Genomic DNA, 57,671 nt, shown 5'->3' with positions numbered 1-57,671 from the left:
GAGAAGGCCACCGAGTACCAGCGCGCTGCCGCGCGTCAGCTCGACAAGGCCGTCTCCAAGGGCGTCATCCACAAGAACCAGGCCGCCAACAAGAAGTCGGCGCTCGCTTCGAAGGTCGCGTCCCTCAAGGGCTGACACCCTGTCGATCTGATCGCCGGAAGGACCCAGGGCGGGCCCTCTCTCATCCGCTCCCGACCGGCACCCCCGAGCCTGTACGCGGCCTGCGTTCGCCACGCGGGTACGGGCTCAGCAGCCTGAACCGAAGGCCCCGGCACCCTGCCCTTCCCCAGGGCGGGTGCCGGGGCCTTCGGCGTGCGGCGGTGTCAGCTCCAGAAGTCGTTGCTCTGGTCGACGTCCTCGATGCACTCATCGATGTCGGTCATCTTGTCCCCGACGATCCGGAAGACGAGGGCTTCGGTCTCGTCGAGATGCTTGCCGCCTCGATCGGCCTGGAAGCGGTGCACGGCGACCGCGTGCCCGCGACCGTCGACGAGGATGTCACGCAGGTCGACCTGGATCGTGTTGTCGGTCTCCTCGTAGAGCCGGCGGTACATGTCGATACACGCGTCCTGCCCCTTGAAGTCGCCCGACAGCGGGTGGCTTCCGGGCACATGGTGCGTGCAGTCCCCTGTCATCAGCCCGCGCAGGGCGTCCATGTCACCCCGCGTGAAGGCTTCGTAGCCCTTGCGGACGAGAGTTGCGTGCGGGTGCTCAGCCATGACCGATCGCCACCTTCCCTGCTGTCCGGCGATATGCGGCTGATACGCCCGATTCTCCTCTCTCGCCCCTAGCCGCGCCCCCTGGAGCGGGCCGCCCGCGCGATCGTCACGACCGCCTTCTCCAGGGCGTACTCCGGATCGTCCCCGCCGCCCTTCACCCCGGCGTCGGCCGCGGCGACCGCCCGCAGCGCGACCGCGACCCCGTCGGGCGTCCAGCCGCGCATCTGCTGGCGGACCCGGTCGATCTTCCACGGCGGCATGCCCAGCTCGCGCGCCAGGTCGGCGGGGCGCCCGCCGCGCGCGGAGGACAGCTTGCCGATGGCCCGCACGCCCTGGGCGAGCGCGCTGGTGATCAGGACGGGCGCCACGCCCGTCGCCAGCGACCACCTCAGCGCCTCCAGCGCCTCCGCCGTCCGTCCCTCGACCGCGCGGTCGGCGACGGTGAAGCTGGACGCCTCGGCGCGGCCGGTGTAGTACCGCCCGACGACGGCCTCGTCGATGGTCCCCTCGACGTCGGCGACCAACTGGCTCACCGCGGACGCCAGCTCGCGCAGATCGCTCCCGATGGCGTCCACCAGCGCCTGGCAGGCCTCGGGCGTCGCGGAGCGGCCGGTCGTGCGGAACTCGCTCCTGACGAACGCCAGCCGGTCCGCCGGCTTGGTCATCTTCGGGCACGCCACCTCCCGCGCCCCCGCCTTGCGCGCGGCGTCGAGCAGCTTCTTGCCCTTGGCCCCGCCGGCGTGCACCAGCACCAGCGTGATCTCCTCGGCGGGCGAGGCGAGATACGCCGTCACGTCCTTGACCGTGTCGGCCGCCAGGTCCTGCGCCGCCCGTACGACCACGACCTTGCGCTCCGCGAACAGCGAGGGGCTGGTCAACTCGGCCAGCGTGCCCGGCTGCAACTGGTCCGGGGTCAGCTCCCGCACATCCGTGTCGGCGTCGGCGGCCCTGGCGGCGACCACCACCTCCCGCACGGCACGGTCGAGCAGCAGCTCCTCCTGACCCACGGCGAGGGTCACGGGGGCTAGGGGATCGTCGTTCGCACTCTTCCTGGCCATCGCGACAAGCATGGCACGCGCCACTGACAACCCCAGCCGGCGCCGGAACTCCCCAGCCCTGTCGGCGCCCCAACCCCTGTCGGCGCCCCGAGGCCTATCGGGTTACGGCTCCTCCCGCCACCCGTCCCACTCCCCCGCGAACTCGTCCAGCTCCGCCGGATCCAGCCGCTCCTGCTCGTCCCGCAGCACGACGAGCCACTGCGCGTCCTCGGCGTCGTCCTCGCCGGCCAGGGCGTCCCGCACCAGACGCGGCTCCTCGTCGATACCGAACCGCTCCCCGAGCGCCTCCGCGGCCTCCTGAGCCGCGTCGCGGTCGGGCAGCACCAGCACATGTCTCACATCGCTCACGGAGCCATTCTCGGGCACCCGCCGAGACACGAATCGCGGGGTCAGCCCTTCCGCACGAGCTGCACATCCAGGTCCACCTGGATACTCGGCCCCACCACCGCGATGCCCCGCGCCAGCATCGTCTGCCAGCTCACCGTGAAGTCGTCCCGGTGCAGCTCGGTCGTGGCCCGGCACGCCGCCCGCACCTCGCCCTCCATGCCGTTGCCGAGCCCCAGGTACTCCATGTCGAGCACCACCGTCCGCGTCACGCCGTGCAGCGACAGCGCCCCCGTCACGGTCCACCGGATGCCGCCCTTGTGCACGAACCGGTCGCTGTAGAACTCCAGCGTCGGAAAGGTCGCCACGTCCAGGAAGTCCGCCGACCGCAGATGGTCGTCCCGCATCCGCACACCCGTGTCGATGGAGGCCGCGTCGATCACCACGTGCATCGCCGACCGCTCGACGGGGTCGGTGACCCGCACCACCCCGGCGAACGAGTTGAACCGACCGTGGATCCGGGCCAGCCCGATGTGCCGCGCGGTGAACCCGATCGAGGTGTGCGCCGGCTCGATCTCCCAGTCGCCCGGTTCCGGCGGTTCCGGCGGCTGGGCGATCTGGAGGGCCACGTCACCGAGCGAGACGAGCGCGTTCTCCCCGACCGTCACGGTCGTCCGATACGGCGTGTACCCCTCGGCCGACACCGCGAGCCGGTACTCCCCCGCCGGCACCGTGGTCACGAACGACCCGAAGGGATCCATCCCGCCGCTGACCACCGGCCGCCCCATGGTGTCGCTGACCGTGAACTCCGCGTGCCGCACGGGCTCGTTGACCGGATCGAGCACCCGGCAGCTCAGCACTCCGGCACTCGGCGGAGTCTCCAGGGCCGCCAGCGGGCTCGTCCGTTGCTCCCGGTTCGTTCGGCTTCCCAGCCAGCGACCGATCATCCACGACACCCCTGTACGCCTCGACATCAACCGTTGCCGAAGGAGCATTCGACCACCGTCGAGTTTTTCGGGGCAACATGGGATCACATCGTGGGAAACCGGCACATGCGCTGGTTCTACGCACGAGTAGCACACCGGGTGCGGCCGGTGGAATCAACCGTCCCGGTCGGGTCTTCGCACCGTCGGCACCCGGTCCAGCTCGACCCCGAACCGCTCCCGGTACACCCTCAGCACCTCCTCGTCCGTGCCCAACTCCCGCTCCTCACGTGTCCCGTCCGCCGCCGTCGACTTGAACGTGCGGCCGCTGAGCGTGATCCGCCCTCCGTCCTCCGTCACCCGCGAGCACACCAACGACTGCGTGAAGTGCGACAGCGGCGAGGTGCTGTGCCACCACGCCCCGGCCACGAAGTCGCCGAGCGCCCGCGCCCGCCGGTCCAGCCGGTACCGCGCGCTGCCGTCCATGACGACGTCCAGGTCCGCCGCCTGAGCCACGTCGGGCCCGCCGCGCACCCCGGCCGCGTCCGGCCCGGCCTCGACGACCCGGAACACACCCGCCGGGTCCCGCTGCTCCCCCCTCGCCTCGAACGCCAGCGGATAGTGGCTGTGCGCCCCGAAGCCGACGTCCGCCAGCCACGCGCCCCCGTCCACCGTCCCCACCTTCAGCGCCATGTGGTCGTAGGGAATCCCGAGCCGCCCCTCGCCGCCGTAGACCCGCGCCGCGAGCAGCGTCACATCGAAGCCCAGCGCCCCGAGCAACGCCGCGAACGCGCCGTTCAGTTCGTAGCAGAACCCGCCCCGCCGGGCGCCCACCACCTTGTCCAGCAGCCGCTTCTCCTCCAGCACGATCTCCTCGCCGAGGTGGATCGACAGGTTCTCGAACGGCACGGTCCGCAGATGGCGAAGCTGCAGCTCGCGCAGCACGTCCACGGTGGGCCACGCCGGGTGCTCCGCTCCCAGTCGCCGGAGATAGGCATCAACCTCTTCGGAATCCATGACCTCAGTCTCCCGCCACCCGCAGCTCCGCGCCCGTGCCCGCGACCGCCAGCGCCCCGTCCACGTCCGTCCGCAGCACCACCGCGCCCTGCGCCCGCAGCGCCGCGAGGGTGCTGGGAGCCGGGTGACCATACGGGTTGTCCTCACCGCAGGAGATCAACGCCAGCCTCGGCGCCGCCCGGCGTATGAGTTCCGGGTCCTGATATGCCGAGCCGTGGTGGGCGACCTTCAGCACGTCCACGCCGCCCAGGAGTGCCGCCGCCGGCGATCTCGACAGCGCCCGCTGGGCCGGGGGTTCGAGATCCCCGAGCAGCAGGAGCCGCAGCCCGGCCGACCGGACCAGCAGGGTGACGCTGGAGTCGTTCGGGCCCTCCGGTGCCGGCGCCGGGTGCGGCGGCGGCCACAGCACCCGCCAGCTCAGCGCCCCGGTACGCCGCTCCTCCCCGGCGGCGGCCCGCGTCACGGGGATGCGCCGGGCGGCCGCCTCTCTCCGTACGAACTCCACCTGGTCCACGGGGGCTTCGTGCCCCGTCGTCTCGATGGCGCCCACCGCACGCCCGCGCAGGACGCCGGGCAGGCCCGCCACATGGTCGGCGTGGAAGTGGGTGAGCACGACCAGCGGGATCCTGGTGATGCCGAGTCTGCTCAGACAGCGGTCGACCAGCGTCGGATCGGGGCCGGCGTCCACGACCACCCCCGTCCCCGCGCCCGCCGCGAGCACCGTCGCGTCGCCCTGCCCCACGTCGCACATCGCGAACCGCCACCCCGGCGGCGGCCACCCCGTGACCACCCTGGTCAGCGGCGGCGGCTGCACCACCGCCAGCAGAAGCAGCGCCCCGCAGGCACCGCACCACCAGGGGTGCCGCAGCAGCCGCCGGCCGGCCGACAGCACGACCACCGTGGCGAGGGCGAGCAGCGCCGCCCCCGCCCAGCTGCCGGGCCAGTCCACGCCCGCGCCGGGCAGTGCGGCTCCCGTCCGGGCAACGTCCGCGATCCACCCGGCCGGCCAACTCGCGCACCACGCCAGGGCCTTGGCCACCGGCATCGCCATCGGTGCCGCGGCCAGCGCCGCGAAACCCAGCACCGTGGCCGGCGCGATCGCGAACTCCGCGAGCAGATTGCACGGCACCGCCACCAGGCTCACCCGGGCCGACAGCACCGCCACCACCGGCGCGCACACCGCCTGCGCGGCAGCCGCGGCCGCCAGCGCCTCGGCCGGCCGCGGCGGCACCCGGCGGCTGCGCAACGCCGCGCTCCAGCGGGGCGCGAGAGTGAGCAGGGCGCCCGTGGCCAGCACGGAGAGCACAAAGCCGTAGCTGCGGGCCAGCCAGGGGTCGTACAGCACCAGCAGCAGTACGGCCGTCGCCAGCGCCGGGATCAGCGATCTGCGGCGTCCGGTCGCCAGGGCGAGCAGTGCGACCGCGCCGCAGGCCGCGGCCCGCAGCACGCTCGGGTCCGGCCGGCACACGACGACGAACGCGAGGGTGAGCGCTCCGCCGAGCAGCGCGGTCGTGCGCAGGGAGATCCCGAGGCGCGGCGCGAGCCCACGGCGCTCGACCAGTTGTGCCGTCCCGGGCGGGCCGATGAGCAGGGCCAGGATGATCGTGAGGTTGCTGCCGGAGACGGCGAGGGTGTGCGCGAGGTCGGTCTCCTTGAACGCCTCGTCCAGCTCCGGTGTGATCCGCGAGGTGTCGCCCACGACCAGCCCCGGCAACAGCGCCCGCGCGTCCGCCGGCAGTCCGTCGGTCGCCTCCCGCAGCCCCGCCCGCAGTCGCCCCGCCAGCCGCTGCGCCGCCGACGGCTCCCCGACGACCTCCGGCTCAGCCGCGTCCCGCACCCGCAGCACGGCCGCGATCCGGTCTGCGCCGGCCAGGGCGGGCGCGAGCCCGGCGGTCACCCGCAGCCGCGTGGAGGGGAGCAGGCTCAGCCAGGGCGAGGGCCGGTCGGCGGAGGAGGGCTGCGAGGGCCGTAGCTGCTGAGAGGGCCGCGGCTGCTCGTCGGCGCCGTCCGAGGACCCCCGGCCCGCGTCGACGATCATCAGCACCGGCGCCCGTGTCACCACCGCGGTGCCGTCCGCCTCCTCGACGCGTCGCACGTCCGCGTTGATCAGCACGGAGGTCGGCGCCATGTGATTCCCCTTGACGCGGGGCCGGGTGAGCCGGGGGTCGGAGGTGACCTCGACCTCGGCGGTCACCGTCGCGTACTCCCGCGCCAGCCCCGGCACCGGCCCACGTCGCAGATCGGCGCCGTGCAGCCCGGCGGAGACGGCGGCCGCGGCGACGCAGAGCAGTACGGCGGCGACCGAGGTGCGGGGCCAGGCGGGGCGCATGTCCTTCAGGCCCCGCATGGCTGTTCCGCCTCGCCGCACCAGCAGCAGTACGCCCGCCGTGAGCAGGCAGACCACCGCCGTACCGCACACCCATTCCGGCGGGGTGTCCAGCATCAGCGCCGCCGTCGCCCAGGCCGCGAGCGCGGGTGGGACGAGCCGTAGGTCGGTCGGTCCCTCCTGCCGGGGGTGTGCGGCGCCGAGGCGGCGTCCGGACGCCGCGTGGACGGCGGCCCGGGCGGGTGCGGGGCCGGGTGAGCCCAGGTCGTGGTTCATGGCCGCACGAGATTTCGCAGATCGGCGAACCGGCGGTCGCCGATGCCGTTGACCTCGCGCAGTTCGTCCACCGAGCGGAAGCCGCCGTGCCGGGTGCGGTAGTCGATGATGTGCTGGGCCAGCACCGGGCCGACGCCCGGGAGGGTGTCGAGCTGTTCCACGGTGGCCGTGTTGAGGGCGATCGGTGTGGCGGGTGCCGCACCGGGAACGGCCGCGCCGCCCGAGCCGGCACCCGGGGCGGCACCGGGCACGGCGGCCGGAGCGCCGACGATCACCTGCTCTCCGTCCATGAGGAACCGGGCCCGGTTCAGCCCGTCGGTGTTCGTGCCGGGCCGCACCCCACCGGCCGCGCGCAGGGCGTCGGCGACGCGCGACCCCGCCGGCAGGCGATGGATCCCCGGTTCACGCACCTTGCCGCTGACGTCCACCACGATCTCGGCGGCGGGCGTACCGACGGCTCCTGGCGCCTCGCCCGCCCAGGCACCGGTCGCCGCGGCTCCTGCCCCGGCCGCGGCGTCCTGCTCCCCTCTCGCGGCCTCTCCACCGCCGTACTGGGCCGCCGCCCGCACCACCTCAGGGGCCCGCACCGACTGCGCCCGCCCGGCCCAGAAGTGCTGCACCGCGAAACCGGCGGCGACGACGAGCACCACGGTGAGCGCGACCACGCCCCGCCGCTCCAGCCCACACCGCGCCTGCAACCACACCGGCATGCGCTCCCGCAACGCCAGCCCGGCCCGCGAACGCCACCGCCCCGCACGTTCATCGGCGCCCGTGTCCCCAGCACCGCCGTCGGAATCCGCGTCGGCGTGCAACTCAGCGCCCCCAGCACCGTCCCCGGCGTCGGCGCGCAACTCCGCGTCCCGGCGCCGGTCCACAGCCGCCGCTTCCGGGGCACGCTCCGCCCCATCCGGTGGCCCCGCCCCCGACTCCCGCCACTCCTCAGCGCGTTCGGCGAAGATCACCTCCGCCCGGCGCCGCAACTCCTGCGCCGACGCATGGCGCTGCCTCGCCCTCCCCTGGACGTGCGCGCCTCGTCGTCGGCGGGCGCGGCCGTCGGAGTACGGACCGCGTCCCGGGCCGCTGGTCACCGCCGGGCGGCGGGTGGGGGTGCCTGTATCTGTGCGTGATCGAAGTGCCATGCGACGAGGATCGGGTACCTCGCCACATCCGCGATGATCTTGCTCAATTCCCGGGGATTACCGCCCGGTTGTGGATAACTCCGCCACCCACAGGAGTGACTCACCCGCACCCGAAGGGGGTGTCACCGAGGCGAGACCACGACCCCCAGCAGCCCGGGCCCGGTATGCGCCCCGATGACCGCCCCGACCTCGCTGACATGCAGATCCGCCAGCCCTGGCACCCGTGCCCGCAGACGGTCGGCCAGCGCCGCCGCCCGGTCGGGAGCGGAGAGGTGGTGGACCGCGATGTCGACTTGAGCGCTGCCTGCCCGGTCGGCGGCGATCTCCTCGAGGCGGGCGATGGCCTTGGAGGCCGTCCGTACCTTCTCCAGCGGGCCGATCCGGCCGTCGTCGAGCTGGAGCAGCGGCTTCACCGCGAGCGCGGAGCCCAGCAGGGCCTGCGCGGCGCCGATGCGGCCGCCACGGCGCAGATAGTCGAGGGTGTCGACGTAGAAGTAGGCGGCCGTGCCTGCGGCCCGTTTCTCGGCGGCGGTGACGGCCTCGTCCACCGTGCCGCCCGACTCCGCCGCCTCGGCCGCCGCCAGCGCGCAGAACCCGAGCGCCATGGCCACCATGCCGGTGTCCACCACCCGCACCGGCACCGGAGCCTCGCGCGCCGCAAGGACCGCCGCGTCGTAGGTGCCGGAGAGTTCGGCGGAAAGGTGCAGGGAGACGATGCCGGTGGCGCCGGACTCGGCGACCTTGCGGTAGTGCTCGGCGAAGACCTGAGGGCTGGGGCGCGAGGTGGTGACGGGGCGTCGCTTCTGCAACGCCTGGGCGAGAGAACGGGTCGAGATCTCGGTGCCCTCGTCCAGCGCCTGGCCGCCGACGACCACGGTCAGAGGCACCGCTGTGATGTCATGACGCTCCATCGTCCGGGGCGGCAGGTAGGCCGTTGAATCGGTGACGATCGCGACATGGCGGGACATGAGCTGGAGGTTACCTGCCGTAGCGCCCGGGCGGCAGTCCGACCCCGCTGAGCCGGTCAAGCCTTGACCGAAGCGGCTGGTGGTCGTGCGGGCTCAAGTCGTGCTCTCGGGGCGGGGTTTCTTCTCCCAGGGGAACGTCGGTCGAGGCCCGGGCGGGTTGATGGCGGGCCGCGTGGGCTCCTCGGCCCGCGGGGTGTCCGGCCAGGTCTGCTCGGTCGTCGCACCGGAGCCGGCCGTGGGCGCCTCGGGCCACGGGGGCGGCGCCGAAGATCCCGTGGTGGCCGATTCGGCCGCCGAGGATCCGCTCGACGACGGTTCCGTCGTCTGCCAGTGCCGCAGCGCCCCGGTCTCCACGTCGATCTGGGCGCTGAGGGTGTCCAGGTCGTCGTCGGCGAAGCGGCGGGCCCGGTCGCGGGCCGCCCAGCGCAGCGAGTCCGCCGCCTGCACGATGCGCTCGGTGCGTTCGCGCAGGCCGGGCAGTCGCTCGGCGAGCGTGGAGCGGTCGGGCTCGGACTCCAGGCGCCGCAGCTCGCCGTCCAGCTCGTGCCCATGGGCGCTCAGGCGCTGGAAGAGGCCGAGGGACTCCTTGAGGGACTCGTCCTCGGCCGCGCCGGCGTGCAGCGCGTCCTGGGTGGCCCGCATGGAGGTGCGCAGCTTCAGCCGTAGTTCGGCGAGCTCGCCGACCGCGCCCGGCTGGGCGAAGGACTTGGCCCGCAGGGTGTGGTCCTCGACCGTGCGGCGGGCCTGGGTGATGGTGTGGTCCACGCGGCGCTTGGCGGCGCCGACGACCTTCACCGTGGCGTAGGCGCCGAGGGCTATGAAGAGCACGAAGAGCAGGGCGAAGACTGCGATCACTGCATTCACGATGCTCCTCCTACGTCCGGGCGCGACGCACGCCCGCATCGCTCTTCAACGGTAAACGCTACGGGCAGGCCCGGAGTTCCAGCAGAACCCCGAACCTGCCCGTAGGGGATCACCCCGAGCGGTCCGCCGGAGGCTTACGCCGGAACGATGTTCACCAGCTTCGGCGCCCGCACGATCACCTTGCGGATCCCGGCCCCGTCCAGCGCCGCCACGACCTTCTCGTCGGACAGCGCGGCCTTCTCCAGGTCCTCCTCGGAGATGGCCGGCGAGACCTCCAGGCGTGCCTTGACCTTGCCCTTGATCTGCACGACGCAGGTCACGGTCTCGTCGACCACGTACGCGGGGTCGGCGACCGGGAAGTCCCGGTGCACCACCGAGTCCGTGTGCCCCAGCTTGCGCCACAGCTCCTCGGCGATGTGCGGGGCCAGCGGCGCGGTCATCAGCACCAGCGCCTCGGCTACCGAGCGCGGCACGGCGCCGCCCGCCTTGGTCAGGTGGTTGTTCAGCTCGGTGACCTTGGCGATCGCGGTGTTGAACCGCATGCCCTCCAGGTCCCCGCGCACCCCGTCGATCGCCTTGTGCAGGGCGCGCAGCGTGTCCTCGTCGGGCTCGGCGTCCACGACCGTCACGGCACCGGTCGTCTCGTCGACGACGTTGCGCCACAGCCGCTGCAGCAGCCGGAACTGGCCGACCACCGCGCGCGTGTCCCACGGCCGGGAGACGTCCAGCGGGCCCATCGCCATCTCGTACAGCCGCAGCGTGTCGGCGCCGTACTCGGCGGCGATCTCGTCCGGAGTGACCGCGTTCTTCAGGGACTTGCCCATCTTGCCCAGCAGCCGGGAGACCTTCTCGCCCTGGTAGTAGTAGGTGCCGTCGCGCTCCTCCACCTCGGCGGCCGGCACCGCGATGCCGCGGCTGTCGCGGTAGACGTAGGCCTGGATCATGCCCTGGTTGAACAGTTTGTGGAACGGCTCCGCGGAGGAGACGTGCCCCAGGTCGAACAGCACCTTGGACCAGAAGCGCGCGTACAGCAGGTGCAGCACGGCGTGCTCGGCGCCGCCGACGTACAGGTCGACGCCGCCGTGCGGCCGGCCCTCGCGCGGGCCCATCCAGTACCGCTCGATCTCGGGGTCGACCAGCTGCTCGCTGTTGTGCGGGTCCAGGTAGCGCAGCTCGTACCAGCAGGAACCGGCCCAGTTGGGCATGGTGTTGGTCTCACGCCGGTACTGCTTGGGGCCGTCGCCCAGGTCCAGCGTGACGTTGACCCACTCCTCGTTGCGCGACAGCGGCGTCTCGGGCTGGGTGTTCGCGTCGTCCGGGTCGAAGGTGCGCGGCGAGTAGTCCTCGACCTCGGGCAGCTCCAGCGGCAGCATCGACTCGGGCAGCGCGTGGGCGATGCCGTCCTCGTCGTAGACGATCGGGAAGGGCTCGCCCCAGTAGCGCTGGCGGCTGAACAGCCAGTCGCGCAGCCGGAAGTTGACGGTGCCCTCGCCGATGCCCTCGCGCTCCAGCCACTCGGTGATGCGCGCCTTGGCCTCGCCGACGCCCAGGCCGTCCAGCGAGACACCCGCACCGGCGGAGTTGACGATCTTCGCGTCGTACGACACGAAGGCGTCCTCCCATGTCGAGGTGTCGGTGCCCCTGCCGTCGGTCGGCTCCACGACGCAGCGGATCGGCAGTTCGAAGGCGCGCGCGAAGGCGAAGTCGCGCGTGTCGTGGGCCGGGACGGCCATGATGGCGCCGGTGCCGTAGCCCATCAGGACGTAGTCGGCGATGAAGACCGGGATCTGCTCGCCGTTGACCGGGTTGGTGGCGTACGCGCCGGTGAAGACGCCGGTCTTGTCCTTGGCCTCGGCCTGGCGCTCGACGTCGGACTTGGAGGCGGCCTGCGCGCGGTAGGCGGCGACGGCCTCGGCCGGGGTGGCGTAGCCGCCGGTCCACACCTCGTGGGTGCCCTCCGGCCAGGCGGCCGGGGTGAACTTCTCGACCAGCGGATGCTCGGGCGCCAGCACCATGTAGGTCGCGCCGAACAGGGTGTCCTGGCGCGTGGTGAAGATCGTGATCTGCTCGCCGTCGATCGGGAAGTCGACGCGGGCGCCCTCGGAGCGGCCGATCCAGTTGCGCTGCTGCAGCTTGATGGCCTCGGGCCAGTCCAGCTCGTTCAGGTCCTCCAGCAGCCGGTCGGCGTAGGCGGTGATCCGCATGTTCCACTGGCGCAGCTTGGCCTTGAAGACCGGGAAGTTGCCGCGCTCGGAGCGGCCGTCGGCGGTGACCTCCTCGTTGGCCAGCACGGTGCCCAGGCCGGGGCACCAGTTGACCGGCGCGTCGGAAGCGTAGGCCAGCCGGTACTCGCCCAGGACGTCGGCGCGCTCGGCGGCGCTCAGCTCGCTCCAAGCGCGCGTGTGCCCCGGTACGGCACGCTCACCGGACTCGAAGGCGGCGACCAGCTCGGCGATCGGCCGGGCCTTCTTCGCCTCGTCGTCGTACCAGGAGTTGAAGATCTGCAGGAAGATCCACTGGGTCCACTTATAGTAGTCCGGGTCGATGGTGGCGAACGACCGGCGCTTGTCGTGGCCCAGGCCCAGCCGGCGCAGTTGGGCCGTCATGTTCTCGATGTTGGCCTCGGTGGAGACACGCGGGTGCGTGCCGGTCTGCACGGCGTACTGCTCGGCGGGCAGGCCGAAGGCGTCGAAGCCCAGGGTGTGCAGGACGTTGTGGCCGGTCATGCGCTGGAAGCGCGCGAAGACGTCGGTGGCGATGTAGCCCAGGGGGTGGCCGACGTGCAGGCCCGCACCGGAGGGGTACGGGAACATGTCCATGATGAACTTCTTGGGCCGGGCGACGACCTCGGGGTCGCCCGCCAGGTCACCCTTCGGGTTCGGCGCGGCGTACGTGCCCTCGGCGTCCCAGAAGTCCTGCCAGCGTGCCTCGATCTCGGCCGCCAGGGCGGCCGTGTAGCGGTGCGGCGCGACCACCTCGGCGGTGGCAGCGGGGTTCGTCTCGCTCATGATCCTCAAAGCTCCATCGATCGTCTCTGCCAGCGGCTGCGATTCTCAAGAAACGAAAAATCCCCTCGCACAGGAGGGGACGCCGCGCCGATTCCGACCATCCGATTCGCCCGGCGGTCGGGACTGATCAGCGCGGCTCGCTAAGCAGAAGGCGTACGGCACGCATGGCGTCAGGGTACCGCAGCGCCGGAGCGGGTCGCGACGGGCTTCCGGCGGGGGTCGCACATAAGCGTCGCGTATGAACAACGGCGCCCTCGGCTCCGTACCTAAAAGTTGTGAAGACCTCGAAAAGCTGAACAATGTTCAACTGTTACCTGGCGTAACAGTCGCTAAGGGACATCACCCGCCCCTCCCCGTCCGTGGATAACAACGCAATAACTCAAACGCCGTACCCATCGGTATGGAGCCACTTAGAGTGCGGCAGCGGGACCGCTTTCCCGAACCGTTCGGAGTTGCCCCCATGAACCCTCGTCCTCACAGCAGCCCGCCGCCCAGGCCCGGCCCGCCGGCCGCCGGGACGGTGGCCGCTGCCACTCTGCCGTCCATACCCGCCTGCACTTCGACGGGAGGCATGTCGTGACGACGGAACCGTTCGATCCGGACGACGGCGTGATGGACGACGCGTTCCTGGAGTTCCTCAACTTCGGCGCGGGCGTCCTGTCCCTCGTCCTGCTCACCTGCTCGGTGATCTGGGGGCTCGTCGCCCAGGACCGGATGATCCTCAACACCCGCCAGCGGATGACCGCGCAGGCCGTTCACCGGGTGACCGCGGTCGCCTCCATCGCCTTCCTCCTCGTGCACATCGTGGCCAAGCTGGCGCTGGAGCACACCAGCTGGATCGCCGCGTTCATCCCCTTCGGGCTGCTCATCTCGGGCGGCGACCAGTTCACGGGCACCGCGTTCCTGATCGGCCTGGGCACCCTGGCGGGGATGCTCATGATCTTCGTGGGCATCACCGGCGCGCTGCGCAACCGCTTCGCGTCCTCGGCGCCGGTCGCGGCGCGCTGGCGGGCGATGCACATGCTGGCCTACCCGGCCTGGTGTGCGGCGCTGATCCACGGCCTGTTCGCCGGCCGCCCGGCGAAGACGTTCTCCATGGTGTCGTACGAGCTGTGCGTGGTGGCGGTCGGCGCGGCACTCGCCCTGCGCGCCGCGCCACGCCCCTTCAAGCGCAAGGTCGCCGACCGGCTCACCCAACTCCTCGGCAACGGCGAACCGGGCGGCCGCGAGGACCTCGAGGCCAGCCGGGCCAGGGCTGCGGAGTCCGCGCTGCCGGGCTACGAGGAACCGCGGTCGCGGCGACGCGCGCGTGAGGAGCCGCCGACGGGTCCGCTGCCCGGCACGACGGGCCCGCTGCCCGGCATGCGCTCCCCGTCCGCCGCGGAGACCACGGGCGGCTTCTCCGCCGCCTACCGCGCCGTCTCGCCACCCGCGCGCGAGCGGCGGCAGCACCTCGCGGCCGACCAGACCTCCTCCTTCGACCTACCCATGGACATGCAGCCCACCGAGGCCATCCCCCGCATCGACGGCGGAGGCAGCACCTCGGGGAACTGGCCGATCCCGTCCCCACCGCCGGTGGGCGAAGCGCCCCCGTCGGCCTACGACCCGATCAACGACACCGGATACAACATCCCCGTCTACGGCAACTCGGGCACCCCGGGCTATGGCAACGGCGCTTCGGGCTACGGCTCGAGTGATGTGTACGACACCGCTGAGACAAACGCCGTCTTCGGTACGTACAACCAGAACGACACGTACAACAACAGCGGTCCCGCCACTGAAACACTGCCCGGTGCCTCCTACGACTTCGACGCACCGGGTTCGGGCGAACCTTGGAACACGCCTTCCGGAGGCTTTAAGTGAACGAGGCCCTGCCCGACGTACCCGAAGTCCGCGTGGTCGGCCTTCCCCAGCTCACGTCGGGCTTCGACCTTGTCGAAAGACTCGATCTGCCCATGCATCTCAAGGTGCACGGGCCACTCGAACCGATGGGCGGCGAGCAACTCGCGAAGCTCGCCGAGAACATCAACCTGAAGGGCCGCGGCGGCGCCGGCTTCCCCTTCCACAAGAAGCTGCGCTCGGTCGCCGAGGCGGCGATCAAGCGCGGCGTACGGCCGGTCGTGGTCATCAACGGCAGTGAGGACGAGCCGGCCTGCCGCAAGGACACGGTGATGATCAACCGTGCCCCGCATCTCATCCTGGACGGCGCGCTGCTGTGCGCCGAGGCCCTGGGTGCCCGCACGCTCGTGGTGGGGGTCACCCGGGAATCGACCCAGCGCTCCATGGAGGCCGCCCTCGCCGAGCGCGGCCTGAGCAACAGCCGCCGCTCCGCTCTACGCGCGTGGGTGCAGCGCAACCCGGTGCGCATGGTCACCGGCGCCGCCGCCTCCCTGATCCGCTCGATCGACGGCGGCCCGGCGATCCCGCCCGGCCGCAAGGTCAGCGCCTCGCAGAACGGCGTCGGCGGCGCCCCGACCCTGCTGTCCAACGCCGAGACGTTCGCCCAACTCGCCATCGCCGCCCGCATCGGCCCGGAGCGCTACGGCAACACTGGCCTGTACGACGAGCCGGGCACCGTGATGCTCACGGTCTCCGGCGCGGTCGCCCGCCCGATGGTCATCGAGGTGCCCACGGGCGTGCCGCTGCGCTACGTCCTCCAGCTCGCCGGCGCCCCGCCGGTGCCGCAGGGCGTGCTGACCGGCGGCTACCACGGCAAGTGGATCGACGCGGCGACCGTCAACGAGGCGATCGTCTCGCGCAATTCACTGGACGCGGTGGGCGGTGCGCTCGGCGCCGGCGCCATCCTGCCGATCACTCAGGAGACCTGCCCGCTGGGCGAGTCGCTGCGGGTGGCGCAGTGGCTGGCCGAGGAGAGCGCGGGCCAGTGCGGCCCCTGCTACCTCGGTCTGCCGGCCGCCGCGCGCGGCATGGAGGACATCCTCAACGGCGGTGGTCCGGCCGCCCTGGAAGCGCTCAAGCAGGTCGCCAAGAACGTGAAGCGGCGCGGCGCGTGCTCGCACCCGGACGGCTCCGCGATGTTCCTGGAGTCGACCATCAAGGCGTTCACCGACGACCTCGCGGCCCATGTCCTCGGCAACGGCTGCGGACGGCGCGTGGAGGGCGTTCTGCCGCTCTTCGAGGGCGGCAGGGCACCCACGGGCATCCCGGGCGGCGCCGAGTCGGAGGAGAACGGCCCCAGCCGCCAGAAGATCTACGTCGACTGGACGCTGTGCCGGGGCCACGGCCTGTGCGCGGACATCCTCCCGGAGGTCTTCCAACTGGGCGCCGACGGCTTCCCGACCGTCGCCCAGGCGAACGTGCCGCGCTACGCCGAGGCCAAGGCCATGCGGGCGGTGCGCCGTTGTCCCGCCCTCGCCCTGCGCATCGAGGAGGACACGCGCGCGCAGGACTCCTCCCGCAACAACCTGCCGGTCCTCTCCCAGGGCCGCGGCAGGCGCGCACTGGGCCGCTGAAGCCCGCCGCGCACGCGCAGAGGGGCCGTCCCGCCCGGGGGCGGCCCCTCGTTCGTTGCCCAACCGCCCCTGAGACCAAGGGTGTCCGCGCACGCAAAAGATCCCGCCGGATCGAACCGATCCGGCGGGATCTCACACTGTGGAGCTAAGGAGAATTGAACTCCTGACCTCCTGCATGCCATGCAGGCGCTCTACCAACTGAGCTATAGCCCCTCGTTCGCCCGGTTTCCCTGGCGGCGACGCCAACATTACCGGTCGATCAGGTGCAGCACCAAATCGTTTCCCGTGGGGTCTGATACGGGGCTTTTGTCCGGTTCAAGGCGTGAGGTCAGGCCGTGACGAAGGAATAGAAGCGCTTGAGGGTGCAGTGCTCTTCGAGGAGCCGGCCGTAGATCGGTTCGCCCTCGAGTTCGCGGTAGGTCTCGATCGGGTCGCCCTTTATGATCAGCGCCCGCGCGCATTCCTCGCACCAGTACTGGTAGTCGGGGTTCACCGGTTCCATGTCGCGGACGATCGGCGTTCCGCTGCCGCACCAGTCGCACTTTCGCCTGTGTGCACCCATCGATCAGCTCCAGCTATGGCCGCAGGCCGTGCACACGTAGGAAACCCCGCCGTTGTCACCAAGAAGCTGGGCGACATGGACGGAGCCGCAGGAGGGGCAGTTGAGGCGAGTGATCGTATCCCGTGTCAATGCTGCTTCGAAGAGGTCACCGACCTCTTCGAGGATGCTCACAGGCATCGCTACTCCCTCCCGTCGGGCAGCGCCCCCTTCCGGCCGTTTGATTCTGCCACGGCCGGACCAATACGGTCAGCGACGCCTCAGTACCAGTCCGGACACGGCGCGCCTCCTGAGAGGTATACGCCCGCGAGGTCCAAGTGACTCAAGCCGAACCCGAACACTTTGGCGGATACCAGAAGATCCCGCCGATCGCTTCGATCGGCGGGATCTTGTTGTCTCACTGTGGAGCTAAGGAGAATTGAACTCCTGACCTCCTGCATGCCATGCAGGCGCTCTACCAACTGAGCTATAGCCCCTTGACACGCGGCGGTAGCCGCATGTTGTCTCGCACCGCTCGGCGGGCGAACAAGAAGAACTGTAGCCTGTGACCTGCCGGAAAGTGAAATCCGACGTCAGTCGTCGTCGCCGAGCACCGGCTCCGGCAGGGTGCCGGCGTTGTGCTCCAGCAGGCGCCACCCTCGCGCGCCCTCGCCCAGGACGGACCAGCAGCAGTTGGTGAGGCCGCCAAGGCTCTCCCAGTACCCGGCCTCCAGGCCGATGAGGCGGCCGATGGTCGTACGGATGGTGCCGCCGTGGCTGACGACGACGAGCGTGCCGTCGTCGGGGAGTTTCTCGGCGTGCCGGAGCACGACCGGAGCGGCGCGGTCGGCGACCTCGGTCTCCAGTTCGCCGCCACCTCGGCGCACCGGCTCACCGCGCTTCCACGCGGCGTACTCCTCGCCGTACCGGGCGATGATCTCCTCGTGCGTCAGCCCCTGCCAGACGCCCGCGTAGGTCTCGCGCAGACCCTCGTCGTGCGTCACCGCCAAGCCGGTGAGCCCGGCCAGCTCGGCGGCCGTGTGGGCGGCGCGCTGGAGGTCGGAGGCGATGATCGCGTCGGGCTTGAGGTTGGCCAGCAGCCGGGCGGCGCGGCGGGCCTGGGAGACGCCGGCCTCGGTGAGCGGGACGTCCGTGGTGCCCTGGAAGCGGCGCTCCACGTTCCACGAGGTCTGGCCGTGCCGCCACAGGATGACGCGGCGGCCCCGGCCGCCGGGCACCTGGTCGGTGGTGCTCACCGCCACTCACCGCCCAGGTCGGCCGCCTCCTCGGCGGCCTGCAGCTTGGCGTGCTCCTCGGCCTTGCCGCGGGTGGCCTTGGCGTCGTCGGGCAGTTCGAGCTCGGGGCAGTCCTTCCACAGCCGCTCCAGGGCGTAGAAGACGCGCTCCTCGCTGTGCTGGACGTGGACGACGATGTCGACGTAGTCGAGCAGCACCCAGCGGGCCTCACGGTCGCCCTCGCGGCGCACCGGCTTGGCGCCCAGCTCCTTCAGGAGCCGCTCCTCGATCTCGTCGACGATCGACTTGACCTGGCGGTCGTTGGGCGCGGAGGCCAGCAGGAAGGCGTCCGTGATCGACAGGACGTCGCTGACGTCGTAGGCGATGATGTCGTGCGCGAGCTTGTCGGCGGCCGCCTGGGCGGCGGTGTTGACGAGCTCGAGGGAACGGTCGGTAGCGGTCACTACGAAGCTTTCGGTCGGGGGCAGGTTTCAGCTGGCGGATGTGAAGCGTCGGCTGGGGGTGCGGGGGTTGTCCCCCACATGTTGCAGCCCGTCGGCGGACACTTGCCACCAAGGGTCTCACGGACCGCCGACAGCGCCCCACGTGATTACCGGCTCACATGGGGTGGCCTGCGGCGATGCACCCGTCGGACACCGCCGGACACTCCGCGGCTACGAGGACGACGGCTTGTAGTCCTGGCCGAGGACCACCGAGACGTCCGCGTTCGAGGGCACGTCGCCCTTGCCGACCGCGTCGGCGGACAGGCCCAGGGTCTTGGCGACCTCGGTGGCGTTGTCCTTGTCGGCGGCGTCGGCGTAGACGACCTTCGAGGTGGCCGCGGTGGACGCGGTGCCCGCCTCCAGGAAGGTGAAGCCGCCGTTCAGCAGCACCACGCGGGCGCTTTCGGTGTTGTCCCTGGTGCCGCTGGCGTTGCGCACGGACACGCGGACGGCGGCGTCCTTGTCGGGGCTCTTGGCGGTGCCGCCGAGGACGTCCTTGACGACACTGGCGCTCGCCTGCGCGCTCAGCGTGCCGTCGCCCTGGACGGGCATCAGGGCCGTCTTGTAGTCGCCGCCCTTGGCGAGGTCGGCGAGCCGGGCGAGGAAGGCGCCGAGGTCCTTGTCGGTCAGCGGCGGCTCGATGATCATGCCGAGCGTCTGCACGGTGGTGATCGCGCCCTCGGTGTCCGAGGTCATCTTGCGCAGCACGGCCTGCATGACCTGCCCGAACCGCTCGAGCTGGGCGTTGGGGTTTTCACCCGAGCCCTGGTAGGTGGCGTAGGCGACGGCGAGCTTGCCGCTGAGGGTCTGCGCCTTGCCCTTGCGCACCAGGGGCGCGGCGCCCTTGGACTTGGCGTCCGGGTCGGGCACGTCGGCGTTGGTGTCGACCTCGATGTTGCCGACCAGGTCGACGAGGTTCTGCAGATAGGGGGTGTCCAGCCGCCAGGTGCCCTGGATCTCGGTGCCTAGGACGGTGTCGATCGCGTCGCGGGTGCCGGAGGAGCCGTCGTCGTCGACCGACTTGGCGAGCGTGGTCGTGGTGCCGTCGTCGCCGCTCACGGCGAGGGAGTTGGGCAGCAGCACGGTGGTGGCCTGCTTGGTGGTGGTGTTGTCCACGAGCAGCGCCGTGGAGGTGCCGCCCCCCTTGGTGTCGTGCAGATGGACGACGATCACGTCGCGCTTCTGGGCGCCCACCGGCGTCGATGCGCTGGTCTTGTCGTCCGACGCGGTGAGGCCGGGCAGCTTTCCGGCGTACCAGAGGTAGCCGACGCCGCCGGCCGCGGCGATCGCCAGGACGACCACGAGGGCGATCACGCGCGCGCGTGCCCGTCGCTTGGCCTCCTCGCGGCGCTCGGTGCGGTTCTCGGTGAACTTCAGCCAGTCGATGACGTCCTCGGAGTCCGAGTCGGGCTCCTCGACGAACGCGAACTGCTCGGTGCGGTAGTCACCGCGGTCGCCGCGCTCCTGGCTCCCCTGGTCCTCGACCGGCCCGGCCTGGTGCGGGATGTAGGCGGTCTGCTCGGCGACGCGCGGCTGCTGTCCGCTGGAGGCGGTACGGCCGTAGGGGTCGTACGGCGCCGAGTGGGTGCCGGTGCCGTACGGGTCGTAGGGCGGCGTGGGCGGCTGCCGGCCGGTGTCGCCGGCCGGGTAGGAGTCGTACGACTGGGGTTGCTGCTGCGTGCCCGTCGCGTACGGGTCGTAGCCGTAGCCCTGCTGTGCGTAGGGGTCGTACTGCTGCTGGGGCGGCCGCTGCTGCGGGATCTGTCGGTACACCGGCCGCCCGTATTCGTCGTATCCGACGAGTTCGTACTGGTCGCCGCCGTATCCTTCGGCCCCCGCGTCGTATCGGTCGTTCACCGGTAGCCCCTCTCGGCTCACTCGCCTCACTCGCCGCGGTACAGCTCACGTTTGTCGATGTAGCGCACGACTCCGTCGGGCACCAGATACCAGATGGGCTCTCCCTTCGCGACTCTCGCGCGGCAATCGGTGGACGAGATGGCCAGCGCGGGAACCTCGACCAACGACACGCCGCCTTCCGGGAGGCCGTCGTCGTCGAGGTGGTGGCCGGGCCGGGTGGCGCCGATGAAGTGCGCGAGGGAGAACAGTTCCTCGGAGTCCCGCCAGGTCAGGATCTGGGCGAGGGCGTCGGCGCCGGTGATGAAGAACAGGTCGGTGTCGGGGTTGAGCGCGCGCAGGTCGCGCAGGGTGTCCACCGTGTACGTCGGGCCGCCGCGGTCGATGTCGATGCGGCTGACGGAGAACTGCGGGTTCTCGGCGGTGGCGATGACCGTCATCAGATAGCGGTCCTCGGCCGGGGAGACGTGCCGGTGGGTCTTCTGCCAGGGCTGGCCGGTCGGGACGAACACGACCTCGTCGAGGTGGAACTGCGCGGCCACCTCACTGGCCGCGACGAGGTGGCCGTGGTGGATCGGGTCGAACGTTCCGCCCATGACGCCGAGACGGCGCTTGCCGTGGTTCGTCGGGCCGTTTCCGGGGCCGGTAGGCATGTCCTGCTCTCCCATGCGTGCAGACCCTACCGGCCCCGCCTGAGAGCTCCGGCCGGCCGTGGGCCGGGCGAAGTGAGGGGCTGGCCGGGACTCAGCGGTCGCGGTTGAAGCGGGTGGTGATCCACAGCAGCAGCATGAGGATGATGAACGCGCCACCGCCGGTGGCCCAGGCGCTGATGCTGTCGTGGTTGCCGCCACCGTGCTCCTCGCCCTCGGCGGCGAGGGTGACCAACTGGGCAGCGGCGCTGTGGAAGCTCATCTTCGGCGTGACCTATCGGGTGTGGGCGGGATAAAGATGTCGGCTCATCGTAAGCGGGCGCCATGACGGCCATCACGCCGACTCCACCGTTGGGCCGCCTTCGACGAGCGGCGGGAACCTTCCGGGCCGCTCAGTCGTCCTTCCGCCTGTAGCCCCGCAACAGGAACCACGCGGTCAGCACACAGCCCACGACCATCACGATCAGTACGACCCGGAGCAGATTCCCCGCCCCCTGCTGCTCGGCGGCGCTCGCGGCCTCGGTGAGCCAGGCGGCCGCGGGGTTGTGCTCCATGACGCGGAACTCCTTCGTTGTAGTGCCCGTCCACGGTAACTCCGCCTAGGCTGGGCTCAGCTTCGGGGGCGCAAAGGGCGGAACAAGGCTCCGCAAAGGGCCGAGAGAGACCCATCCACACGCACATGGGGGAAGACATGTCCGACGGCCACGAGCACAACGGGCACGAGAACGTACCGAGCCGGCAGCGCAGGCGTTTCCCCGAGATCTCCTCGCGTGCGTACGAGCATCCGGCGGACCGCTCGGCCCTGGTGGCCCTGCGCAAGCTCAGCGGCTTCGACACGGTCTTCAAGGCGCTGAGCGGCCTGCTGCCCGAGCGCAGCCTCAGGCTGCTGTTCCTGTCCGACTCCGTGCGGGTCTCGGAACAGCAGTTCGCCGACCTCAACGACATGCTGCGGGACGCCTGCTACATCCTGGACCTGGAGAAGGTCCCGCCGATGTACGTCAACCAGGACCCGGTGCCCAACGCGATGTGCATCGGCCTGGACGAGCCGATCATCGTGGTCACCACGGGCCTGGTCGAGCTGCTCGACGAGGAGGAGATGCGGGCGGTGATCGGCCACGAGGTGGGCCACGCCCTCTCCGGTCACTCGGTGTACCGCACGATTCTGCTGTTCCTGACCAGCCTGGCGGTCCGGGTCGCCTGGATCCCGCTCGGCAATCTCGCGATCATGGCGATCGTCACCGCGCTGCGGGAGTGGTTCCGCAAGTCGGAGCTGTCCGCCGACCGCGCCGGCCTGCTGGTCGGCCAGGACCTGCAGGCCTCGATGCGCGGCCTGATGAAGCTCGCGGGCGGCCACCATCTGCACCAGATGAACGTGGACGCGTTCCTGAAGCAGGCCGAGGAGTACGAGGCGGGCGGCGACCTGCGCGACTCGGTGCTGAAGATCCTGAACGTGCTGCCGCGCTCCCACCCCTTCACCACGGTCCGCGCGGCCGAGCTGAAGAAGTGGTCCGAGTCCCGTGACTACCAGCGGATCATGGACGGCCACTACCCGCGCCGCTCGGAGGACAAGGACACCTCGGTCAGCGGCTCCTTCCGCGAGTCGGCGTCCCACTACGCCACCCATGTGAAGTCCTCCAAGGACCCGCTGATGAAGCTGGTCACGGACATCGCGGGCGGCGCGGGCGACCTGGGCGGTCGGGTCCGGCGAGGCTTCGGCGGCTTCACGAGCGCCCCGCCGAAGGACGGACCGAGGCGGGACGACAGGGACGACTCCGGGACCGGGGACTGACGACTCCGGGACCGGGGACTCAGGAGCGGGGACTGAGGAGCGAGGGACCGAGGACAGGGCCTGTTCCGAGTTTCCCGGCGGCTCACCCCCCTTGGCTCACACCTTCGGCTGCGCCCCCGCCGCCAGCGATCCGCACAGTGCCGTCGCCCCGCCGGTGGCGTAGGGGTCGGTGCCGGCCGGGCCGCCCTCCTTCGCCGTCTGGCCCGCCAGCAGCGGACGCAGCCGGTTCGTCGAGTCGTCGGCGCAGGACAGCGGGCCGGCCTGGACGTAGGAGACGACGAGCTGGGTCTGGTGCAGCCGCAGGTCCTCGCGGTCGAAGCGGAAGTGCAGCTCCCGCCGCACGGTGAACAGTGACGCCTCGGCAGCCTTCGCACCGGCGTCCGATGCCCGCAGGGCGTAGACGAAGGTGTGGTCGGCCGTGACCTCGAGCGTCGACGAGTCGGCCTCGGCGGCCTGGAGCGTGCCCTGGACCCGGATCCGGCGATCGGCCAGCTCCGCCTGGGAGGAGTCGAAGCGCACCAGCCACCCGGTCGGCGCGTGCCGCCCGTCCGCAGCCGGACGCCCGAAGCTCTGGTCGAACTGGTCCAGTTGATCGGGATCCAGCAGCACCCGCACCGGACGCACCTGGTCGCCGGTGAGCACCTCGGGATACAGCGAGGACCGCACGATGTAGTCCTTCGCGATGGTCAGCGCGTTCGTGACATCGCCGTCGGAGAAGTGCGCGGTACGCCGCGCGGCCGGCAGCGGGATGCCCTCCGCGCCGATCCGGAACTGCGCGGCGGGACTGTGCGCGTACAGAGAGTCGGCGTCGGCCGTCCCGGGCACCTCGCCCTGCGGGGCGAGCGGGATGACGGTCATCCGCAGCGGCTCGGCGGTCGGCCCGGAGGAGGCCGGGGTCTGATAGGGGTGCCGTACACCCATGTAGATCGCCGTACCGAAGGCCACGGCGATCAGCAGGACGAGGACGAGCGCCTGCCGGGACAGCCCGCGGCGCAGAGGCGGACGGCGGCGCACGGCGGGCGCGTGGTCGGCGATGCGCTCCTGTGCGGAGAACTCCTGGAGGCGGGCAGCGCGGACGAACGACTCGTCGAAGACGACGGATCGGTACTCTTCCTCGCCACCTCCGGGGCCGCCTTCGGGTGTCCCCTCAGGTGGGTCTCCAGGCCCTCCCATATCTTCAGGGTAGGTCGCCGGAAGGTCGGGTAAACGCCCTGCTGCGCGACAAGTTCTGACAGGTTCTCACCAGGATTGCGCGGCAGCTCTCCGTAGTGCTCAGGCCCTCGATCGACTCCGGTCAGGGCGTGCGCGGGGTCGCCGGGACGGCCGGTGGCGAGTAGTCGGCGGAGGCGGAGGGCGACGCCGCGCCACCCTGCTCCAGCCCGGTGGACGCCCCCGGTGGCGAGCCCGGGTCCCGGTTGTCCGAGGAGGCGCCGCGGTAGACCGCCGCGAAGGCCAGCGCGACCATGCCGATGCCCATCACGAGGGCGAGGATCCAGGCGACCGGACGATGCCAGCGGACCTGCTTGCCGTACGTGCCCGGGGCGCCGTAAGGGCCCTCGAGAATGTCCGTGTCGTCCAGATCGTCCAGCTCGGGATCATGGCCGAAACCGGTGCGGTCGTCGGGGCCGTACCCCTCCTCGTACCGCTCGCCCCGGCCGTGTGCCCGGCGCGCTTCCGCCTCGGAGGCCTCCGCTCTGGCCTGGGCGGCGGCCAGGAGGCGTTCGACGGCGGTCGGCTCGTGCACCACGGCCGCCCGTACGAAGGCCTCGTCGAAGACCACGGAGGCGAACTCTTCGTCCGACACCCCGCGGTCGTGGTCGTCGTCGGGCTCCCAGCCGTCAGGGAACGGCGTGCCCCCCACGTCCTCCGGCACGGGATCCAGAGTAGTCCTGGGGGGTCAATTTGGGCAGACGGTATGGAAATTCATCCGCCTTGTGAGACGCCTCTCGTGCGGCACGGAGGCAGCGCGGGGGCGCGTGTCGGACGCATATGCCCTGGTCGTGCGCCGCGCGCCCCCGACGCCGCTCAGCGCCGTACGTGCCCGTCCCCGGTGACGATGTACTTGGTGCTGGTCAGCTCCGGCAGGCCCATCGGGCCGCGGGCGTGCAGCTTCTGCGTGGAGATGCCGATCTCCGCGCCGAAGCCGAACTGGCCGCCGTCGGTGAAGCGGGTGGAGGCGTTCACCGCGACCGTCGTGGAGTCGACCAGTTGGGTGAAGCGGCGGGCGGCCTGCTGCGAGGTGGTGACGATGGCCTCGGTGTGACCGGAGGTCCACAGCCGGATGTGCTCGACGGCCCTGTCGAGAGAGTCGACCACCGCCGCCGCGATGTCGTACGACAGGTACTCCGTCTCCCAGTCCTCCGCCGTGGCCTCGACGACGGTCGCCTTGGAGTCCTTGGCGTACGCCAGCACCCTCTCGTCGGCGTGCACGGTCACCCCGGCCTCCGCGAGGGCGTCCAGGGCGCGCGGCAGGAACTCGGGGGCGATGTCCTGGTGGACCAGCAGGGTCTCGGCGGCGTTGCAGACGCTGACCCGCTGGGCCTTGGAGTTGATCAGGATCTCGAGGGCCATGTCGAGGTCGGCGTGGGCGTCGACGTAGACGTGGCAGTTGCCGGTGCCGGTCTCGATGACCGGGACGATCGACTCCGAGACGACGGTCTGGATCAGCGAGGCGCCGCCGCGCGGGATCAGCACGTCGACCAGGCCGCGGGCCCGCATCAGCTCGCGCACGCTCTCGCGGCTCTCGCCGGGCACGAGCTGCACGGCGTCGGCGGGCAGCCCGGCCCCGCCCACGGCGTCGCGGAGCACCCGGACGAGGGCGGTGTTCGACTCGTACGCCGAGGCCGAGCCGCGCAGCAGCACGGCGTTGCCGGACTTCAGGCACAGGGCGGCGGCGTCCACGGTGACGTTCGGGCGGGCCTCGTAGATGATCCCGACGACGCCGAGCGGGACGCGGACCTGGCGCAGGTCGATGCCGTTGGGAAGCGTCGAGCCGCGCACGACCTCGCCGACCGGGTCGGGTAGCGCGACGACGTCCCGGACGTCGGAGGCGATGGCCCGCACGCGCTCCGGCGTCAGCGTCAGCCGGTCGATGATCGCCTCGCTGGTGCCGGCCTCGCGGGCCTTGGCGATGTCCTTGGCGTTGGCCTCGACGATCTCACTCGTACGGACTTCCAGGGCGTCCGCGATGGCCAGCAGCGCGTCGTCCTTCTCGGCCCGCGGCAGCGGGGCGAGGTCGGCGGCGGCGGCCTTGGCGCGGTAGGCGGCCCGGTTGACCGGGGACATGGAGTCGTACGGCGAAAGCGTGGTCATGAAAGAAGGGTAGTGCGGTCGCGGGGCCGGGCCGCCGGGTGTTCCGAACCGCGAGACAAGACGCCCAGGTCGGATCAATCAGGGGTGTCGGTTCAATAGGGGTGGACACCGACCGGGGTCGCCGGCGGCGGTCCGTAGCCCTCGGCGATGCGCTGGTGATAGGTCTCGCGGTCGATGACCTCCAGGCCGACGATCTCCCAGGGCGGCAGCCCCGCGCTCTGCCGGTGCTCGCCCCACAGGCGCAGGGCGACGGCCGCCGCGTCGTGCAGGTCGCGGGCCTCTTCCCAGTAGCGGATCTCGGCGTGGTCGTTGGCATACCGGCTGGTCAGCAGAAAGGGGTGGTCGTGGGCGAGCTGCTCGAGGGCGCGCCGCACCTCCTTCAGCGGGGCCTCCTGGCCGGAGACGCTGAGGGTGACGTGCCACAGGCGGGGCAGGTCCTCGGGCTGCTCGTACCGGTCTCCGGCCGCGACGCTCGTCAAGGCGCGCTCCTCACCGGCCGTGCGGGACGCCGCCGCCCCGGGGCGCACTCGTCTCACGACGGCCTCCTTCACGCAAGGGTCGAGCAGTGTGGAATGTGTCCCTGAGACAAAGTTGAGCAGGCCGCAAGGGCTCGCGGGGCGGTTTTGCGGAACGTCCACCTCAGGGCGACGCCGATAGCAGGGCGTTCCCCCTGTTTTCGGCCGCAGCCGCCTTCCAGGGCCCCGTACTCACCAAGCCCTCAGGGATGCATGACCACCAAGTCGTCCCGGTGCACGACCTCCCGCTCGTACTCCGCCCCCAGCTCCCGCGCCAGCTCCCGCGTCGATCGCCCGAGCAGTTGCGGGATCTCCTTGGCGTCGAAGTTGACGAGCCCGCGTGCGACCGCGTGCCCCGTGCTGTCGCGCAGTTCGACCGGGTCGCCCGCGCTGAACTCGCCCTCGACGGCGGCGATCCCGGCCGGGAGCAGGGACTTGCGGTGCTCCACGACCGCCCGTACCGCACCGTCGTCCAGGGTGAGCGCACCCTGCGGAGTGGACGCGTGCTGGAGCCACAGCAGCCGGTCCGCGGAGCGCTTGCCGGTGGCGTGGAAGTACGTGCCGGTGTCGCCGCCGGAGAGGGCCTCGGCCGCGTGGATCGCGCTGGTCAGCACCACGGGGATGCCGGCGGCGGCCGCGATCCGGGCCGCCTCGACCTTGGTGACCATGCCGCCGGTGCCGACGCCCGCCTTGCCCGCGCTGCCGATGTCGACCCCGGCGAGGTCGGACGGCTCGCGCACCTGCGCTATCCGCGACGTCCCCGGTTTGCTGGGGTCGCCGTCGTACACGCCGTCCACGTCGGACAGCAGCACCAGCAGGTCGGCCCGCACCAAATGCGCCACCAGCGCGGCGAGCCGGTCGTTGTCGCCGAAGCGGATCTCGTCCGTGGCGACGGTGTCGTTCTCGTTGACGATCGGGAACGCGCCCATCGCGAGCAGCTTGTCGAGGGTGCGCGAGGCGTTGCGGTGGTGGGCCCTGCGGCTCATGTCGTCGCTGGTCAGCAGCACCTGGCCGACGCGGACGCCGTAGCGGGCGAAGGAGGCGGTGTAGCGGGCGACGAGCAGGCCCTGGCCGACGCTGGCGGCGGCCTGCTGGCGGGCCAGGTCCTTGGGGCGGCGGCGCAGGCCCAGCGGGGCGAGTCCGGCCGCGATGGCGCCGGAGGAGACCAGGACGACCTCCCGCTCCCCGCCGCTGCGGGTCTTGGCCAGGACGTCCACGAGCGCGTCGACGCGGTCGGCGTCCAGGCCGCCCGAAGCGGTCGTCAGCGACGAGGAGCCCACCTTGACGACGACCCTGCGGGCCTCGCGCACACCCTGCCTTGCCCCTGCCACCTGTGCTTTCCCCTCGCCCGGACGCCGGTTGCCTGCCTCGAAATCTACGCGAAGCGGATGGTGCGGCGCGCACCCGTCCAGCCTCCGGACAGCCAGGAGCCGACCACCGCGCGTCACTGCGGGCACTCAGGACACGTGCGTGTCGTCTGTAGGCAGCCGCGCGTTAACCCGGGCGCACGAACGTCCCGCGCCGACCTTGGAGTGACCGCAGTTGCCCACACCCCCGTCCCGCATCCCGGCCAGAGCCCTGGTCGCGGCTCTCCTGGTGGCAGCCTTCTGCGCCCAGGCCGTGGCCGCGCTGCGCCCGCACGTCCCGCTGCTGCTCGCCGCGACGGTCACGTCCCTGGCCGTCGAGGGCGCGCTGTACCGCTGGCACCGCGGCATGCTGTCGATGTTCGCCAAGTCCCACGCGGACATCACCGTGCGACATGTGCTGCGGGACCTGCTGCTCGTCGTGGCCCTGCTGCGGCTGGGCGAGCAGCAGCGGGAGACGCTGTACACACCGCTCGTCGCCGGACTGCTCGCCTTCTACGCGCTGCACTGCGCCATCCAGGCGCTGTCGGTGCTGGTCCGCCGCACCCGCACCCTGCCGGTGGTCACCCGCAACATCGACGCCTCCGCGCTGCGCCTGTCCCCCGCCCCGCCGGCCCTGCTGCGCCGCCCCGCCGACCGTCTGCCGGCCTACGGCCTCCCGGCCACGGCGGGCCTGCTGACCACCGCGGCCACCGACGACCCGCGCTGCGCGGCGCTGGGCATCGCGCTGTCCCTGGGGCTCGCCCTGCTGGGCCTGTACGACCTCCTGCTGCGGCTGCTGCCGAGCCGTCGCCCGGCGAGCGAGCGGGAGGCGCTGGCGTGGCTGGACGCCTGGCTGGCGGAGTACCGGCCGACGGTCGGCCTGTACTTCTCCGGCGGCGCAGCCTCGGCGTACCAGGCCAACATGTGGCTGGAGCCGCTCGCGAAGGTGGACGGCCGGCCACTGATCGTGCTGCGCGAGCGGTTCATGGTGCAGAAGATCGCCCCGACCGACGTACCGATCCTGTGCCTGCCGAAGGTCTCGACGCTGATGCGCCTGGAGGACTCCTCGCTCCAGGTCCTCATCCACCCCTCGAACTCCGGCAAGACCTCCCAGGTGCTGCGCATCCCCACGCTCAAGCACACCTTCGTCAACCACGGGGAGAGCGACAAGCTGTCGTCCTGCAACCCGTACGCGAAGGCCTACGACGAGGTGTGGGTGGCCGGTCCGGCGGCGCGGGAGCGGTACGCGCTGGCCGAGGTCGGCGTCGAGGACAAGGACGTGGTGGAGATCGGCCGCCCGCAACTGGATGACGTACGGCAGTACGAGGGCCCTCCGACGGACGCCGGCACGACCGTCCTGTACGCGCCGACCTGGGAGGGCTGGGACGGCAACCCGGGCAACACCTCGGTGATCGAGGCCGGCGAGAACCTCGTACGGGCGCTGCTCGCCGACCCCGGCGTACGGCTGCTGTACAAGCCGCATCCGCTGACCGGTTCGGTGGATCCGCGTGCCGGGGCGGCCGATCTGCGGATCCGTGAGCTGATCCGGGCGGCGAACCGGGAGCGGGCGGGCGAGCGGCCGCGTGACACGGGGGAACTCGCTCTGCGGACACGGGAGTTGGACCGGCTCACCACGACCGCGCTGCGGGCCGGTGCCGATCAGGTGGAGCGGATGATGGTCCAGTCGGCGCCGGAGCCGGGGCGGGCGGACGCGGTGGCGGCGGCCACGGCGGCCTGGGAGGAGGCGTACTGGGCGTCGCTGCCGCCGTGGGAGCACCAGGTCGTCACGGACGTCCGGCCCACGCTGTACGCCTGCTTCAACCGGTCGGACCTGCTGATCAGCGATGTGTCCAGCGTGATCAGCGACTTCCTGGCGAGCGGGAAGCCGTACGCCGTGGCCAACACCAGCGGCTTCGGGGAGGACGTGTTCCGCAAGGCGTTCCCGACCGTGCGCGCGGCGACCGTGCTGACGCCGGACGGGGCCGGGGTGCCGGACCTGTTGGAGACGGTGCGGCACCCCGAGAAGGACGAACTGGCCGAGGCGCGGGCGGAGTTGAAGCGCGAACTGCTGGGGCCCGACGAGCCGGTGTCACAGGTGCGCTTCAACGCGGCCGTGCAGGCGCTGTGTGCCAAGGCCGAGGAGCACCGGGCGCGGATGGCGGAGCGGCTGGCGGCGGAGATCGCCACCGAGATCCCGGACCAGCGCCGGTCGCCTACGCCGCCGCAGCCCGCCCACCCGGCGTAGGCCCGCCCGAGGACCTGAGCACCCGGCGCGCCTTGCGCGCCGCACGCCGCAGGAACGAGTCCGTGCCGCCCTCGCGATACCCGTGGATGGCGCGGGCCTCGCGCGGTTCGGCGAGGTACACGGAGTCGGAAATCCCCGCCGCCCGGTCCCGGAAGTGCGGGTAGACGAGATAGACCCGGTGGCCCTTCTTCTCCAGGAGGGCCTCCGCCTGCTTCTTGGCCTTGACGAACTCCACCACGGGCAGGAGGAGTTCGGGGCGCTGTTCGGCGACCAGGTGCAGGCGCAGGCGCTCGTGGACCTTGAGGCGGCGGGCGATGCCGGGGGTCCAGAAGGCGTCCATGAGGGGCCGCGCGAGTTCCAGCTTGTGCTGCCTGACCTTCTCGCTGTCCCTGGCGTACTGGGGCCCGAACTGCGGCAGCAGGGTGATGAGGAAGGGGCGGATCATGAGCAGGTCGCGCCGGTCGCCCGCGGGTATGTGCTCGGCTATCAGGTTCATCAGGGCGCGTGCCGAGTCGAAGCGCAGGGTGTAGCCGCCGCTCTTCGTGACGTGCTTGCCGTCGTCGCGGCCCACCAGGTAGTAGCAGGTGTAGTCGGCGACCACGGACACGCCGTCGGCCCGCAGATAGGCCTCCATGGTGAACAGCGCGTCCTCGCCGGTCCACAGGGACTCGTCGAAGCGCATGTCGTGCCGGGTCAGCAGGTCCCGGCGGAACAGCTTCTGCGCGCTCAGCGTGAACTTGATGTTGGAGGAGAAGACGTCGGTACGGTCCAGCGTCTTGCCCCACATCGACTTGGGTGCGCTGCGGTTGACGCCTTCGATGCGGCCGAGCACGACGTCCGTGCCGTTCTCGTCGGCCATCGCGACCATGCGCTCCAGGGCCTCGGGGCCCAGCCGGTCGTCGGCGTCGAGGAAGAAGACGTAACGCCCGGTCGCCTTGGACAGACCGACGTTGCGCGGGCCGCTGGGGCCGCCGGAGTTCTCCTGGCGGATGACGGTGACCTGCATCGGCACGCGGGCCGCGAACTCCTCCAGGCACTCCCCCGTGCCGTCCGTCGAACCGTCGTCGACGGCGATGACCTCGATGCGCTCCGGGTCGATGGTCTGCGCCTCGACGGATGCCAGGCACTCGACCAGGTACGGCATCGCTTCGTACGCCCCGATGATCACAGTCACATCAGGCTGCGCAACGGTCACGTCTTCTCCTCTTTAAGGGGATATCTCCCCTGTGCCACCTAATTCGTTTACCTGCTAGACGGCCGATTGTGGGAAGCGGTTGCCTCATGGACATGACTTGGTGAGACAGATCACGTCGAGAGCTCACAGAAAGGGCGCGGCCCCCGAGGAGGATTCCTCGGGGGCCGCGCCCTGCGTTAGGTCTGCGGGTCAGGCGGTCAGCTCGGCGCCGGTGGCCGCCGCTCGTGACTCCTGGCCGACGTTGCGCGCCTCGGCCTTGATGGCGAGGTTCGCCACGGCGGTGTTGAACTGCTCGATGGACGTCGGCTCGTCCGGGCCCAGCAGGTACCGCTTGAGGTCCTTGCGGTCCTCGGCCAGCGGGTCGGCGGACGGGTCCCGTACGGCGTCCAGCAGCTCGCCCAGCTCGGCCGCGCTGTTGGACAGGATCGTCGCCGCGCGCACCGCGGTGTTCTGCCGCTTGAACTCCTCCACGCCCAGTTCGGCGGAGTCCGTGACGGCGTACGGCTTGCCGCTGGCGATGAAGTCGGAGACCACGCTGGAGATGTCCGAGACCATCGCGTCGGAGACGTTGAAGCAGTCGTACAGCCGCGGCTCGGCGCCGGTGATGACGCGGTGCTCCCAGTCCGGGACGGACCGCCAGTACGCGTCGTTCCACTCGGTGCGCAGTCGGGCGATCTCCTCGTGCTTGGCGATGTCCACCAGGCCGTCACGGGTGGCCTCGGCCTCGTCGCCCTTGCCGAAGCCGTTGCCGTTGCCACCGCCGTTGCCGGACAGCTCGGCCAGGCGGGCCTCGATGCGGGTCAGCTCGGCCTTGGCGGCGCTCTGCGCGGCGGCGTCGACCGTGAAGCGCGTATCGGTGGCCCGCTCGGCGGCGGCCTTCTCGACCAGCGCGGTGATCCGCCGGTGCGCGGCGCCGGCCTCCTTGCTGACGGTGCCGGTGAAGGGGTGCGGCTTGTACAGGACGCGGACCGGCGGGTCGGCCTTGACCAGCTTCTTCACGATGTTCTCACCGGCGAGCACGAGCGAGGTGTTGCCGGGGTTGCCGTCCCAGCCCTCCCAGGTCGGCGCGTACAGGACCGTCGGGGTGCGGCCTTCGGGGACGCCGTGCCGGCCCTGGATCGGCGCGAGCTGCGGGCGCCCGACCTCGACGATGTCCTCGTCACGGACGCCGACGTCGGCTATGGCGTAGCGGTCGCGGCCGGCGCGGCCGGCGGTCCACACCTCGTCGTAGACCTTGCTGTACGGGTTGACGCTGGCCAGCTTGTCGCTGTCGCCGTGGCCGATGAAGACGTGCTTCATGGTGGGCACGCGCAGCAGGTGGATGTTCTTGCCGACGTTCGCCGCGTACAGCGCGACGCGCACGTTGGTCAGGTCCAGGTTCATCAGGTGCACACCGCCCGGCACACAGATGACGGGGACCGTGGTGGGCGCCAGGCTGTTCAGGATGGCCCGCTCACGCAGGATGATCAACGGCTTGGAGTCCAGCTGCTCCATGGTCTCCAGCCACATGTTGACCTGGTAGGCGGAGTCCTTGGAGCCGGAGAAGTACAGCACCGTCTCGGGCTTGTACTCGGCCAGCCAGTCGTCGACGGCGGCCAGGACCTTGTCGGCGTTCGGCGGGGTCTTCGCGCCGCGCACGTACGGCATCAGCGCCAGCACGTACGCGCTGCCCAGGCCCACGGTGATGCCGATGCCGACGAAGCCGACGACGGCCGACTCCAGGGCGCCGGAGACGAGGATGCCGACGACGGCCGCGAGGTCGAGGTGCAGCATCTTCTCGGCCGAGCGGTGCAGCAGCCGGCGCGACGGGGCGTCCGGGATGCGGATGCGGGAGGCGAGGTCGATGTTGCGGGTGGCGACCGGCATACGGCGGCGGTTGCGGATCAGGGTGACCAGCGCGCCGTGCGGGGCCTGAAGGCCGTAGAAGGCGATGAAGCAGGCGATCGCGCCGTAGTAGATCAGGTTGTCCGCGAGGCTGAGCCGGGCCAGCAGCAGGATCAGCAGCAACTGCCGGATCAGGAACCGGATCGACAGACCGGCACGCACCTTGCTCAGACGGTTGACCAGATAACTGCTCTTGCGGTGCAGATAGTGGTCCGCCAGGTACGTCACGGCGGCCGCGGCCGCGAAGGCGGGAATGCTCGGGACGAGCGCGGCCAGCATGAGTGCCGGGAAGCCCAGCATCATGAGAGCCGCCGCGGCCAGCTCGGCCGCGCTGCCCACCCGGGCGACGCGAATAGCGGTGGATATCACGGAGAACCTGCTCAGGGAGAGGGGCCGGTCTGAGGGGGGGGAAGGACTCAGGCCTCTGTGAATTCTTCGTGAAAGAAGAAACGCAGAGGCCTGAATTCCATAAGGCTATTAAATCTTGATTATGCCATGCCGTCCTGGCGGTCGAGGACACTGGCCAGTGCCTGCTCGAAACCGGACGCCTGGCCGGCGGCCGCGGTCGGGTCCTGCTGGCGGACGTCGATGACATGGCCGGTCAGCTCGGACAGCAGCACGTCCAGGGACGTACGGGCGACGGCCTCGGAGGAGAGCAGACTGCCGGCGGGCTCCTGGCCGAAGGCCTTGGTGCGCATCGGGGTGGCGGTGCGCTCGGGGTTGATGCAGTTGACGCGGATGCCGTCGCCGGCCCACTCGTCGGACAGGGCCTGGGTGAGGTTCACCATGGCGGCCTTGGTCGAGGAGTAGAGGCTGTACTCGGCGCGGCCGCGGGTGTAGCTGCTGGAGGTGTACAGCAACAGTTGGCCCTTGGTCTCGGCCAGGTACTTGTACGAGGACCGCGCGATCTGCACCGGGGCGAGGTAGTTGACCTTCAGCGCCTCCTCGATGGTGGCGTTGTCGGTCTCGGCGAGCTTGCCGATGCGCAGCACACCGGCGGTGTTGACGACGTAGTCGATGCGCCCGGTCTCGGCGTAGGCCTTGGACAGCGCGTCGTCGACCTCCTCCGGGTTCTCCACGTGGGTGCCGGTGGTGGAGCGGCCCAGCGCGTACACCTTGGCGCCGTAGGACTCGGCGAGTTCGGCGATGTCCTTGCCGATGCCGTACGAACCGCCGAAGACGACGACGGTCTTGCCGGTCAGCAGCTCGCGGTAGGCCTCCTCGGAGACCTGCTCGGGCGTGGCGGTGGAAGCGAGCTGGAACAGCTTGTCGGCGATGAAGACGTCGACGGGCTGGGTGACCTTCATGTTGTACTCGTCACCCGCGACGACGTGGATCGGCACGTCCGGCAGGTACTTGAGTACGACGGTGCAGTCGTCCGTGGCCTGGAAGTTGGGGTCACCGGCCGCGACCTCGTAGGCCCGCTTGATCGTGGACAGCTTGAAGGCCTGCGGGGTCTGGCCGCGGCGCAGCCGGGAGCGGTCCGGGATCTCGGTGATGAACTCGCCGTCCTCACCGTGCGTGCGCGTGACGATGATGGTGTCCGCGGACGGGATGGCGACGTCGACGGCCTGGTAACGCTCCAGCGCCACCACGCAGTCGTCGATCACGCGCCGTGACAGCAGCGGACGCACGGCGTCGTGGAACAGGACGTTGAGGTCCTCGCCCTCGGCCAGGCCCTCGCCGAGGGCCGCGATGGCGCGCTCGGTGGTCTCGTTGCGTGTCGAGCCGCCCTCGATGATCTTCTTGACCTTCGTGAACCCGGCCTTGGCGACGATCTTCTCGACGTCCGGCACATAGCCGGGCGCCATCAGCACGATGACGTCGTCGATCGAGTCGGCCTTCTCGAAGGTGGTCAGGGTGTGCTCGATGACTGCCTTGCCGGCGATCTTCAGCAACTGCTTGGGGATCGACAGACCCACGCGCTGACCGGTGCCACCGGCCAGGATCACTGCGGTGGTACGGGGCTTGGCTATGTGCTGGGACACAGGTGACCTACCTTGTGGCGACTGGGAACTTGGAAATGGTCCCACTTGGGGTTACCGCAGTGCAAGGTGAGCGTCCCCGGCTGCATATGTGCGCGCAACCTGTCATTCACCTTGTACGCATGGTCAATACCGAGGGGCACTCCGGGCGTTCCTGTCAATTGCTGTGAGTAACCGCACAGGGTCAGCGAAGCCTCAGCCGCTTGAGGCAGCGGTACCCGAGCACCCGCACGAGTTCCCCGGACGACGTCTGATGCACCGTGCGCGACTTGGCGGCCGCAGTGTGCCGCAGGGGTGCGGCGGCGGCCGCCGCGAGGGCGCCGTACAGAGCCTGAGCGGCGGCTTCCGGAGCGAGGCGGGGCTCCGCGTCGGTGCGGGTCGCGGGCTTCGGTATGGCCGGCAGAAGGCTCCGGTCGCCCGACAGAAGACGCAGATCGCCGATGACCCGCACCCCCATCTCCCCGATGCGCTCCGCCATCTCCGCGCCGATCCCGGCGGCGGCTTCGACGGCCCATTGCGGAGTGCCGATCTTCACGTCGCCGGGACCGGGAGTGCACGCATTCTTCATATGCATCACGGCGCCGTTGCGGACGAGCTGTGAATAGAGCTCCTCCGGCAGTTCATTGGCGCGGAATTCCTTATTAAGATTCCGCAGCATTTCGGTCTCGGCGAGGGTGAGCGAGCGATTCGCGGCATCCGGAACGGGCCGCAACAGCCCTTCGGGCAGCCCGAGCAGCGCCTCGAAGGCGCGCATCAGACCCTCCCGGTCCCGGTCGTCCACCACGACGACGGTGACCCGCTCCGTGCCCACCGCCCCGGCCCAGCGCTCGATGAGCCGGTCGTGCCGGTGCCGGCGCCAGAAGCTGGGGGTGGGCTGCTCGTACGGCGCCTTCCGAAGCATGTGCCGCAGCCAGTCCTCGTAGCCCATGCGCAGGCCGTTCTGCACGTACTGCTGCCACTGCGAGGGCATGATCCGCGCGATCGGGCGCAGCGTGACCAGGACGTGCACCCGGTCGCCGCCGAGCTGCTCGACGATCCGCCCGACGGTCGCGTCGTCGGCGGCGTCGGCGAAGAACTCGCTGCTGAGCACCGAGGTGTGCCCGCCCGTCGCGCGCACCTGCTGCAGCAGCCGTTCCCAGTGCTGCTCGGTGGGCCGGGTGTCACCCATCATGCCGGTGCGGGCGCAGGCGGCGAGCACCGCCTCCATGGGGTGCCGGGTGGTGGCCGGCCACTCGACGCCGTGCCGGGCCATGTCCTCCCTGGCCTCGAAAAGGGCGCCCTGGATCGAGGTGGTGCCAGTCTTGTGCGGGCCGATGTGCAGCAGGCGGGTTCCGGCGGGCAGCGGAGCGATCATGCCGCCGTCGGCCGGTGGTTCGTCTCTCGTGCAGTCCGTCTCCATGGTTAGGAGAGGGTAAGAGACGTTCTTGAGAACATGCTGAGAGACGCCTGGGACGGGGATGAGTCCCAGGCGAGTCCCAGGCCCTCTCATCAGGGGCGACGGAAGTCACACGACCTTGACGCCCGGCCGGCCCGACTCCACCCGCAGCCGCGCCAGCGTGCTCGGCGTCGCCGTCTGCCGCCGGACCGTGTCCACGATCCGCACCTGTGCGTCGATGCCGTCACGGCGGACGTCGAACAGGTGGTAGCCGCGGTGGGCGTCGAGCAGCTTCCAGTGCGGGTTGTCCGGCATCCGCGGGTCCCACTCCCTGTGGAAGGCTGCCTGGTCCTGGTCGCCGTTGCTGGAGATGGACGTCCCCACGAACTCGGCGCCCACGACGGCGGAGTCCGGGTCGGCGTAGTCCTCCTTGAGGTCGCTGATCATCGTCAGGTGGCGGTCGCCGGTGAACACGACCGGGTTGCGGACGTGCTTCAGCTCCTCCATCAGGGCGTTGCGCTCGGCCTGGTAGCCGTCCCAGGCGTCGTAGAACCAGAGCTTGCCCGGGCCGACCTGGAGGTCGGTCTCGGCCATCATGATCTGCGAGCCGATCATGTTCCAGCGGGCCGGCGAGTGCCGCAGCCCGTCGATCAGCCACCTCTTCTGCCGGGCGCCGAGCATGGTGAGCGAGGGGTCCTGGGCCGCCTCCTGGCTGGTGACCTGGTCGCTGCGGTACTGCCGGGTGTCCAGCACGCTGAGCCGGGCCAGGCGGCCGAACTCCAGGCGGCGGTACATCTGGATGTGCGGGCCGTTCGGGATGGCGCTCGCCCGGACCGGCATGTGCTCGTAGTACGCCTGGTAGCCGGCGGTCAGCCGGGCCACGAACGCGTCGTGCGGCTGCTTGTCCGGGTCCTGCGGGATGTCACCGGCGAAGTCGTTGTCGATCTCGTGGTCGTCGAAGGTCACCACGAAGGGCGCGTTCGCGTGCATCGCCGCGAGGTCCGGGTCGGTGCGGTACTGGGCGTACCGGTTGCGGTACTGGACCAGGCTGTACGGCTCACCGGTGCCCTCGTGCCGGCGCAGGGCGGTCGCCGACGGCGTCGACTCGTAGATGTAGTCGCCGACGAACAGGACGAAGTCGGGGTCCTGGTCCAGCATGTCGGCGTACGGCGTGAAGTAGCCGTGCTGCCAGTTCTGGCAGGAGGCCAGCGCCATGCGCAGCCTGCCGCCGGAGCTCGCCGGGTGGGGCGCGGTGCGGGTGCGGCCGGTCGGTGAGATCTGGCCGCCGGTGCGGAAGCGGTACCAGTACGTACGGCCGGGGCGCAGCCGCCGTACGTCGACGTGAACGCTGTGCCCCAACTCGGGCCGGGCCTGGGCGACACCGCGGCGCACCGGTTTGCGGAACCGCTCGTCCTCGGCGATCTCCCACTCCACGGAGACGACGGCGTCGGGCATGCCGCCGCCGTTCAGCGGGTCCGGCGCGAGCCGCGTCCACAGCACGATGCCGTCGGGCAGCGGGTCACCGGAGGCGACGCCGAGGCTGAACACGCCGTCGGGCAACGGGGTTTCGGCCGCCCGGGCAGCGGTCGGCAGCCACAACTGGGCGGAGGCCGCGGCGCCCAGGACGGCGGCTCCGGCGGTCAGGAAACGGCGTCGGTCGGGGGACACTGACCCGATCTCTCCGGTCATCGGCGAACTCCCATGCCTCGCTGGCCACTTGGACACAATGGGATGCTCACTCTTCAGGGCGGACCGCCCGCTGAACGGCATACTTCGCGTGCATGACAAACAGGGAGACAACAGAAGACCCGTCGCAGGGGCATACGAACGTGCCCTGACCGCGACGGGTCTTCCTGTGGATCAGCCTGTGAACAGGGGCTTACCAGGCCTGTCCGGCGTCAGCGGACGAGGCTTGCTCTAGAACGGCTCGAAGTCGTCGAACTCCCGCGCCGCCTCATCGCGCTCGGCCTGCTTGTCCCGCCGACGCTGCGCCGCCGGCCGAGGCGCCTCGAAGCGGTGGTCCTCGCCACGCCGCCCCAGCATCTCCGCACCGGCCATGACCGTCGGCTCCCAGTCGAAGACGACGGCGTTCTCCTCGGGCCCGATGGCGACGCCGTCCCCGGAGCGGGCCCCCGCCTTCATCAGCTCCTCCTCGACACCGAGGCGGCCCAGCCGGTCGGCGAGATACCCGACCGCCTCGTCGTTGTTGAAGTCGGTCTGCCGCACCCAGCGTTCGGGCTTCTCGCCCCGCACCCGGAACAGCGGCTCCCCGCCGACCTCCTCGCGGGTCACGGTGAAGCCCGCGTCGTCGACGGCCTTCGGCCGGATCACGATCCGCGTAGCCTCTTCCTTCGGCTTCGCGGCCCGCGCCCTGGCCACCAGGTCCGCCAGCGCGAACGACAGCTCCTTCAGCCCGATGTGCGCCACCGCCGACACCTCGAAGACCCCGTAACCGCGAGCCTGAAGGTCCGGCCGCACCATCTCGGCGAGGTCCTTGCCGTCGGGTACGTCGATCTTGTTCAGGACGACGATGCGCGGCCGGTTGTCCAGCCCGCCGTACTCCCGCAGCTCCGCCTCGATGATGTCCAGGTCGGAGACGGGGTCGCGGTCGGACTCCAGCGTGGCGGTGTCCAGGACGTGCACGAGCACGCTGCACCGCTCGACGTGCCGCAGGAACTCAAGGCCCAGGCCCTTGCCCTGGCTGGCGCCCGGGATGAGGCCGGGGACGTCGGCGATGGTGTAGACGGTCGCACCGGCGGTCACCACACCGAGGTTGGGCACGAGCGTGGTGAACGGGTAGTCGGCGATCTTCGGCTTCGCCGCGCTCAGCACGGAGATCAGCGAGGACTTGCCGGCGCTCGGGTACCCGACCAGCGCCACGTCGGCGACCGTCTTCAGCTCCAGGACGATGTCCTGGAGGTCCCCCGGCTCACCGAGCAGCGCGAACCCGGGCGCCTTGCGCCGCGCGGAGGCCAGCGCGGCGTTGCCGAGCCCGCCCCGGCCGCCCTGCGCGGCGACGTACGACGTGCCGTGCCCGACCAGGTCGGCGAGGACATTGCCCGCCTTGTCCAGCACCACCGTGCCGTCGGGCACCGGAAGGACCAGGTCCTGCCCGTCCTTCCCGGACCGGTTGCCGCCCTCGCCGGGCTTGCCGTTGGTGGCCTTGCGGTGCGGGGAGTGGTGGTAGTCGAGCAGCGTGGTGACCGACTGGTCGACGGTGAGGATCACGTCCCCGCCGCGCCCGCCGTTGCCGCCGTCGGGCCCGCCGAGCGGCTTGAACTTCTCCCGGTGGACGGAGGCACAGCCGTGACCTCCGTTACCCGCGGCGACATGCAGCTCGACGCGGTCCACGAAGGTGGTCATGGGGGGTGCCTCCAGAGTCGTACGAGATGTGTTTGTACTAACACGCGAAAGGCGGACCCGCCTTCCCACCTGGGAAGTGAGGTCCGCCTCGCGAAAAGCTTCCGATCAGGCGACCGGAACGACGTTCACGACCTTGCGGCCACGGCTGGTGCCGAACTCCACCGCACCGGCCTGCAGCGCGAACAGCGTGTCGTCGCCGCCACGGCCGACGCCCGCACCGGGGTGGAAGTGGGTGCCGCGCTGGCGGACCAGGATCTCACCCGCGTTGACGACCTGACCGCCGAAGCGCTTCACGCCGAGCCGCTGGGCGTTCGAGTCGCGACCGTTCCGAGTGGACGATGCGCCCTTCTTGTGTGCCATCTCTCCTCAGTCCCTTACTTCGCAGCCGTGGGGATCTCAGTGACCTTGATCGCCGTGTACTGCTGGCGGTGGCCCTGACGACGGCGGTAGCCGGTCTTGTTCTTGTAGCGCAGAATGTCGATCTTCTGGCCCTTGTGGTGGTCCACGACCTCGGCCTGGACCTTGATGCCGGCCAGCACCCACGGGTCGCTGGTCACAGCGTCGCCGTCGACAACGAGCAGGGTCGAGAGCTCGACCGTGTCGCCAACCTTGGCGGTGGAAATCTTGTCAACCTCAACGATGTCGCCGACAGCAACCTTGTGCTGGCGACCACCGCTGCGCACGATGGCGTACACGCGGATCTCACTCTCTCGCTCGGGAACGGCACCCCCGCAGTCCAGCCACCCGGCACGCGGACAGCCTCTCCGGGACACCCTGTGCTCCGGAGGAAGAGGTTTACGGGGATGTGGCGCGCCTATATCCACGGACACGCCGAGGGTCAAGGTTACGGGGCCGCTGCCGAGGGGGTCAAACCGGGCCCTGCACGGGGAGCTCCGGCACACACCCCCAACCCCGCTTCCTGCCGCTCAACCGCTCAGCGCCGCGATCTGCCCACGCAGCCGGTCGAAGCCCGCACGCGGGCGGCGCAGGTTCCGGGCCCGGACCAGGGCCGGCCAGAAGTCCGCCCCCAGCAGGGCCTCGGGCTGCACGGCGTGCTTGCGCACGAGTACCTCTTCGGGGACCGGCTGCGGATCCGGGGTGACGTACTCCTCGATGATGTCGTCGTACGCCTCCTTGAGCACCGTGTTGTGCGGGTCCGCCCCGAAGACCACGGCGACACCGGTCGGCTGGGTGTCGATCTCGAGCACCGTCAGATCGGGGCGGTACCTCCGCAGGACGGTCACCACCTTGTAGACGTCGCCCGTCCAGGCGTCGGTGTGCCGGTCGCGCGCCGCCTCGTCGACGTCGCGCGGCAGCATGTCGTCGAGCACGATCACGCTCGACCAGTGCGAATGGCGCTCCACGTTCATGAAGTCGCGCAGCGCGAACTCGAAGAGGTGCATGCCGTCGACGAAGGACAGCTCCAGCGTGGGATCGCCTCCGAAGACCCCCAGCGGGTCGCGGCGGGCGAGGGCGCGGAAGGGATTGCGGCCCCGCCGCAGGTGCAGCAGCGGGTCCTTGCGGGCGAAGAAGTCGTCACTGGTCGACTTCACCAGGTGGACGTCGCAGCTGATGGACGTCACCACCTTGAAGGCCGGATCGATCGCCACGGAGGGGACACGTGAAAGGGCCAGGCTGCGGCCGTCGTTGACGCCGATCTCCAGATAGTTTCGCGGCCGGTAGACACGGTGCAGTCCGCGCAGCACGTCATAGCGATTCACTGGAGCAGCCTCTCGACGGATTCCGACTGTCAGGATGTTGTCGGCGAAGTTACTCATTCAAAGGCTCTTGCATAGCCTTTCTCAGCAATTCACCGAGGATTGGCGTACTCGCCAGTAGTAAGCACATCCCGCCGCCCGCAGTGAGCCGTTCAGTCGCCGAGGCTCTCCCGGTAGGCCACGCACTCCTCGTAGGAGGGCAGCAGGCCCTGCTCGAGGGCCTGGGCCAGCGTGGGAGCCTGCTCGTCCTTGGCGGAGAGCAGCGGGGGGACGTCCGCGGGCCAGTCGATGCCGAGGGCCGGGTCGAGCGGGTGGATGCCGTGCTCGCGCTCGGGGGCGTAACCCTCGGAGCAGAGGTAGACCACGGTGGCGTCGTCGCTGAGCGCCAGGAAGCCGTGCCCGAGGCCCTCGGACAGGTAGACCGCGTGGTGGTCGCGATCGTCGAGGCGGACCGCCTCCCACTGGCCGAAGGTGGGCGAGCCGGTCCGGATGTCCACGATCACGTCGAGGACCGTGCCGCGCACGCACTTGACGTACTTGGCCTGGCCGGGCGGCACGTCCGCGAAGTGGATACCGCGCAGCGTGCCCCGGCTGGAGACGGACATGTTGGCCTGGGCCAGGGTGAGCGGGTGGCCGGCCGCCTCGGTGAAGAGAGGCGCCTTGAACCACTCGTGGAAGCTGCCCCGGTCGTCGGGGAAGATCTTCGGCTCGTGCACCCAGGCGCCGGAAATCGAAAGGGGTCGCATCACAGAGGTCCTCAGCTCTTCTTCTGCTGCTTCGTCAGGGCGCGCTTGAGGCGCCCGGCGGCCCGGCGCCACAGCGGGCGCGGCGGGGTCGGCGTCTTCTTCGCCGCGGGCCGGGCCGGCGGGGTGTGCCGGTCGATCACCCGGGCAGTGCCGTCGGCGTCCACCACCACGTCGACCGGGAGCCGGGTCCAGCGTGCCTCGCCACGGGCGGGGGACGGCACACCGATCCGGACGGCCCAGCGGCGCCCGGTGAGCTGCTCCAGCGGCAGCGAGGCGCTCACGGTACGGCCGTCCACCACGGCGTCGGCCGGGTACTTGCCCACGTTCTTGCGCTCGAAGCGGAGCCGCACCGGGTCCCCGGCGTCCGCCGCGAGGTGCAGCGGCAGCGGGAGCCGGACGGTGGAGCCGTCGACCACGGCCGCGGCCGGGGCCATCAGCGCCACCGTCTCGCGCTCCAGCTTGCCGGTGTGCTGGTCGACGTCGAGGGAGAGATTGCCCGGCCCGTCGGTCCAGTACGGCAGGACCAGCCGTCTCGGCTCGCCGGTGAGCGCGGCCAGGCGGCCGGCCTCCACGTCCTCGCCGCGCACCGCGCCGATGCGGGTCTCCTTGCTCCAGCCGCAGGACTTGATGCGCATGTGCAGGTCCCAGATGCCCTTGGCCAGGGGCGCGCCCGCGGCCGCGGTCTCGGGGTCGAGCACGGCCCGTGCGGTGATCCGCTGGCGGAAGGAGCCGTCACCGGCGTCCATGCGGTGCCGCTCGCTGTCCAGCGGGAGGTAGTACTGGGTGGCGTCCTCGCGGTGCCGGACCACCAGGTCCACGTCGCTGCGGTCGACCGGGGCGTCCAGGGTGATGCCCTGCCCGGCCAGGGCCTGAAGCGCCTTGTCGGACAGCGGCAGGCCGAGCAGGTCGCGGTCGCCGTCCTTGCGGAAGGTCATCGGGGCGTCGTCCACCTGGTACTCGGCGGTGAAGCCGATGTTCAGGGCGCCGTTCTCCCAGGCCAGCGAGGACAGGGTGCCGGTGGGTCTGATCCCGGCCTCCCAGCGGGCGAGCTCTCTGATGTCCTGGTAGAGGTCGGCGGCGATCAGTCCGGCCACCACGCGCCGAGTGGGGCCGACCCGGGCGAACACGCCCTGTCCGAAGCGTTCGGTGACCACATCGCGGATCTCGCGGTAGAGCTCCTCGGCGTAGTCCTCGGGGAGCTTGAGAAGCCGGTTGCCGCGCAGCCGCTCGACCATCTCGTTGCGCAGCCAGCGGCTGAACAGCTTGTCGCGCAGCGGGCCCGGCTCGGTGAGCTCCTCTACCACGTCGAGGGCCTCGCGGAGGTTGACGAAGTAGCCGACCGGGTCGAAACGCTGGAAGCCGGCGTTGGAACCGTCGTCCCGGGTGATGTGGTAGTAGCACAGGTAGTCGCTGACGACGGCGACGCTCTTGGCCCGCAGATACGCCTCGGCGACGAAGACGTGGTCCTCCAGTCGCCGGCGGCCCTCCTTGAAGCGCATGTTGTGCTCGTTCAGGAACGCCCGGCGGAACATCTTGTGCGGGGTGAGGCTGTCGATCAGCGGCGCGTTCTCCACCGTGGCACGCGGCCGGTTGACCCGGAACAGCTCCTGCGGGACCGGGCGGCCGATGCCCGCCATCTTGCCCACGACCACGTCGGCGTCGTTCGCCTTGCCGTAGTCGTACATCCGTTCCAGGGCCTCGTCGCCGAGCCAGTCGTCGTGGTCGACGAACATCACGTACTCGCCGCGGGCGGCCGCGATGCCGGTGTTGCGGGGGCGGCCGGACCAGCCGGAGGACTCCTGGTGGATGACGTGGATGTGGGGGTGCTCGGCCGCCAGCCGGTCGAGCCGGGCGGGGGTCTCGTCCGTGGAGCCGTCGTTGACGAAGAAGACCTCGAACTCGTCGGGGGTGAGGCTCTGCCGCAGCAGGCCCGAGATGCAGTCCTCGACGTACTTGCCGGGGTTGTAGACCGCGATGACGACGCTGACCTTGACTGTCACGCCGAGTTCTCCTTCTCGTGGACCCGGAGGATCTCCGGGAACGCCTCGGTGAGGGCCGCGCGCCAGTCGCGCAGCGGCTCGATGCCGGCCTCGGCGAACCGGTCGTGGCCGAGGACGCTGTAGGCGGGGCGGGGAGCGGGGCGGACGAACGCCTCGCTGGTGGTGGGGCGGACCCGGTCCGGGTCGGTGCCGAGCAGGCGGAAGATCTCCCGGGTGAAGCCGTACCAGGTGGTCTCGCCGGAGCCGGTGCCGTGGTAGACGCCGGCCGGGGCGGTGCCGGCCAGGGCTCCGCGGCCCAGGGCGAGCAGCAGGCCGGCCAGGTCGGCGCTCCAGGTGGGCTGGCCGCGCTGGTCGTCCACGACGTCCAGGGTCTCGCGCTGGTCCGCCAGGCGGAGCATGGTGCGGACGAAGTTGGGGCCGCCGGTGCCGTACAGCCAGGCGGTACGAACCACGTAGCCGCGGTCCGGGAGGGTCTTCAGGACCGCCTGCTCGCCGGCGAGCTTGGTACGCCCGTAGGCGCTGCGCGGGGCGGTGGGGGCGTCCTCGGCGTACGGGGTGGTGGCGTCCCCGGCGAAGACGTAGTCGGTGGAGACATGGAGCAGGACGGCGCCGGTACGGGCGCAGGCGGTGGCGAGGTGGGCCGGGCCTTCGCCGTTGATGAGGTGCGCCTCGGCCTCGTGGGTCTCGGCGTCATCCACGGCGGTCCAGGCCGCGCAGTTGACGACCACGGCGGGGCGGTGCCGCTCCAGCGCCCGCTGTACAGCCGTGGGGTCGGTGAGGTCGAGCGCGGCGCGGTCCAGCGCGAACGCCTGCTCACCCTCGGCGGCCAGCCTGGTCAGCACGTCCTGGCCGAGCATGCCCCCCGCTCCGGTGACCAGCCAGCCGGCCGGGGCGCTTGCCTGTTCCTGTATCGGATTCATGCCTCTTTTGTCTTCTGTGCGGGATAGCGCGGGCCACCGCCGGTGTCGGGGCGCGCGGAACGCGTGAACGGGCCCGGAGCTGCCCCGGGCCCTGAGAGCCGGGTGTCGCGTCAGTCCAGCGCCGCCCGCTCCTTCAGCGGCTCCCACCACGCCCGGTTGTCCCGGTACCACTGGACCGTCTCCGCCAGTCCCTGCTCGAAGCTCTTGTGGGGCTCGTAGCCGAGTTCCTCGCGGATCTTCGTGCAGTCGACGGAGTAGCGGCGGTCGTGGCCCTTGCGGTCCTCGACGTACTCCACGCTGGTCTCCCAGTCGGCGCCGCACGCCTTCAGCAGCAGCCCGGTGAGCTCCTTGTTGGACAGCTCGGTGCCGCCGCCGATGTTGTAGACCTCGCCCGCGCGGCCCTTGGTGCGGACCAGTTCGATGCCCTGGACGTGGTCGTCGATGTGCAGCCAGTCGCGGACGTTGCCGCCGTCGCCGTACAGCGGGACCTTCTTGCCGTCGAGGAGGTTGGTGACGAAGAGCGGGATGACCTTCTCGGGGAAGTGGTGGTGACCGTAGTTGTTGGAGCAGCGGGTCACCCGGACGTCCAGGCCGTGGGTGCGGTGGTAGGACAGCGCGATCAGGTCACTGGACGCCTTCGCCGAGGAGTACGGCGAGTTGGGCTGCAGGGGGTGGGTCTCGGGCCAGGAACCCTCGTCGATCGAGCCGTAGACCTCGTCGGTGGAGATGTGCACGAACGTCTTGATGCCGACCCGGTGAGCCGCGTCGATGAGGGTGTGCGTGCCGACCACGTTGGTGCGGACGAACTCGGCCCCGCCGTCGATGGAGCGGTCGACGTGTGACTCGGCGGCGAAGTGCACGACCTGGTCGTGCTCGGCCATCAGCTTGCCGACGAGCTCGGGGTCGCAGATGTCGCCCTGCACGAAGGCGAACCCGGGGTGCTCGCGCACCTCGTCGAGGTTGGCCGGGTTGCCCGCGTACGTCAGCTTGTCCAGGACGGTGATCGCGACATCACCGGGACCCTGCGGGCCGAGCAGCGTACGGGCGTAGTGCGAGCCGATGAAGCCGGCACCACCGGTCACCAGAATCCGGGTGGGGCGGGTGGGGGAAGGGGCGGTCATGAAGATATCTGCACCTTGCTGTGATCACCGAGCACGAGCCGGTGGGCCGAAGGGTTGCGGGGGGCCGGCGTCACGGTGACGTCGCGCCCGATGAGCGAGGCCTCCACGCGGCGCACGCCGGTCACGGACGAACCGCGCAACACGATGGAGTACTCGATTTCGCTGTCCTCGATCCGGCAGTCTTCGGAGATCGAGGTGAACGGGCCGATGTAGGCGTTGCTGACCACCGCGCCGGCGCCGATGATCGCGGGTCCGACGATCCGGCTGCCGCTGACGCGGGCACCCTCCTCGATGCGGACCCGTCCGATGATCTCGCTGCTCTCGTCCACCGTGCCGTCGCTCAGCGGCTGCACCGCCTCCAGGACGGACCGGTTGACCTCCAGCATGTCGGTGACGTTGCCGGTGTCCTTCCAGTAGCCGGAGATGGTGGTGGAGCGGACGTCACGCTTCTGGTCGATCAGCCATTGGATGGCGTGCGTGATCTCCAATTCGCCGCGCCAGGAAGGTTCGATGGAGCGAACCGCCTCGTGCACGGCCGAGGTGAACAGATAGACGCCGACGAGTGCGAGATCGCTCTTCGGCTCCTTCGGCTTCTCCTCCAGGCCCACCACCAGACCCTCACCGTCGAGCTCCGCGACACCGAAGGAGGTGGGATTGGGGACCTTGGTCAGCAGGATCTGCGCGTCGGGCCGCTCGGCCCGGAACTCCTCCACCAGTCCGGTGATGCCACCGACGATGAAGTTGTCGCCGAGATACATGACGAAGTCCTCGTCGCCGAGGAAGTCCTGGGCGATGAGTACGGCGTGGGCGAGCCCGAGGGGCGCTTCCTGCGGAATGTAGGTGACCTTGATCCCGAAGTGGGAACCGTCGCCCACTGCCTCGCGGATCTCGTCCGCGGTGTCGCCGACGACGATTCCGACCTCACTGATGCCGGCTTCGGCGATCGCTTCCAGGCCGTAGAAGAGCACGGGCTTGTTGGCGACCGGTACCAGCTGCTTGGCCGAGGTGTGAGTGATCGGGCGGAGACGGGTGCCCGCTCCCCCGGAAAGCACGAGAGCCTTCACGTATTGCGCCCCAATAGTGTGAACATATTGGGAGCAGAATCCCGATATGTCTGATTTTACAGTCTATCCAGGCCACATCATAACCCTCTTGGTTCACCTTTCATTCACAGGTTGGACCACTTGGCGACGGCTCACGGCCGGATACACAAAAACGTGATCCGCCCCCGGTCGGCCGGGGGCGGATCACGTTTGCGTGCGGAGAGGTGTCAGGCCTCGTCGGCAGAGGCCGAGACGGACGAGGGCGACTGTTGCACGGCCGCCGCCGTCTTCTTCGACGCCGCCTTCTTGGCGGTCGTCTTGGCCGTCGCCTTCTTGGCCGTCGCCTTCTTGGCGGCCGTCTTCTTGGCGGCCGTCTTCTTGGCCGCGGTCTTCTTGGTGGCGGCCTTCTTCGCCGTGGCCTTCTTGGCCGTCTTACGGGCCGTCTTCTTAGCCTGAGCCGCCTCCTCGGCGGCCGGGGCCTCGGGCTCGGCCTGCGCCTCCGCCGCCGGGACGACCACGACGGCCGCCTCCTCGGACGTGCTCGGCGCGGTGGCCTTGCGCACGGCACGGCGCCGCGGACGGGCCGGAGCGGCGCTCTCGGCGACCGCCTCGGCCGCAGCCGCCGCGGGCCGCTCCGCCGGAGCCTCGGCCTCCGCAACCGGTTCGGACGCCGTCAGCACGGCGGCCTCGGCCCCCGCGGGCGACCCGGCGGGCGCGGACACCTTGCGGGTCGCGCGACGTCGCGTACGTCCCTTGGGAGCGGCCTCCTCGGCAGCGGGAGCCTCGGCGGCCGGCGTCTCGACGACCGCGTCCTCCACGGCCACCGGCTCGGCCTTCGCCGCGGCGGCCGACTCCGGCTGCACCGGGCGCTCGACCTCCTCCGCGACGGTCACGTCCTGGGCCGTGGGCACCGCCTCGGCCTTCTTCGGCGCACCGGCCGGAGCGGACACCCGACGACCGCCACGGCGCCGCGCACGACCGCCGCGCACGGCGGCCTCCGCCTCGGCGACGCTGCTGTACAGCTCCTCGTCGGGCGCGAAGGCGGGCGCGGCGAGCGCGGCCGGCTCGGCGACCTCCGCCGCGACCTCGGCCTCGGTCTCCGCCTCCTCCTCGGCCGTCTCGACCGGCTCGGCGGCGACCGTGGCCTCGTGCACCTGCTCGGGGCCGGCACCGGCACGCGCGCGCTTCTTGCGCTTGCCGCCGCCACCGGGGGCCGTCGGCTGCTCCATGTGCACGATGACACCGCGCCCGTTGCAGTGGACGCAGGTCTCGGAGAAGGACTCCAGCAGCCCCTGGCCGACCCGCTTGCGGGTCATCTGCACGAGCCCCAGCGAGGTCACTTCCGCGACCTGGTGCTTCGTACGGTCCCGGCCCAGGCACTCCAGCAGGCGCCGCAGCACCAGGTCCCGGTTGGACTCCAGCACCATGTCGATGAAGTCGATCACGATGATGCCGCCGAGGTCGCGCAGCCGCAGCTGACGCACGATCTCCTCGGCCGCCTCCAGGTTGTTCCTGGTGACCGTCTCCTCGAGGTTGCCGCCCTGACCGGTGAACTTGCCGGTGTTGACGTCGACGACGACCATCGCCTCGGTCCGGTCGATCACCAGCGAACCGCCGCTGGGCAGCCAGACCTTGCGGTCCAGCGCCTTGGCGAGCTGCTCGTCGATCCGGTACGTGGCGAAGACGTCGACCTCACTGGTCCACTTCTGCAGCCGCTCGGCGAGATCCGGCGCCACATGGGACACATACCCGTGGACGGTCTCCCAGGCGTCGGCACCGCTGACGACGACCTTGGAGAAGTCCTCGTTGAAGATGTCCCGGACGACCCGGACGGTCATGTCCGGCTCGCCGTACAGCAGCGTCGGGGCGTTGCCGTTCTTGGCCTTCTTCTGGATGTCCTCCCACTGCGCCTGCAGCCGCTCGACGTCCCGGCGCAGCTCCTCCTCGCTCGCGCCCTCGGCGGCGGTGCGCACGATGACGCCCGCGTCCTCGGGGACGATCTTCTTGAGGATGGTCTTCAGCCGGGCCCGCTCGGTGTCGGGCAGCTTGCGGCTGATGCCGGTCATGGAGCCCTCGGGGACGTACACGAGGTAACGGCCCGGCAGGGAGACCTGGCTGGTCAGACGCGCGCCCTTGTGCCCGATCGGGTCCTTGGTGACCTGGACGAGGACGGACTGCCCGGACTTCAGGGCGGACTCGATGCGCCGCGGCCCGTTGGCCATGCCGAGCGCCTCGAAGTTGACCTCACCGGCGTACAGGACGGCGTTGCGCCCCTTGCCGATGTCGATGAAGGCGGCCTCCATCGACGGCAGCACGTTCTGGACCTTGCCCAGGTAGACGTTGCCGACGTACGAGGTCGACTGCTCCTTGTTGACGTAGTGCTCGACGAGCACGTTGTCCTCGAGGACGCCGATCTGCGTACGGTCGCCGTGCTGGCGGACGACCATCACGCGCTCGACGGCCTCGCGGCGGGCCAGGAACTCGGCCTCGGTGATGATCGGGACGCGACGGCGGCCCTGCTCACGGCCTTCCCGGCGGCGCTGCTTCTTGGCCTCCAGGCGGGTCGAGCCCTTGATGGACTGCACCTCGTCGGACGGCTCGGCACCCTTTTCCCGCGCGGGACGGGGCTCGCGGACCTTGACGACGGTGCGCTCGGGGTCGCCCTCGCCGGGCTCGGTGTCGACGGCACTGTCACCGGCGCGGCGGCGACGGCGCCGGCGGCGACGGCTGCTGGAGCTGGACCCGGCGCCCTCGTCGCGGGCATCCTCGGCGTCCTCTTCCTCCTGCTCGGCGGTGTCCTCGGCATCCTGCGCCGCCTGCGCGGCGGCGACGTCCTCGGCGGCGGCGTCCTCGGACTCCGTGTCGGCGGCCTCACCGCGACGGCGACGCCGCCCACCGCGCCGGCGACGGCGACGCGAGCCGGTCTCCTCGCCCTCGGCGGCCTCTTCGACCTCCTCGGTCTCCTCGGCCTCCTCGGTCTCGTCCTCGGCGGCGACCTCGGTGGTCTGGAGGGCCTCGGCCTCCTCGCCGTCACCGCCGCGGCGCCGGCGACGGCGCCTGGAGGTGGCGGCCTGCTCCTGCGGGAGCTCCTCGACGTCCTCGGTCTCCGCCCCTGCGGCGGCCTCGGCGGCGGCGCGCTCGGGCGTCTGGAACTGCGGCTCGGTGAACACCGGCGCCTGGAACACGGCCACGGCGGGCCGCGCCGGACGCGGGGCCTCCTCGGGCGCCTCGGCGGCGGCCGACCGAGCGGGCTCGGCGAACCCGGTGGCGGCCCGCCGGGCGACCCTACGGCGGCGACGGGGGGCGGCTTCCTCGACGGGCTGGGCAGGGGCCGCGGCCTCGGCGGGAACTGCGGCCTCGGCGGCGGGGGCCTCCGTGGCGACTCCGGCGACCGCGGCGGCCTCGGTCTCGACACCGGGGGTGACGGGGGTCTCCGCCGTCACCGGCGTCTCGACGGCAGCCTCGGCGGCCTCGTCACCGGCGGCGGGCGCGGACACGCGACGCGTGGCGCGGCGCCGGGTACGACGCGGGGCGGCCTCCTCGACGGGCTCGGCAGGGGCCGCGGCCTCGGCGGGAACTGCGGCCTCGGTGGCGGCCTCGGCGCTCTCGTCGGCGGCGACGTCCTCGGCGGCGGCTGGTGTCTCGGCAGCCAGTGCCTCGGCGGCCGGTGTCTCGGCGGGCGCGGCGGCCCGACGCGTGGCGCGGCGACGCGTACGGCGCGGAGCGGCCTCGGCAGGGGCTTCGGCGCTTTCGGCGGCGGCAGGAGTCTCCGCCGTCTCACCGGAATCAGCGGCACCAGCGACCTCGGCCTCCGCAGTCACCGCGGCCTCCACGGGCTGGGCGGCGGCCTCCACCGGCTCCGGAGAGCCGGCAGGCGCCGACGCCCGACGTGTGGCGCGGCGACGGGTACGAGGCGGCGCGGCCTCCTCGGTGCTCTCCACGGCTGCTGCGGCCGGGGTCTCCTCGGCGGTCGGCGCGGTGGCCGTCACGGGCACCACGGTCTCGGCGGCCTCGGCAGCCGCGGGCGCCCCGGCGGGGGCGGACGCGCGGCGCACCGCGCGCCGCCGCGGACGACCGGCAGCGGCAGCGGCACCGGGGACTTCCACCGTCTCTTCGGCCGCTTCGGCTTCCTCGGCCTGTTCAGCCTGCTCCGCCTCGGAAGTCACCTCGGCCCCGATGGCCTCGACGCTCTCCTCCGGCTTCTCGGCCTCTTCGGTCACCGTCGCGACATCCGCGACATCCACGACAGCCACGGCCTCCGCGACCGGTATGGCCGGCTCGACGACCTCCGCGGCCTGCGTCTCGGCGGCGGCCGTGGGCGGTCCCGCCGGGCGGGACGCGGCACGGCGCCGGCGGCGCGGCGGCAGGGTGTCGCTGGGAGTGTTCAGTTCGGAACCCTCGTTGGGTTCGGTCGGTTCGAGCATGCGGGCGTTTCTCCCGTCAGGCTCCCGGGCGCCGCACCTGGTCCGGCAGCATGCCGGTGACGTCCGCGGCTCGCGCGGTGCGCGACTGCCGCCGTCCGGGGCGCGGGCGCCGCACGGGAGCTCTCTGTGTCCTGTCTCGCCGGTTCCGTACGCCTCATGCGTACGGCCTGGCGAAAGTCTTCTGGTCGGTGCGCTGCCCGACCCAGGTGGCTCCCGAGTACGAGGGCGGCGCTTCGACGTCCGTCCCTACGCGGAACCTTCCCTACGCGGGCGCCGTCGCGGCGGCAGCGGTCTCGGCCTTGGGTGGGGCCGTCGCTGCCTCGCGGTCGGGCGCGAGCGGGTCGGTCACCGTGCCGGTCTCTTCATCGAACAGCCCCTGCGCCAGCCTGGTCACCGCTGCGGGGACCGGCGGCGCCAGGTCGGCCACGGCGCGGAGACCGGACAGGACGTCGTCGGGTCGTACGGCAGGCGTCACGTGCCGAACAACCAGCCGCAGTATCGCACAGGGCTGGTCGGTCGGCCTATCAGCCTGCGAACCGTGCGTTTGTGTTCCTTCGCTGCTTTCCAGGTCAACGACCGCCGAGCGGGCGTCGAAGGTGCGCACGCCGTTCTTGGTCATGCGCTGGACCTCGACGGTCCCGGCGGCGTTGAACGCGGCGACCGCGCGCTCGGCGTCGGCCGGATCCACACCGTCGAGCCGCAGCTCCCAGACGGACGCCGTGAGACGGTCGGCGAGCCCGGAGGTCCGGGCCTCGACGGCGTCGACGACGTCAAGCCCCGGGGGCAGCGATTCGTCGAGGAGCACTCTCAGCTTCTCCGGATCGCGCGCCTCGGTGAGCGCGATCTCCAGGTACTCCGCCTCACTGCCCGTGCCGGTGGGTGCGGCATTGGCGTACGACACCTTCGGATGCGGCGTGAACCCCGCCGAGTACGCCATCGGCACCTCGGCACGGCGCAGCGCACGCTCGAAGGCGCGCTGGAAGTCACGGTGGCTGGTGAACCGGAGGCGGCCGCGCTTGGTGTAGCGCAGTCGGATGCGCTGCACCGCGGGTGCGGGCGGCGGGCCTTCGGGCTGTCGCTTGCCCAGTGTCGTTCAGTCCTTCGTGAGAGCGGTCGTACTGCTACCAAGAGTACGTGTCTCGCGGCCCGGAGGTTCCCGCCGGGCGACGGCCTCTCGCTGCTTCGGCTCCCCGAACAGCATCCGACGGACGTCGGCGCGCACCTGCCGTACGGACTCGCGGGCGGCGGTGAGGGCCTGCCGGGTGGCCCGGCCCACGGTGCGGGCGGCCTCGGCGACGGGCCGCAGGACCGCGTCCCGGACGACGTGGCCGATCGGTGTGAGCACCGTGCGGTACACCCAGCGCACCGGCTCGACGAAGATCCACCGGAAGAGGTTCGCGAGGAACCGTCCGACGGCGAGCGAGATCCGCCCGGCGACCCGCCAGGCGTGTGCGAGGGCGTCCCGGATCTCCCGCCCGACGACGGCGAGCGCGCGGCCGACGGGAGCGAGGACCCAGCGGTACAGGGCCTGCGCGGGCAGAACGACCAGTACGCGCGCGTTCCAGTACAGGGCGACCCCGATACCGGTGACGACCGTGCTCACGAGCCACACAAGGCCCTTCGCACACCAGCCGATCGCCCGACCGACCAGCGTGAGGATCCGCTCGTACACCCACCGGGCGGGGACGACGAGGAAATACCGCACGAGCCACGCCACGGCGCCGAAGACGCCGAGCCCGATCGCGGCGAGCACCGTGCCGAGCCCCTCGAGGACCCACATCACCGCCTGCCCGAGAGGCGTGAGCACGCGCGCGTACAGCCACGCCAGCCCGGCCCCGATCCCCCGCGCGACCCACGCGCACGCGTGCCCGACGGGAGTCAGCACACACCGGTACAGCCACACCGCCGGTACGACGACGAACACGTTCCCCAGCCAGGCGACCCCCGGGGCGGCGGGCACGACGACATACCGCCACAGCACCACGAACGGCCACACGAACACCGCCCGCCCGAGCCACAGCAACGCCCGCCCCACCGGCCGCACCACCGTGTCGTTCAGAAACCGCCCGGCGACGACGAGCGCGTCCCATGCCATCCGTACCGGCACGACCAGGACGAGCACGACGATCCTCACCGGGATACGGATCGCGACCACCAGGCACCCTTGGGCCTCCTGGCGCGGCGGCGGCGGTTTTTCGAGGTCCATACCGTTCCAGACGCCCGGGCGACCTGGTCGGATGCAGGCCCCGGACACGATCCGGCAACTCCTGCGCGTGTGCCGCCAGTAGCCTCGCCAGCAGTGCCGTACGCGTGGGGAGGTGGTCGAGCAGGACGTGTTCGTGGTGGCCAGCCCGGTCGTCGCCAGGCAGGTCATCCGGCCGCAGCGAGCGAGGATGACGTCGCTTCGAGCAGGGGCATCGAGGCGGCTTCAAACAGCGTGAGCCCCCTCTGGATCGAGAGGGGGCTCAACGTCACCGCACGAGGCGTCAGCGCGGTCCGAGAACTCAGACCCACTCCCCCGCCAGCGCCTCACCCACCTCAGTGCGAGTGCCCGCTGGGCGCCGGCGCAGAGTTCTTGACCGTAAGAGGCAGCAGCTTCTTCCCGGTCGGGCCGATCTGGATGTGGGTGTCCATCTGCGGCCATTCACCAACGGCTCTACAGCCGCTACCGTGCTGCTCATGGGGAAACGAACGAGGACGCGCACGGCAACTGACCGCCGTAGCTACTCAGTTGAGGCTGAGTGGTCGGAGGCCGACTTAGCGCTGTTAGAGGACCTGAAGAGGGCGGAAGCACTCCTGCCCGACGATGCTCCCCGCGCGCTGCTGTCGGTCCGTCTGTCCGTACTCACTGACGACACGACCTCACCCGCCCGCCAGGAGCTGGACCTCCGAATACTCGCCCGCGAACGCGGCTGCCGGGTCATCGGCGTAGCCAGTGACCTCAACGTGTCGGCGACGAAGGTCCCGCCGTGGAAGCGCAAGGCGCTCGGGGACTGGCTCAACAACCGCGCGCCGGAGTTCGACGAGCTGCTCTTCTGGAAGCTGGACCGCTTCGTGCGACGCCTCTCCGACCTCAGCACCATGATCGATTGGTGCCTGAAGTACGGAAAGAACCTTGTCTCCAAGAACGACTCCATCGACCTGACCACGACGGCCGGGAAGATCATGGTCACGATCATCGGCGGCATCGCCGAGATCGAGGCGGCCAACACCAGCACCCGCGTGGCGAGCCTGTGGGAGTACACGAAGACACAGAGCGAGTGGCTCGTGGGGAAGCCTGCGTACGGATACGAAACGGCCGAGGACGAAGACGGCAAGATCATCCTGTCCATCAGTCCGACCGCGCACAGGGCCCTGCACTGGAGCCGTAAGGCCGCGATGAGGCCCAGGCCCGCCTCAGCCCGCCGCATGGTCAAGGTTCTGGTCCGCGCCGGTTTGTGCGGTAAGGGTCTCACCGCGTCGACGCACCTGCGACGGCTACGTAACCCCGCGCTCATGGGCTACCGCGTGGAAGAGGACAAGGACGGAGGCATCCGCCGCTCCAAACTCATTCTGGGAGCCGACGGGAAGCCCATCCGAGTAGCCGACGGCGTCTTCACCGAGGACGAGTTCTACAGCCTCCAAGAAGCCTTGGACGCACACGGCAAGGATCAACCGAGGCGCAGCCCCGAGGGTGCAACACAGTTCCTCGGAGTCGTGATCTGCGCCGACTGCGGCAGCAACATGACGGTGCAGAAGAACCGCAACAACGGCAAGCTGTACCAGTACCTCAGGTGCGGCAAATGCAAGGCCGGAGGCCAGGGCGCACCCAACCCTGAGGACATCTACGCCAAGCTCGTCGAGGACGTACTGAGGGTGCTGGGCGACGAACCCGTCATGACGCGTGAGTACCGGCAAGGCGCCGAAGCACGCAAGGAACAGCAGCGCCTCGAACAGTCCGTGAGCTACTACATGTCCGGCCTGGAGCCCGGGGGCCGCTTCACGAAGACGCGGTTCACCAAGGAGAAGGCTGAGAGAACCCTGGACGACCTGATCAAGCAGTTGGAAGCCATCGACCCCGAGTCGGTCAACGACCGATGGGTGGCGGTGCACAACGGCAAGTCGTTCCGTAGCCGGTGGGAGGAAGGTGGCATGGAGGCCATGGCCTCCGATCTGCTCCGGGTCGGAGTGAAGTGCAGGATCAAGCGGACGAAGGTCAAGGGTGTACGCGCGCCGCGCATCCATATGAAGCTCTTGATCCCCAAGGACGTGCGAGACCGCTTGATCCTCAAGCAGGACGACTTCGCCGAAGCCTTCTGATGAAGGCGCTGGCATGGTGCAGCCACTCCAAGTCTTCGCATGGCGTGCCATTCAGCGTTTCTTCCAGAAGCTCATCAGATCCGCCAGCGCTCTGATGATCTCCGGGCGTTCCGACGCCTCCGCCTTGCGGAGACAGATGACGAGCGACAGAAGGATCACTACAGCCAAGAGGCCCGCGACATACAGAAAGATCTGTGGAGCGGCCACGGTCACTTGCTCCAGTACGGCCCACATACCGCCTCCCGGGGACGGTGTCAGCCGCCGCTTCCGAGAGACTTCGCCGACAAGCGAAGGCCTCAACGAAGGCAGGCGGACGCCTGTCAAACGCAGCGCCCGCCGACTGCGCCCCGTGACACGGGGGTCTTCGTTGAGGTTGCTCGGTGTGCATGTGGATGCGGGCAAGCGACGCCGAGCAGCGCCACTGCCCAGGCGTCGGTCTGTCACGCCAAATCCTGGTGACAACGACATTCCCATGCATCGTTGTCGCCACGAAGTGGCGCGCATTGCCACTCTATGAGAGGGAACCAGGAGAATCCACAACACGGAGACGAGTCGAGGGCAACGACCCTCCCGAGCCTCAAGGTTGACGACTTCGCGTTTCACGAGAACCACGACGCGGGGTCGAACGGCTCTTCCGTGCCGTCGTCGTCCACGATCACGATCTCGCTTTCGATCAGCTCCCTGTCATTGACAGATCGAGGGAGCGACGAGGGCGGACGCGTGTCCCGAAGGTCACGCTCGGGCCGAGCAGCTATCAGCACCACTCCCCCTCTGTCCCGCCTCAATGCAGAGCCGCCGGGACTCTGCGAGGTCATCGGCGATTCCGGCGGCGATGAGTGCTACGCCGGAAGTGTGGCCGGAGCCGACGTAGCGCCAGTCCCTCTCAGTGAGCGCGTCAGGCGCTTCGGCGTGGCCCATGTGGTGGGCGCGTTCGGCGCGGAGTGCTGCGTAGGTGGTGGAGTAGGCGCGGGATTTGGTGAGGATGTGTCCGCGGTAGCCGAGGGTGTGGGCCCAGGCCCGGAGGCGGAGCGGTGCGTATTCGCGGACGCCACCGAGGCGCCAACAGGTGCGCATGAGGGTGCGGACGTGTTCGCTGGCGGGTGTCGACTCGATGTCTGACCACGTGGTGAGCGGGTGGTCCGTGCCGGCGCCAGTCTCGCTCGCGCCCTTGGTGACGTATTTGGCGACGTACGCGGCCACGGCGTCATCGTCAGGGCCGTCGCCGTTGGCGCGCAGGGGGCGAGCGTCGACCTGGGCGCCCCAACGGAGGTCGAGTTCCCCCACGGCCGCGCTGTGCCGGGTGCGGACCATGACTCGCCGAGCCGATGCCCGTACGGCATCGATGAGCATGTCCGTCGTGCCCCAGGCCGGGGGTTCGTCGTCGGGTCCGTTCGGGCCGTCGAGGCGGACTATGGCGTGCACGTGGACAGCCGCCCGCTGGTCGTGTCCCTTGTCGTGGTGTAGCCGATCATCCGGCGGTCGTGTTGGTGGTGTTGGGTAGCGCGGGGGCGCTTTC

At 70.7% G+C, this 57,671-nt stretch carries 47 protein-coding genes and 2 tRNA genes (1 of these 49 running past the window's edge); 6 read left to right on the top strand and 43 right to left on the bottom strand.

Annotated features, from left to right (window positions below):
• Window positions 1-135 carry the 3' portion of a 30S ribosomal protein S20 gene (rpsT, locus tag ACP4J3_RS39130; protein WP_015660447.1) on the top strand. Its footprint begins 132 nt before the window's first position, so the window shows 135 of its 267 coding nt (coding positions 133-267); its start codon lies off the left edge, out of view; it ends in the stop codon at window positions 133-135.
• Between the two features lie 188 nt (window positions 136-323).
• Here the strand turns inward: rpsT and ACP4J3_RS39125 are convergent, their stop codons facing one another.
• From ACP4J3_RS39125 to leuS, 10 genes are all read right to left on the bottom strand, one after another.
• Window positions 324-719, bottom strand: coding sequence for a nuclear transport factor 2 family protein (locus tag ACP4J3_RS39125; protein WP_426541096.1), 396 nt, complete (start codon window positions 717-719; stop codon window positions 324-326).
• A 68-nt stretch (window positions 720-787) separates the two neighbouring features.
• Window positions 788-1,777, bottom strand: a complete 990-nt coding sequence (gene holA / locus ACP4J3_RS39120) for a DNA polymerase III subunit delta (RefSeq protein WP_426541095.1) — start codon at window positions 1,775-1,777, stop codon at window positions 788-790.
• A gap of 102 nt (window positions 1,778-1,879) precedes the next feature.
• A complete protein-coding gene (locus ACP4J3_RS39115; RefSeq protein WP_426541094.1) occupies window positions 1,880-2,125 on the bottom strand; it encodes a hypothetical protein in 246 nt (81 codons plus the stop codon).
• Window positions 2,126-2,166: 41 nt separating this feature from the next.
• Complete coding sequence (locus ACP4J3_RS39110) at window positions 2,167-3,048, bottom strand: YceI family protein (protein WP_426541093.1); 882 nt, start codon at window positions 3,046-3,048, stop codon at window positions 2,167-2,169.
• Between the two features lie 153 nt (window positions 3,049-3,201).
• Window positions 3,202-4,041 carry an arylamine N-acetyltransferase family protein gene (locus ACP4J3_RS39105; RefSeq protein WP_426541092.1) on the bottom strand — a complete coding sequence of 280 codons (840 nt, stop codon included), beginning with the start codon at window positions 4,039-4,041 and terminating at the stop codon, window positions 3,202-3,204.
• A 4-nt stretch (window positions 4,042-4,045) separates the two neighbouring features.
• A complete protein-coding gene (locus ACP4J3_RS39100) occupies window positions 4,046-6,643 on the bottom strand; it encodes a ComEC/Rec2 family competence protein (RefSeq protein WP_426541091.1) in 2,598 nt (865 codons plus the stop codon).
• Window positions 6,640-7,782: a helix-hairpin-helix domain-containing protein gene (locus ACP4J3_RS39095; protein ID WP_426541090.1), complete on the bottom strand. Its 1,143-nt coding sequence runs from the start codon at window positions 7,780-7,782 to the stop codon at window positions 6,640-6,642. The genes ACP4J3_RS39100 and ACP4J3_RS39095 overlap by 4 nt, the downstream gene beginning before the upstream one ends.
• 122 nt (window positions 7,783-7,904) lie before the next feature.
• Complete coding sequence (locus tag ACP4J3_RS39090) at window positions 7,905-8,750, bottom strand: DegV family protein (RefSeq protein ID WP_426541089.1); 846 nt, start codon at window positions 8,748-8,750, stop codon at window positions 7,905-7,907.
• Window positions 8,751-8,843: 93 nt separating this feature from the next.
• On the bottom strand, window positions 8,844-9,614 hold the full coding sequence (locus ACP4J3_RS39085; RefSeq protein WP_426541088.1) for a hypothetical protein: 771 nt from the start codon (window positions 9,612-9,614) through the stop codon (window positions 8,844-8,846).
• A 134-nt stretch (window positions 9,615-9,748) separates the two neighbouring features.
• Window positions 9,749-12,622 carry a leucine--tRNA ligase gene (gene leuS, locus ACP4J3_RS39080; protein ID WP_426541087.1) on the bottom strand — a complete coding sequence of 958 codons (2,874 nt, stop codon included), beginning with the start codon at window positions 12,620-12,622 and terminating at the stop codon, window positions 9,749-9,751.
• Window positions 12,623-13,234: 612 nt separating this feature from the next.
• Between leuS and ACP4J3_RS39075 the strand changes: the two genes are divergently transcribed.
• Window positions 13,235-14,485 carry a cytochrome b/b6 domain-containing protein gene (locus ACP4J3_RS39075; RefSeq protein WP_426541144.1) on the top strand — a complete coding sequence of 417 codons (1,251 nt, stop codon included), beginning with the start codon at window positions 13,235-13,237 and terminating at the stop codon, window positions 14,483-14,485.
• The gene (locus ACP4J3_RS39070; protein WP_426541086.1) at window positions 14,482-16,095 is read left to right on the top strand and encodes an NADH-ubiquinone oxidoreductase-F iron-sulfur binding region domain-containing protein; all 1,614 of its coding nucleotides are present in this window, start codon (window positions 14,482-14,484) and stop codon (window positions 16,093-16,095) included. The genes ACP4J3_RS39075 and ACP4J3_RS39070 overlap by 4 nt, the downstream gene beginning before the upstream one ends.
• Window positions 16,096-16,235: 140 nt before the next feature.
• On the opposite strand, the gene ACP4J3_RS39065 is transcribed toward ACP4J3_RS39070, so the two are convergent.
• From ACP4J3_RS39065 to ACP4J3_RS39025, 9 genes are all read right to left on the bottom strand, one after another.
• Window positions 16,236-16,308, bottom strand: a tRNA-Ala gene (locus ACP4J3_RS39065).
• Between the two features lie 115 nt (window positions 16,309-16,423).
• The gene (locus tag ACP4J3_RS39060; protein ID WP_003976229.1) at window positions 16,424-16,657 is read right to left on the bottom strand and encodes a hypothetical protein; all 234 of its coding nucleotides are present in this window, start codon (window positions 16,655-16,657) and stop codon (window positions 16,424-16,426) included.
• A gap of 400 nt (window positions 16,658-17,057) precedes the next feature.
• Window positions 17,058-17,130: transfer RNA gene (locus ACP4J3_RS39055), tRNA-Ala, on the bottom strand.
• Between the two features lie 96 nt (window positions 17,131-17,226).
• Window positions 17,227-17,895: a histidine phosphatase family protein gene (locus tag ACP4J3_RS39050; RefSeq protein WP_426541085.1), complete on the bottom strand. Its 669-nt coding sequence runs from the start codon at window positions 17,893-17,895 to the stop codon at window positions 17,227-17,229.
• Window positions 17,886-18,332, bottom strand: a complete 447-nt coding sequence (gene rsfS, locus ACP4J3_RS39045; RefSeq protein ID WP_194046120.1) for a ribosome silencing factor — start codon at window positions 18,330-18,332, stop codon at window positions 17,886-17,888. The genes ACP4J3_RS39050 and rsfS overlap by 10 nt, the downstream gene beginning before the upstream one ends.
• A 210-nt stretch (window positions 18,333-18,542) precedes the next feature.
• On the bottom strand, window positions 18,543-20,228 hold the full coding sequence (locus tag ACP4J3_RS39040) for a LytR C-terminal domain-containing protein (RefSeq protein ID WP_426541084.1): 1,686 nt from the start codon (window positions 20,226-20,228) through the stop codon (window positions 18,543-18,545).
• A 26-nt stretch (window positions 20,229-20,254) separates the two neighbouring features.
• The gene (gene nadD / locus ACP4J3_RS39035; RefSeq protein WP_426541083.1) at window positions 20,255-20,893 is read right to left on the bottom strand and encodes a nicotinate-nucleotide adenylyltransferase; all 639 of its coding nucleotides are present in this window, start codon (window positions 20,891-20,893) and stop codon (window positions 20,255-20,257) included.
• 76 nt (window positions 20,894-20,969) lie between these two features.
• Window positions 20,970-21,137 (bottom strand): hypothetical protein, encoded by a 168-nt coding sequence (locus ACP4J3_RS39030; RefSeq protein WP_426541082.1) that lies wholly within the window; start codon window positions 21,135-21,137, stop codon window positions 20,970-20,972.
• Window positions 21,138-21,267: 130 nt separating this feature from the next.
• Window positions 21,268-21,429 carry a hypothetical protein gene (locus ACP4J3_RS39025; protein ID WP_426541081.1) on the bottom strand — a complete coding sequence of 54 codons (162 nt, stop codon included), beginning with the start codon at window positions 21,427-21,429 and terminating at the stop codon, window positions 21,268-21,270.
• A 137-nt stretch (window positions 21,430-21,566) separates the two neighbouring features.
• Here ACP4J3_RS39025 and ACP4J3_RS39020 point away from each other — a divergent pair, with 137 nt between their 5' ends.
• Window positions 21,567-22,664: a M48 family metallopeptidase gene (locus tag ACP4J3_RS39020; RefSeq protein ID WP_426541080.1), complete on the top strand. Its 1,098-nt coding sequence runs from the start codon at window positions 21,567-21,569 to the stop codon at window positions 22,662-22,664.
• A 96-nt stretch (window positions 22,665-22,760) separates the two neighbouring features.
• Here ACP4J3_RS39020 and ACP4J3_RS39015 read toward each other — a convergent pair whose 3' ends face one another.
• From ACP4J3_RS39015 to proB, 5 genes are all read right to left on the bottom strand, one after another.
• Window positions 22,761-23,837 (bottom strand): hypothetical protein, encoded by a 1,077-nt coding sequence (locus tag ACP4J3_RS39015; protein WP_426541079.1) that lies wholly within the window; start codon window positions 23,835-23,837, stop codon window positions 22,761-22,763.
• Between the two features lie 121 nt (window positions 23,838-23,958).
• Entirely contained in the window at window positions 23,959-24,537 is a 579-nt protein-coding gene (locus ACP4J3_RS39010; RefSeq protein WP_426541078.1) for a hypothetical protein, read from the bottom strand.
• Between the two features lie 152 nt (window positions 24,538-24,689).
• Window positions 24,690-25,976 (bottom strand): glutamate-5-semialdehyde dehydrogenase, encoded by a 1,287-nt coding sequence (locus ACP4J3_RS39005; RefSeq protein WP_426541077.1) that lies wholly within the window; start codon window positions 25,974-25,976, stop codon window positions 24,690-24,692.
• A gap of 92 nt (window positions 25,977-26,068) precedes the next feature.
• The gene (locus ACP4J3_RS39000) at window positions 26,069-26,512 is read right to left on the bottom strand and encodes a hypothetical protein (RefSeq protein ID WP_426541076.1); all 444 of its coding nucleotides are present in this window, start codon (window positions 26,510-26,512) and stop codon (window positions 26,069-26,071) included.
• Between the two features lie 182 nt (window positions 26,513-26,694).
• Window positions 26,695-27,801: a glutamate 5-kinase gene (proB, locus tag ACP4J3_RS38995; RefSeq protein ID WP_426541143.1), complete on the bottom strand. Its 1,107-nt coding sequence runs from the start codon at window positions 27,799-27,801 to the stop codon at window positions 26,695-26,697.
• 232 nt (window positions 27,802-28,033) lie between these two features.
• On the opposite strand from proB, the gene ACP4J3_RS38990 reads away from it, so the two are divergent.
• Window positions 28,034-30,082, top strand: coding sequence for a hypothetical protein (locus ACP4J3_RS38990; protein WP_426541075.1), 2,049 nt, complete (start codon window positions 28,034-28,036; stop codon window positions 30,080-30,082).
• Here ACP4J3_RS38990 and ACP4J3_RS38985 read toward each other — a convergent pair.
• From ACP4J3_RS38985 to ACP4J3_RS38905, 17 genes are all read right to left on the bottom strand, one after another.
• Window positions 30,051-31,277, bottom strand: a complete 1,227-nt coding sequence (locus tag ACP4J3_RS38985) for a glycosyltransferase family 2 protein (RefSeq protein WP_426541074.1) — start codon at window positions 31,275-31,277, stop codon at window positions 30,051-30,053. The two genes, ACP4J3_RS38990 and ACP4J3_RS38985, sit on opposite strands and share 32 nt — an antisense overlap.
• 189 nt (window positions 31,278-31,466) lie before the next feature.
• Window positions 31,467-33,500: a hypothetical protein gene (locus ACP4J3_RS38980; RefSeq protein WP_426541142.1), complete on the bottom strand. Its 2,034-nt coding sequence runs from the start codon at window positions 33,498-33,500 to the stop codon at window positions 31,467-31,469.
• A gap of 149 nt (window positions 33,501-33,649) precedes the next feature.
• Entirely contained in the window at window positions 33,650-35,149 is a 1,500-nt protein-coding gene (locus tag ACP4J3_RS38975; RefSeq protein ID WP_426541073.1) for a D-ribitol-5-phosphate cytidylyltransferase, read from the bottom strand.
• A gap of 181 nt (window positions 35,150-35,330) precedes the next feature.
• Window positions 35,331-36,545 (bottom strand): hypothetical protein, encoded by a 1,215-nt coding sequence (locus ACP4J3_RS38970; protein WP_426541072.1) that lies wholly within the window; start codon window positions 36,543-36,545, stop codon window positions 35,331-35,333.
• 105 nt (window positions 36,546-36,650) lie between these two features.
• Window positions 36,651-38,210 carry an alkaline phosphatase D family protein gene (locus tag ACP4J3_RS38965; RefSeq protein ID WP_426541071.1) on the bottom strand — a complete coding sequence of 520 codons (1,560 nt, stop codon included), beginning with the start codon at window positions 38,208-38,210 and terminating at the stop codon, window positions 36,651-36,653.
• A gap of 228 nt (window positions 38,211-38,438) precedes the next feature.
• A complete protein-coding gene (obgE, locus tag ACP4J3_RS38960; RefSeq protein WP_426541070.1) occupies window positions 38,439-39,884 on the bottom strand; it encodes a GTPase ObgE in 1,446 nt (481 codons plus the stop codon).
• A 105-nt stretch (window positions 39,885-39,989) separates the two neighbouring features.
• The gene (rpmA, locus tag ACP4J3_RS38955; protein ID WP_193473216.1) at window positions 39,990-40,244 is read right to left on the bottom strand and encodes a 50S ribosomal protein L27; all 255 of its coding nucleotides are present in this window, start codon (window positions 40,242-40,244) and stop codon (window positions 39,990-39,992) included.
• Between the two features lie 14 nt (window positions 40,245-40,258).
• Complete coding sequence (gene rplU, locus ACP4J3_RS38950) at window positions 40,259-40,579, bottom strand: 50S ribosomal protein L21 (protein WP_003990208.1); 321 nt, start codon at window positions 40,577-40,579, stop codon at window positions 40,259-40,261.
• A gap of 231 nt (window positions 40,580-40,810) precedes the next feature.
• A complete protein-coding gene (locus ACP4J3_RS38945) occupies window positions 40,811-41,605 on the bottom strand; it encodes a class I SAM-dependent methyltransferase (protein ID WP_426541069.1) in 795 nt (264 codons plus the stop codon).
• A gap of 149 nt (window positions 41,606-41,754) precedes the next feature.
• Window positions 41,755-42,348, bottom strand: a complete 594-nt coding sequence (rfbC, locus tag ACP4J3_RS38940; protein ID WP_426541068.1) for a dTDP-4-dehydrorhamnose 3,5-epimerase — start codon at window positions 42,346-42,348, stop codon at window positions 41,755-41,757.
• Window positions 42,349-42,359: 11 nt separating this feature from the next.
• Window positions 42,360-44,348: a glycosyltransferase family 2 protein gene (locus ACP4J3_RS38935; RefSeq protein WP_426541067.1), complete on the bottom strand. Its 1,989-nt coding sequence runs from the start codon at window positions 44,346-44,348 to the stop codon at window positions 42,360-42,362.
• Window positions 44,345-45,268: a dTDP-4-dehydrorhamnose reductase gene (gene rfbD / locus ACP4J3_RS38930; protein ID WP_426541066.1), complete on the bottom strand. Its 924-nt coding sequence runs from the start codon at window positions 45,266-45,268 to the stop codon at window positions 44,345-44,347. Before rfbD ends, ACP4J3_RS38935 begins: the two co-directional genes overlap by 4 nt.
• 110 nt (window positions 45,269-45,378) lie before the next feature.
• Window positions 45,379-46,389, bottom strand: coding sequence for a dTDP-glucose 4,6-dehydratase (gene rfbB / locus ACP4J3_RS38925; RefSeq protein WP_426541065.1), 1,011 nt, complete (start codon window positions 46,387-46,389; stop codon window positions 45,379-45,381).
• Window positions 46,386-47,453, bottom strand: coding sequence for a glucose-1-phosphate thymidylyltransferase (locus tag ACP4J3_RS38920; protein ID WP_426541064.1), 1,068 nt, complete (start codon window positions 47,451-47,453; stop codon window positions 46,386-46,388). The genes rfbB and ACP4J3_RS38920 overlap by 4 nt, the downstream gene beginning before the upstream one ends.
• 206 nt (window positions 47,454-47,659) lie before the next feature.
• Window positions 47,660-51,856 carry an Rne/Rng family ribonuclease gene (locus ACP4J3_RS38915; RefSeq protein ID WP_426541063.1) on the bottom strand — a complete coding sequence of 1,399 codons (4,197 nt, stop codon included), beginning with the start codon at window positions 51,854-51,856 and terminating at the stop codon, window positions 47,660-47,662.
• Window positions 51,857-52,118: 262 nt separating this feature from the next.
• Window positions 52,119-52,901 carry a TIGR03936 family radical SAM-associated protein gene (locus tag ACP4J3_RS38910; protein ID WP_426541062.1) on the bottom strand — a complete coding sequence of 261 codons (783 nt, stop codon included), beginning with the start codon at window positions 52,899-52,901 and terminating at the stop codon, window positions 52,119-52,121.
• A 48-nt stretch (window positions 52,902-52,949) separates the two neighbouring features.
• The gene (locus ACP4J3_RS38905) at window positions 52,950-54,062 is read right to left on the bottom strand and encodes a hypothetical protein (protein ID WP_426541061.1); all 1,113 of its coding nucleotides are present in this window, start codon (window positions 54,060-54,062) and stop codon (window positions 52,950-52,952) included.
• 473 nt (window positions 54,063-54,535) lie between these two features.
• Between ACP4J3_RS38905 and ACP4J3_RS38900 the strand changes: the two genes are divergently transcribed.
• Window positions 54,536-56,155, top strand: a complete 1,620-nt coding sequence (locus ACP4J3_RS38900; RefSeq protein ID WP_426541060.1) for a recombinase family protein — start codon at window positions 54,536-54,538, stop codon at window positions 56,153-56,155.
• A 51-nt stretch (window positions 56,156-56,206) separates the two neighbouring features.
• Here ACP4J3_RS38900 and ACP4J3_RS38895 read toward each other — a convergent pair whose 3' ends face one another.
• Together ACP4J3_RS38895 and ACP4J3_RS38890 are read right to left on the bottom strand one after the other, a co-directional pair.
• Window positions 56,207-56,389: a hypothetical protein gene (locus tag ACP4J3_RS38895; protein ID WP_426541059.1), complete on the bottom strand. Its 183-nt coding sequence runs from the start codon at window positions 56,387-56,389 to the stop codon at window positions 56,207-56,209.
• 498 nt (window positions 56,390-56,887) lie between these two features.
• The coding region (locus ACP4J3_RS38890) for a replication initiator (protein WP_426541058.1) at window positions 56,888-57,671 on the bottom strand (784 nt) is incomplete at its 5' end.

The organism is Streptomyces sp. UG1 (assembly GCF_049974585.1).
Lineage (GTDB): Bacteria > Actinomycetota > Actinomycetes > Streptomycetales > Streptomycetaceae > Streptomyces.
The sequence above is the reverse complement of the archived record's forward strand: the minus strand, read 5'-3'. Positions and strand labels throughout refer to the sequence as shown.

What these genes read in the sequence shown, in the direction of transcription:
- ACP4J3_RS39125 (WP_426541096.1), bottom strand. Translation starts at nt 719, where the DNA reads ATGGCTGAGCACCCGCACGCAACTCTCGTCCGCAAGGGCTACGAAGCC.
- holA (WP_426541095.1), bottom strand. Translation starts at nt 1,777, where the DNA reads ATGGCCAGGAAGAGTGCGAACGACGATCCCCTAGCCCCCGTGACCCTC.
- ACP4J3_RS39110 (WP_426541093.1), bottom strand. Translation starts at nt 3,048, where the DNA reads ATGATCGGTCGCTGGCTGGGAAGCCGAACGAACCGGGAGCAACGGACG.
- ACP4J3_RS39105 (WP_426541092.1), bottom strand. Translation starts at nt 4,041, where the DNA reads ATGGATTCCGAAGAGGTTGATGCCTATCTCCGGCGACTGGGAGCGGAG.
- ACP4J3_RS39100 (WP_426541091.1), bottom strand. Translation starts at nt 6,643, where the DNA reads ATGAACCACGACCTGGGCTCACCCGGCCCCGCACCCGCCCGGGCCGCC.
- ACP4J3_RS39095 (WP_426541090.1), bottom strand. Translation starts at nt 7,782, where the DNA reads ATGGCACTTCGATCACGCACAGATACAGGCACCCCCACCCGCCGCCCG.
- ACP4J3_RS39090 (WP_426541089.1), bottom strand. Translation starts at nt 8,750, where the DNA reads ATGTCCCGCCATGTCGCGATCGTCACCGATTCAACGGCCTACCTGCCG.
- leuS (WP_426541087.1), bottom strand. Translation starts at nt 12,622, where the DNA reads ATGAGCGAGACGAACCCCGCTGCCACCGCCGAGGTGGTCGCGCCGCAC.
- ACP4J3_RS39075 (WP_426541144.1), top strand. Translation starts at nt 13,235, where the DNA reads ATGGACGACGCGTTCCTGGAGTTCCTCAACTTCGGCGCGGGCGTCCTG.
- ACP4J3_RS39060 (WP_003976229.1), bottom strand. Translation starts at nt 16,657, where the DNA reads ATGGGTGCACACAGGCGAAAGTGCGACTGGTGCGGCAGCGGAACGCCG.
- nadD (WP_426541083.1), bottom strand. Translation starts at nt 20,893, where the DNA reads ATGGGAGAGCAGGACATGCCTACCGGCCCCGGAAACGGCCCGACGAAC.
- ACP4J3_RS39030 (WP_426541082.1), bottom strand. Translation starts at nt 21,137, where the DNA reads ATGAGCTTCCACAGCGCCGCTGCCCAGTTGGTCACCCTCGCCGCCGAG.
- ACP4J3_RS39025 (WP_426541081.1), bottom strand. Translation starts at nt 21,429, where the DNA reads ATGGAGCACAACCCCGCGGCCGCCTGGCTCACCGAGGCCGCGAGCGCC.
- ACP4J3_RS39020 (WP_426541080.1), top strand. Translation starts at nt 21,567, where the DNA reads ATGTCCGACGGCCACGAGCACAACGGGCACGAGAACGTACCGAGCCGG.
- ACP4J3_RS39015 (WP_426541079.1), bottom strand. Translation starts at nt 23,837, where the DNA reads ATGGGAGGGCCTGGAGACCCACCTGAGGGGACACCCGAAGGCGGCCCC.
- ACP4J3_RS39005 (WP_426541077.1), bottom strand. Translation starts at nt 25,976, where the DNA reads ATGACCACGCTTTCGCCGTACGACTCCATGTCCCCGGTCAACCGGGCC.
- ACP4J3_RS38970 (WP_426541072.1), bottom strand. Translation starts at nt 36,545, where the DNA reads ATGGAGACGGACTGCACGAGAGACGAACCACCGGCCGACGGCGGCATG.
- ACP4J3_RS38965 (WP_426541071.1), bottom strand. Translation starts at nt 38,210, where the DNA reads ATGACCGGAGAGATCGGGTCAGTGTCCCCCGACCGACGCCGTTTCCTG.
- obgE (WP_426541070.1), bottom strand. Translation starts at nt 39,884, where the DNA reads ATGACCACCTTCGTGGACCGCGTCGAGCTGCATGTCGCCGCGGGTAAC.
- rpmA (WP_193473216.1), bottom strand. Translation starts at nt 40,244, where the DNA reads ATGGCACACAAGAAGGGCGCATCGTCCACTCGGAACGGTCGCGACTCG.
- rfbC (WP_426541068.1), bottom strand. Translation starts at nt 42,348, where the DNA reads ATGCGACCCCTTTCGATTTCCGGCGCCTGGGTGCACGAGCCGAAGATC.
- rfbD (WP_426541066.1), bottom strand. Translation starts at nt 45,268, where the DNA reads ATGAATCCGATACAGGAACAGGCAAGCGCCCCGGCCGGCTGGCTGGTC.
- rfbB (WP_426541065.1), bottom strand. Translation starts at nt 46,389, where the DNA reads ATGACCGCCCCTTCCCCCACCCGCCCCACCCGGATTCTGGTGACCGGT.
- ACP4J3_RS38915 (WP_426541063.1), bottom strand. Translation starts at nt 51,856, where the DNA reads ATGCTCGAACCGACCGAACCCAACGAGGGTTCCGAACTGAACACTCCC.
- ACP4J3_RS38905 (WP_426541061.1), bottom strand. Translation starts at nt 54,062, where the DNA reads ATGGACCTCGAAAAACCGCCGCCGCCGCGCCAGGAGGCCCAAGGGTGC.
- ACP4J3_RS38900 (WP_426541060.1), top strand. Translation starts at nt 54,536, where the DNA reads ATGGGGAAACGAACGAGGACGCGCACGGCAACTGACCGCCGTAGCTAC.
- ACP4J3_RS38895 (WP_426541059.1), bottom strand. Translation starts at nt 56,389, where the DNA reads ATGTGGGCCGTACTGGAGCAAGTGACCGTGGCCGCTCCACAGATCTTT.